The organism is Humitalea rosea, assembly GCF_003253705.1.
GTDB lineage: Bacteria > Pseudomonadota > Alphaproteobacteria > Acetobacterales > Acetobacteraceae > Humitalea > Humitalea rosea.
The window spans coordinates 110,776-164,467 of the sequence record NZ_QKYU01000007.1; the positions used below are offsets into that span (position 1 = coordinate 110,776).

At 71.2% G+C, this 53,692-nt stretch carries 57 protein-coding genes (2 of these 57 running past the window's edge); 36 read left to right on the forward strand and 21 right to left on the reverse strand.

Features of this window, described 5'->3' with window-relative positions:
• The 3 genes from trpA to C8P66_RS07760 all read left to right on the forward strand — a co-directional run.
• A protein-coding gene (trpA, locus tag C8P66_RS07750; protein WP_111397668.1) for a tryptophan synthase subunit alpha crosses the window boundary here: on the forward strand, positions 1-244 show its end. It extends 581 nt beyond the left edge of the window; only the last 244 of its 825 coding nucleotides appear in the window; its start codon lies beyond the left edge, outside the window; the stop codon is at positions 242-244.
• A 78-nt stretch (positions 245-322) separates the two neighbouring features.
• Complete coding sequence (locus C8P66_RS07755; protein WP_111397669.1) at positions 323-679, forward strand: SnoaL-like domain-containing protein; 357 nt, start codon at positions 323-325, stop codon at positions 677-679.
• A 38-nt stretch (positions 680-717) separates the two neighbouring features.
• Entirely contained in the window at positions 718-1,044 is a 327-nt protein-coding gene (locus C8P66_RS07760; RefSeq protein ID WP_111397670.1) for a YnfA family protein, read from the forward strand.
• A gap of 11 nt (positions 1,045-1,055) precedes the next feature.
• On the opposite strand, the gene C8P66_RS07765 is transcribed toward C8P66_RS07760, so the two are convergent.
• Positions 1,056-1,424: a hypothetical protein gene (locus C8P66_RS07765; RefSeq protein ID WP_146422754.1), complete on the reverse strand. Its 369-nt coding sequence runs from the start codon at positions 1,422-1,424 to the stop codon at positions 1,056-1,058.
• A 108-nt stretch (positions 1,425-1,532) separates the two neighbouring features.
• Entirely contained in the window at positions 1,533-2,267 is a 735-nt protein-coding gene (locus C8P66_RS07770) for a vWA domain-containing protein (protein WP_158537148.1), read from the reverse strand.
• 463 nt (positions 2,268-2,730) lie between these two features.
• Between C8P66_RS07770 and accD the strand changes: the two genes are divergently transcribed.
• From accD to C8P66_RS07800, 6 genes are all read left to right on the forward strand, one after another.
• Positions 2,731-3,621 (forward strand): acetyl-CoA carboxylase, carboxyltransferase subunit beta, encoded by an 891-nt coding sequence (gene accD / locus C8P66_RS07775; protein ID WP_111397672.1) that lies wholly within the window; start codon positions 2,731-2,733, stop codon positions 3,619-3,621.
• 10 nt (positions 3,622-3,631) lie between these two features.
• On the forward strand, positions 3,632-4,903 hold the full coding sequence (locus C8P66_RS07780) for a bifunctional folylpolyglutamate synthase/dihydrofolate synthase (RefSeq protein WP_111397673.1): 1,272 nt from the start codon (positions 3,632-3,634) through the stop codon (positions 4,901-4,903).
• Between the two features lie 119 nt (positions 4,904-5,022).
• Positions 5,023-6,144 carry a methionine ABC transporter ATP-binding protein gene (locus C8P66_RS07785; protein ID WP_245903307.1) on the forward strand — a complete coding sequence of 374 codons (1,122 nt, stop codon included), beginning with the start codon at positions 5,023-5,025 and terminating at the stop codon, positions 6,142-6,144.
• Positions 6,141-6,803: a methionine ABC transporter permease gene (locus C8P66_RS07790; protein WP_211314070.1), complete on the forward strand. Its 663-nt coding sequence runs from the start codon at positions 6,141-6,143 to the stop codon at positions 6,801-6,803. The genes C8P66_RS07785 and C8P66_RS07790 overlap by 4 nt, the downstream gene beginning before the upstream one ends.
• A gap of 22 nt (positions 6,804-6,825) precedes the next feature.
• Complete coding sequence (locus C8P66_RS07795) at positions 6,826-7,626, forward strand: MetQ/NlpA family ABC transporter substrate-binding protein (protein WP_111397748.1); 801 nt, start codon at positions 6,826-6,828, stop codon at positions 7,624-7,626.
• A 25-nt stretch (positions 7,627-7,651) separates the two neighbouring features.
• Complete coding sequence (locus tag C8P66_RS07800) at positions 7,652-8,938, forward strand: LLM class flavin-dependent oxidoreductase (protein ID WP_211314071.1); 1,287 nt, start codon at positions 7,652-7,654, stop codon at positions 8,936-8,938.
• Positions 8,939-9,009: 71 nt separating this feature from the next.
• Here C8P66_RS07800 and C8P66_RS07805 read toward each other — a convergent pair whose 3' ends face one another.
• Together C8P66_RS07805 and trxA are read right to left on the reverse strand one after the other, a co-directional pair.
• Positions 9,010-10,155 (reverse strand): PQQ-dependent sugar dehydrogenase, encoded by a 1,146-nt coding sequence (locus C8P66_RS07805; protein WP_111397749.1) that lies wholly within the window; start codon positions 10,153-10,155, stop codon positions 9,010-9,012.
• The gene (gene trxA, locus C8P66_RS07810; RefSeq protein WP_111397675.1) at positions 10,155-10,487 is read right to left on the reverse strand and encodes a thioredoxin TrxA; all 333 of its coding nucleotides are present in this window, start codon (positions 10,485-10,487) and stop codon (positions 10,155-10,157) included. Before trxA ends, C8P66_RS07805 begins: the two co-directional genes overlap by 1 nt.
• Before the next feature lie 212 nt (positions 10,488-10,699).
• Here trxA and secB point away from each other — a divergent pair, with 212 nt between their 5' ends.
• The 5 genes from secB to C8P66_RS07835 all read left to right on the forward strand — a co-directional run bounded on the left by secB (position 10,700) and on the right by C8P66_RS07835 (position 16,551).
• Positions 10,700-11,206 (forward strand): protein-export chaperone SecB, encoded by a 507-nt coding sequence (secB, locus tag C8P66_RS07815; protein ID WP_111397676.1) that lies wholly within the window; start codon positions 10,700-10,702, stop codon positions 11,204-11,206.
• A gap of 43 nt (positions 11,207-11,249) precedes the next feature.
• The gene (locus C8P66_RS07820; protein WP_111397677.1) at positions 11,250-12,347 is read left to right on the forward strand and encodes a glycosyltransferase family 4 protein; all 1,098 of its coding nucleotides are present in this window, start codon (positions 11,250-11,252) and stop codon (positions 12,345-12,347) included.
• 63 nt (positions 12,348-12,410) lie between these two features.
• Positions 12,411-13,988, forward strand: coding sequence for a bifunctional phosphoribosylaminoimidazolecarboxamide formyltransferase/IMP cyclohydrolase (gene purH, locus C8P66_RS07825; RefSeq protein WP_111397678.1), 1,578 nt, complete (start codon positions 12,411-12,413; stop codon positions 13,986-13,988).
• A 47-nt stretch (positions 13,989-14,035) separates the two neighbouring features.
• A complete protein-coding gene (gene rmuC, locus C8P66_RS07830) occupies positions 14,036-15,313 on the forward strand; it encodes a DNA recombination protein RmuC (RefSeq protein WP_111397679.1) in 1,278 nt (425 codons plus the stop codon).
• Positions 15,310-16,551, forward strand: a complete 1,242-nt coding sequence (locus tag C8P66_RS07835) for a NupC/NupG family nucleoside CNT transporter (protein WP_111397680.1) — start codon at positions 15,310-15,312, stop codon at positions 16,549-16,551. Before rmuC ends, C8P66_RS07835 begins: the two co-directional genes overlap by 4 nt.
• Before the next feature lie 9 nt (positions 16,552-16,560).
• Here C8P66_RS07835 and recR read toward each other — a convergent pair whose 3' ends face one another.
• Positions 16,561-17,178 carry a recombination mediator RecR gene (gene recR / locus C8P66_RS07840; RefSeq protein WP_111397750.1) on the reverse strand — a complete coding sequence of 206 codons (618 nt, stop codon included), beginning with the start codon at positions 17,176-17,178 and terminating at the stop codon, positions 16,561-16,563.
• A gap of 140 nt (positions 17,179-17,318) precedes the next feature.
• Between recR and C8P66_RS07845 the strand changes: the two genes are divergently transcribed.
• A complete protein-coding gene (locus tag C8P66_RS07845; protein ID WP_111397681.1) occupies positions 17,319-17,513 on the forward strand; it encodes a hypothetical protein in 195 nt (64 codons plus the stop codon).
• 56 nt (positions 17,514-17,569) lie between these two features.
• Here C8P66_RS07845 and C8P66_RS07850 read toward each other — a convergent pair whose 3' ends face one another.
• Positions 17,570-18,193 (reverse strand): PEP-CTERM sorting domain-containing protein, encoded by a 624-nt coding sequence (locus tag C8P66_RS07850; RefSeq protein ID WP_111397682.1) that lies wholly within the window; start codon positions 18,191-18,193, stop codon positions 17,570-17,572.
• Positions 18,194-18,544: 351 nt separating this feature from the next.
• On the opposite strand from C8P66_RS07850, the gene C8P66_RS07855 reads away from it, so the two are divergent.
• The 3 genes from C8P66_RS07855 (at position 18,545) to C8P66_RS07865 (ending at position 23,388) form a co-directional block, all read left to right on the forward strand.
• Positions 18,545-19,762, forward strand: a complete 1,218-nt coding sequence (locus C8P66_RS07855) for an aspartate aminotransferase family protein (protein ID WP_211314072.1) — start codon at positions 18,545-18,547, stop codon at positions 19,760-19,762.
• Complete coding sequence (gene argF, locus C8P66_RS07860) at positions 19,759-20,706, forward strand: ornithine carbamoyltransferase (RefSeq protein ID WP_111397683.1); 948 nt, start codon at positions 19,759-19,761, stop codon at positions 20,704-20,706. The genes C8P66_RS07855 and argF overlap by 4 nt, the downstream gene beginning before the upstream one ends.
• A gap of 339 nt (positions 20,707-21,045) precedes the next feature.
• Positions 21,046-23,388 carry an autotransporter family protein gene (locus tag C8P66_RS07865; protein WP_146422758.1) on the forward strand — a complete coding sequence of 781 codons (2,343 nt, stop codon included), beginning with the start codon at positions 21,046-21,048 and terminating at the stop codon, positions 23,386-23,388.
• Between the two features lie 86 nt (positions 23,389-23,474).
• On the opposite strand, the gene C8P66_RS07870 is transcribed toward C8P66_RS07865, so the two are convergent.
• From C8P66_RS07870 to C8P66_RS07880, 3 genes are all read right to left on the reverse strand, one after another.
• On the reverse strand, positions 23,475-24,035 hold the full coding sequence (locus C8P66_RS07870) for a hypothetical protein (protein WP_111397685.1): 561 nt from the start codon (positions 24,033-24,035) through the stop codon (positions 23,475-23,477).
• Positions 24,032-25,834 carry a transglycosylase domain-containing protein gene (locus C8P66_RS07875; protein WP_245903309.1) on the reverse strand — a complete coding sequence of 601 codons (1,803 nt, stop codon included), beginning with the start codon at positions 25,832-25,834 and terminating at the stop codon, positions 24,032-24,034. The genes C8P66_RS07870 and C8P66_RS07875 overlap by 4 nt, the downstream gene beginning before the upstream one ends.
• 119 nt (positions 25,835-25,953) lie before the next feature.
• Positions 25,954-26,421, reverse strand: a complete 468-nt coding sequence (locus C8P66_RS07880) for a GlcG/HbpS family heme-binding protein (protein WP_111397686.1) — start codon at positions 26,419-26,421, stop codon at positions 25,954-25,956.
• A 313-nt stretch (positions 26,422-26,734) separates the two neighbouring features.
• Between C8P66_RS07880 and C8P66_RS07885 the strand changes: the two genes are divergently transcribed.
• Positions 26,735-27,319, forward strand: a complete 585-nt coding sequence (locus tag C8P66_RS07885; protein ID WP_111397687.1) for a RecX family transcriptional regulator — start codon at positions 26,735-26,737, stop codon at positions 27,317-27,319.
• Between the two features lie 149 nt (positions 27,320-27,468).
• On the opposite strand, the gene C8P66_RS07890 is transcribed toward C8P66_RS07885, so the two are convergent.
• A complete protein-coding gene (locus C8P66_RS07890) occupies positions 27,469-27,834 on the reverse strand; it encodes a hypothetical protein (protein ID WP_146422760.1) in 366 nt (121 codons plus the stop codon).
• 131 nt (positions 27,835-27,965) lie between these two features.
• A complete protein-coding gene (locus tag C8P66_RS07895) occupies positions 27,966-28,493 on the reverse strand; it encodes a bactofilin family protein (RefSeq protein ID WP_111397689.1) in 528 nt (175 codons plus the stop codon).
• A gap of 432 nt (positions 28,494-28,925) precedes the next feature.
• On the opposite strand from C8P66_RS07895, the gene C8P66_RS07900 reads away from it, so the two are divergent.
• The gene (locus tag C8P66_RS07900; protein WP_111397690.1) at positions 28,926-29,903 is read left to right on the forward strand and encodes an adenosine kinase; all 978 of its coding nucleotides are present in this window, start codon (positions 28,926-28,928) and stop codon (positions 29,901-29,903) included.
• A 12-nt stretch (positions 29,904-29,915) separates the two neighbouring features.
• Here the strand turns inward: C8P66_RS07900 and C8P66_RS07905 are convergent, their stop codons facing one another.
• Both C8P66_RS07905 and C8P66_RS07910 read right to left on the reverse strand, forming a co-directional pair.
• Entirely contained in the window at positions 29,916-30,716 is an 801-nt protein-coding gene (locus C8P66_RS07905; RefSeq protein WP_111397691.1) for a DUF2189 domain-containing protein, read from the reverse strand.
• Positions 30,717-30,897: 181 nt separating this feature from the next.
• Positions 30,898-31,548 carry an EI24 domain-containing protein gene (locus C8P66_RS07910; RefSeq protein ID WP_111397692.1) on the reverse strand — a complete coding sequence of 217 codons (651 nt, stop codon included), beginning with the start codon at positions 31,546-31,548 and terminating at the stop codon, positions 30,898-30,900.
• A 272-nt stretch (positions 31,549-31,820) separates the two neighbouring features.
• Between C8P66_RS07910 and typA the strand changes: the two genes are divergently transcribed.
• From typA to C8P66_RS07925, 3 genes are read left to right on the forward strand one after another with little or no spacing between them, the layout of a single operon-like run.
• Positions 31,821-33,671, forward strand: a complete 1,851-nt coding sequence (typA, locus tag C8P66_RS07915; protein WP_111397693.1) for a translational GTPase TypA — start codon at positions 31,821-31,823, stop codon at positions 33,669-33,671.
• 57 nt (positions 33,672-33,728) lie between these two features.
• Positions 33,729-34,097, forward strand: a complete 369-nt coding sequence (parS, locus tag C8P66_RS07920; protein WP_245903311.1) for a type II RES/Xre toxin-antitoxin system antitoxin — start codon at positions 33,729-33,731, stop codon at positions 34,095-34,097.
• 10 nt (positions 34,098-34,107) lie between these two features.
• A complete protein-coding gene (locus C8P66_RS07925; protein ID WP_245903313.1) occupies positions 34,108-34,533 on the forward strand; it encodes an RES family NAD+ phosphorylase in 426 nt (141 codons plus the stop codon).
• 100 nt (positions 34,534-34,633) lie between these two features.
• Here the strand turns inward: C8P66_RS07925 and C8P66_RS07930 are convergent, their stop codons facing one another.
• Genes C8P66_RS07930 through C8P66_RS07940 form a run of 3 tightly spaced genes read right to left on the reverse strand, consistent with a single transcriptional unit; the run spans position 34,634 to position 37,008 of the window.
• On the reverse strand, positions 34,634-35,056 hold the full coding sequence (locus C8P66_RS07930; protein WP_111397695.1) for a PaaI family thioesterase: 423 nt from the start codon (positions 35,054-35,056) through the stop codon (positions 34,634-34,636).
• A gap of 31 nt (positions 35,057-35,087) precedes the next feature.
• Positions 35,088-35,954: a flagellar motor stator protein MotA gene (motA, locus tag C8P66_RS07935; protein ID WP_111397696.1), complete on the reverse strand. Its 867-nt coding sequence runs from the start codon at positions 35,952-35,954 to the stop codon at positions 35,088-35,090.
• Positions 35,955-35,964: 10 nt separating this feature from the next.
• A complete protein-coding gene (locus tag C8P66_RS07940; protein ID WP_111397697.1) occupies positions 35,965-37,008 on the reverse strand; it encodes a flagellar motor protein MotB in 1,044 nt (347 codons plus the stop codon).
• A gap of 146 nt (positions 37,009-37,154) precedes the next feature.
• On the opposite strand from C8P66_RS07940, the gene C8P66_RS07945 reads away from it, so the two are divergent.
• From C8P66_RS07945 to C8P66_RS07960, 4 genes are all read left to right on the forward strand, one after another.
• The gene (locus C8P66_RS07945) at positions 37,155-38,189 is read left to right on the forward strand and encodes a Bug family tripartite tricarboxylate transporter substrate binding protein (protein ID WP_245903315.1); all 1,035 of its coding nucleotides are present in this window, start codon (positions 37,155-37,157) and stop codon (positions 38,187-38,189) included.
• A gap of 10 nt (positions 38,190-38,199) precedes the next feature.
• Entirely contained in the window at positions 38,200-39,342 is a 1,143-nt protein-coding gene (locus C8P66_RS07950) for a mandelate racemase/muconate lactonizing enzyme family protein (RefSeq protein ID WP_158537149.1), read from the forward strand.
• Positions 39,342-40,253 (forward strand): EamA family transporter, encoded by a 912-nt coding sequence (locus C8P66_RS07955; protein ID WP_111397699.1) that lies wholly within the window; start codon positions 39,342-39,344, stop codon positions 40,251-40,253. Before C8P66_RS07950 ends, C8P66_RS07955 begins: the two co-directional genes overlap by 1 nt.
• A 77-nt stretch (positions 40,254-40,330) precedes the next feature.
• Positions 40,331-41,308, forward strand: a complete 978-nt coding sequence (locus tag C8P66_RS07960; RefSeq protein ID WP_111397700.1) for a TIM44-like domain-containing protein — start codon at positions 40,331-40,333, stop codon at positions 41,306-41,308.
• Positions 41,309-41,337: 29 nt separating this feature from the next.
• Here C8P66_RS07960 and C8P66_RS07965 read toward each other — a convergent pair whose 3' ends face one another.
• Positions 41,338-42,234 (reverse strand): diacylglycerol/lipid kinase family protein, encoded by an 897-nt coding sequence (locus C8P66_RS07965; protein ID WP_158537150.1) that lies wholly within the window; start codon positions 42,232-42,234, stop codon positions 41,338-41,340.
• Between the two features lie 178 nt (positions 42,235-42,412).
• On the opposite strand from C8P66_RS07965, the gene C8P66_RS07970 reads away from it, so the two are divergent.
• From C8P66_RS07970 to C8P66_RS23785, 8 genes are all read left to right on the forward strand, one after another.
• Entirely contained in the window at positions 42,413-43,216 is an 804-nt protein-coding gene (locus C8P66_RS07970; RefSeq protein ID WP_111397702.1) for a UDP-2,3-diacylglucosamine diphosphatase, read from the forward strand.
• A 15-nt stretch (positions 43,217-43,231) separates the two neighbouring features.
• A complete protein-coding gene (locus tag C8P66_RS07975; RefSeq protein ID WP_245903317.1) occupies positions 43,232-44,260 on the forward strand; it encodes a glycosyltransferase family 4 protein in 1,029 nt (342 codons plus the stop codon).
• Positions 44,261-44,369: 109 nt separating this feature from the next.
• Positions 44,370-45,077, forward strand: a complete 708-nt coding sequence (locus tag C8P66_RS07980) for a lysophospholipid acyltransferase family protein (protein WP_111397703.1) — start codon at positions 44,370-44,372, stop codon at positions 45,075-45,077.
• Positions 45,074-46,594 carry a 3-deoxy-D-manno-octulosonic acid transferase gene (locus tag C8P66_RS07985; RefSeq protein ID WP_245903318.1) on the forward strand — a complete coding sequence of 507 codons (1,521 nt, stop codon included), beginning with the start codon at positions 45,074-45,076 and terminating at the stop codon, positions 46,592-46,594. Before C8P66_RS07980 ends, C8P66_RS07985 begins: the two co-directional genes overlap by 4 nt.
• A 106-nt stretch (positions 46,595-46,700) precedes the next feature.
• Positions 46,701-47,690 carry a tetraacyldisaccharide 4'-kinase gene (gene lpxK, locus C8P66_RS07990; protein ID WP_111397704.1) on the forward strand — a complete coding sequence of 330 codons (990 nt, stop codon included), beginning with the start codon at positions 46,701-46,703 and terminating at the stop codon, positions 47,688-47,690.
• A 5-nt stretch (positions 47,691-47,695) separates the two neighbouring features.
• Positions 47,696-48,547 (forward strand): LpxL/LpxP family acyltransferase, encoded by an 852-nt coding sequence (locus tag C8P66_RS07995; RefSeq protein ID WP_111397705.1) that lies wholly within the window; start codon positions 47,696-47,698, stop codon positions 48,545-48,547.
• A 45-nt stretch (positions 48,548-48,592) separates the two neighbouring features.
• Entirely contained in the window at positions 48,593-49,156 is a 564-nt protein-coding gene (locus C8P66_RS24685) for a TetR/AcrR family transcriptional regulator (protein ID WP_111397706.1), read from the forward strand.
• Positions 49,153-49,308 carry a hypothetical protein gene (locus C8P66_RS23785; protein ID WP_158537151.1) on the forward strand — a complete coding sequence of 52 codons (156 nt, stop codon included), beginning with the start codon at positions 49,153-49,155 and terminating at the stop codon, positions 49,306-49,308. The genes C8P66_RS24685 and C8P66_RS23785 overlap by 4 nt, the downstream gene beginning before the upstream one ends.
• A 4-nt stretch (positions 49,309-49,312) precedes the next feature.
• Here C8P66_RS23785 and C8P66_RS08005 read toward each other — a convergent pair whose 3' ends face one another.
• The 3 genes from C8P66_RS08005 to xseA are packed head-to-tail and all read right to left on the reverse strand — an operon-like array spanning position 49,313 to position 51,816.
• Entirely contained in the window at positions 49,313-49,519 is a 207-nt protein-coding gene (locus C8P66_RS08005) for a hypothetical protein (RefSeq protein ID WP_111397707.1), read from the reverse strand.
• A gap of 42 nt (positions 49,520-49,561) precedes the next feature.
• A complete protein-coding gene (locus tag C8P66_RS08010; protein ID WP_245903319.1) occupies positions 49,562-50,365 on the reverse strand; it encodes a M23 family metallopeptidase in 804 nt (267 codons plus the stop codon).
• A complete protein-coding gene (gene xseA / locus C8P66_RS08015) occupies positions 50,365-51,816 on the reverse strand; it encodes an exodeoxyribonuclease VII large subunit (protein WP_111397709.1) in 1,452 nt (483 codons plus the stop codon). The genes C8P66_RS08010 and xseA overlap by 1 nt, the downstream gene beginning before the upstream one ends.
• A 64-nt stretch (positions 51,817-51,880) precedes the next feature.
• On the opposite strand from xseA, the gene purD reads away from it, so the two are divergent.
• Positions 51,881-53,149, forward strand: a complete 1,269-nt coding sequence (purD, locus tag C8P66_RS08020) for a phosphoribosylamine--glycine ligase (protein WP_111397710.1) — start codon at positions 51,881-51,883, stop codon at positions 53,147-53,149.
• Between the two features lie 56 nt (positions 53,150-53,205).
• Here purD and C8P66_RS08025 read toward each other — a convergent pair whose 3' ends face one another.
• On the reverse strand, positions 53,206-53,692 hold the final stretch of the coding sequence (locus C8P66_RS08025; RefSeq protein ID WP_111397711.1) for a SulP family inorganic anion transporter. It continues 992 nt past the right edge of the window; only the last 487 of its 1,479 coding nucleotides appear in the window; its start codon lies beyond the right edge, outside the window — the gene reads right to left on this strand; it ends in the stop codon at positions 53,206-53,208.

Consider the following 53,692-nt stretch of genomic DNA (forward strand, 5'->3'; position numbering starts at 1 on the left):
CGCCGCGATCCCCCGGGTCCGCGCCCATACCGACCTGCCGATCGCCATCGGCTTCGGCGTCCGCACCCCGGCCCAGGCGGCCGAGGCGGTGCGGGCGGCGGATGCGGCGGTGGTCGCCTCGGCGCTGATCGAGCGCCTGGCGGGGACGCTGGACGCGCAGGGGCGCGCGACCGGCAGCACGGTCCGCACCGTGCTGGATGATGTGCGCGCGCTGGCCGAGGCGGTGCGCGGCGCCCGCCTTTGATGTCAATCGTCATCGATTCGTGATGGTTTTTCCCCTTGCGCCGGCAGTATGGTGCCGGCGCAAGGGGGAGAACAAAACATGACCACGAAAGAGATCGCCGACGCCTTCACCGCGCTGTGCAAGGCAGGCAAGTTCGAGGAGGCCGGCGCCGAATTCTGGGCCGATGATGTTGTCAGCCTGGAGCCGATGACCGGCGACATGGCCATCGCCCGCGGCCGTGCCGCCGTCGAGGCCAAGGGCGCCTGGTGGTATGCCAACCACGAGATCCACAAGGTCGAGGTCGAAGGCCCCTTTCCGCATGGCGACCAGTTCGCCGTGATCTTCGCCATGGAGGTGACGCCCAAGGGGGGCCAGCGCATGGCGATGCGCGAGATCGGCCTTTACACGCTGAAGGACGGCAAGATCGTGGAAGAGCGCTTCTTCTACGGCGGCTGAAACGGGGGGCTGAAACGGGCGGTTCAAACGGGGGCGCGGTGCCGAATCTCGCGGGTTATGTCCTTGCCGCGCTGGCGGAAATTGCCGGCTGCTTCGCCTTCTGGGCCTGGGCGCGGCTGGACCGCTCGATCTTGTGGCTGCTGCCGGGCCTCGCCTCGCTCGCGCTATTCGCCTGGGTGCTGACCCTGGCGGGGACGGATGCCGCCGGCCGCACCTATGCGGCCTATGGCGGGGTCTATATCGCGGCCTCGCTGGGATGGCTCTGGCTGGTGGAAGGCATCGCCCCCGATCGCTGGGACCTTGCCGGCTCCGCGCTCTGCCTGCTGGGCGCGAGCGTCATCCTGTTCGGGCCGCGCGGCGCCTGAGGGGCCGCCGCTCAGCGGGCCGGGGCGGCGCGCCGGAGCAGGACGAGGCTGGCCGAATCATTGACCCAGATCGCGACCGCGGCGCCGCTGTTGGCCCGGGACAGCCCCGCGTCGGTGCGTGGCGCCAGGGGGGGCGCCTTCGTCGCGTCGTCCCAGATCCAGACATTGCAGATGTTTCGCGCGGCGCAGGCGGCCTGGCCGGCGCTGCGCCAGGCCACGGCATCCGCCCGCGGCGGGCAGACCATGACGACCAGCGTCTCGCTCCGGGATTTGATGACGCAGGCGCCACTCTGGGCCTGGGCCTGGGCTGGGGCCTGGGCCTTGCCTCCGGCTGGGAGGGCCGCGATCGCCATCGCGAGGAAAAGGGTCCGGGCTGGCATTCTGGTGCTCCCCTTGTGCATTCAGATGTCCTGAGACTGTAGCGGCACCCCACCGCGAAGCAGGGTGCCGCCGACCAGACTACGGCAAGACCGCGCTCGCCGTGGCCATCACGCCCGGCGCCGCGCGGCGGCGAGACCCGCCAGCGCCACCGTGAACAAGGCGAGCGAGGCAGGCTCGGGCACCGGCGTGATCGCCGCCTGCACCTTGGCCAGCAGCACCGGGGCCAGGGCCGTGAAGTCGCTGACCGGAACCACCCAGCTTCCGCTGCCACCCAGCGGGTTGGGGATGGTGGTCGAGTTCAGCGCGAGGATCGTGGCGGGCCCGGGGAAGGCGATCGCCGCGAGGTTGTTCAGTGCCGACGGGGAGCTGACCCCGCTGCCGATGGCCTCGATCGAGAGGCCGTCGATGCCGGCGGCATTCGCGGCGACGGCGGCGGCGACGGCGGCGCTCTGGCTGTCCGGGAAGCCATCGGTCGCCAGGTTGATGATCGAGCGCGTTCCGGGATCGGCGAAATTGGCCGAGCCGGTCATGGCATTGCTCAGCGCCGTGATGGCGCCCGAGGTATTCGTGCTGCCATTGGCTTTGGCGCTGGCGGTGATGGCGGCCTGGATGGTCGGCAGGCTGGCGGCCGTCAACACCGTGGGGGCGACGACCAGGGTGGTGCCGCTGCCATAGGCGACGACGGAGATCTCAACGGAGCCGTCCGTCGGCAGGCCGGCCAGGGCGGCCGTCAGCCCGCCGCGCAACAGGTTGTAGTCTGAGGTCGAAACACTCCCCGAGCCGTCCAGCGCGAAGCCGAGCTGCGTCACAGGTGCGGCCATGGCGGCAAGGGACGCCACCATGAGCGATGCGCCGAGGGCAAGCGATGCCAGCCCTCTTCTCCAGATGTTCATCTTTATGACTCCCCGATTGTTTGGCGCAGCGGCGCTGCGACGCCCAGTAAGTCGGGCGTGACCAGGGGATTGCATAAGCCGTGCCAGTCTCAGAATGGAAATTAAAACAAGCTATATCATATGGTTATATGGAAGTGATGGGGCCGCCCCCCTCTGCTGGGGGCGGAACTGTAATAAACCCTGACGCTCCGCCTGGGCCCCATCGGGCGCGCGGGCCGGGGGCATCGGCACCGCCGGCGAGCAGCGTGACGGCGCCGTGGCCGCATCCGCAGGCTCCGGCCCGGCCGCCCTTGCCCGGGGCGCCCTTGCCCGGGCCGCGATGCCCCGGCCGGCAACGCCGCGGGGCGGGGCGCGGCCCGCCTCATGTCGCGCCCTCTTGCGTCGGCGCCCCCACCGCGCCTACGACGCCGGGATGAATTGGATCTCCGACTGGGCCCTGCCGAAAATCCAGGGGCTGTTCCGCCGCGAAGTGCCGGAGAATCTCTGGCACAAGTGTTCGTCCTGCGAGCAGATGGTCTTTCACAAGGACCTGGAGCGGAACCTCCATGTCTGCCCGCATTGCGGCTTCCACAACCGCATCGGCGCCGAGGCGCGGATCGACATCACCCTCGATGAGGGCTGGCAGAAGATCGAGCTGCCCAAGGCCCCGGCCGACCCCTTGCGCTTCCGCGACCAGCGCAAATACGGCGACCGGCTGCGCGAGGCCCAGCTCAAGACCGGCATGGATGACGCCATCATGGTCGCCCATGGCGCCATCGAGGGCCGCGCCGCCGTGGTCGCCGCCTTCGAATTCTCCTTCCAGGGCGGCAGCATGGGCGCCGGCGTGGGCGAGGGGCTGGTCGCCGCCGCGCGCCTTGCGGTGTTGCAGGATGCGCCGCTGATCGTCTTCCCGGCCTCGGGGGGCGCGCGGATGCAGGAAGGCGCGGTCAGCCTGATGCAGATGCCGCGCAGCGTGATCGCGACGCGCATGGTCAAGGAAGCCGGGCTGCCGGTCATCATCGTGCTGCTGGACCCGACCACGGGCGGCGTCACCGCCTCCTTCGCCATGCTGGGCGATATCCAGATCGCCGAGCCCGGCGCGCTGATCGGTTTCGCCGGCGCGCGGGTGATCGAGCAGACGGTGCGCGAGAAGCTGCCGGAAGGGTTCCAGCGCGCCGAATACCTGCTGGAGCACGGCATCCTCGACATGGTCGTGCACCGGCAGGAGATGAAACCGACCCTGGCGCGGCTGCTGTCGCTGCTGCGCGAGCCGCAGATCCTGGCCGAACCCGCCCCGCTGGCGCTCGCCTCGCCCAACGCCTGAGCGGCGGCGGATGTCCCGTTCCGAGGCGATCATGGCGCGGCTGCACGCGCTGCATCCACGCCTGATCGACCTCAGCCTGGAGCGGCTGCAACGCTGCCTCGCGGCCTTGGACCACCCGGAGCGGCGCCTGCCGCCGGTGATCCATGTCGCCGGCACCAATGGCAAGGGCAGCACCTGCGCCGTGCTGCGCGCGATCGCCGAGGCGGCGGGGCAGCGGGTGCATGTCTTCACCTCGCCGCATCTCGTGCGGTTCAACGAACGCATCCGCCTCGCCGGCACGCTGGTGACGGAGGCGGCGCTGACCGAGGCGCTGGAACGGGTGGAGGCCGCCAATGCCGGCCTGCCGATCACCATCTTCGAGGTGATCACCGCCGTCGCCCTGGTGCTGTTCTCCGAGGTTCCGGCGGATCTGCTGGTGCTGGAGGTCGGGCTCGGCGGGCGGTTCGACGCGACCAACGTGGTGGACCGCCCGGCCGCCTGCGCCATCGCCAGCATCTCCATGGACCACATGGATTTCCTGGGCGAGAGCCTGGCCGGCATCGCCGGGGAGAAGGCGGGGATCATCAAGCCCGGCGTGCCGGTCGCCACCGGGCGGCAGGCGCCCGAGGCGATGGCGGCGATCATGGCGGAGGCCGAGGGCCTCGGCGCGCCGCTGCTGGCGCGGGACCGGGACTGGCGGATCACCCCCCGTCCCGGTGGGCTGGTCTTTCAGGATGCCATGGGCGCCATCGCGCTGCCGCCCACCGGCCTGCCCGGGCCGCACCAGGCCGAGAATGCCGGCATCGCCATCGCCGCCCTGCGCGGCTGGAACCCGCCCTGGCTGACCGAGACCGCCATTGCCAAAGGGGTCGCCAACGCCCGCTGGCCGGCGCGGCTGCAACGGCTGCATGGGGCGCTGGCGCGGCGGCTGCCACCGGGTTCCGAGCTTTGGCTGGATGGCGGCCACAATGCCGGGGCCGGGCAGGCGCTGGCGGCCTTCCTGCCGGCCTGGGCCGACCGGCCGCTGCACCTGATCGTCGGCATGAAGGCGGGCAAGGCGAGCGAGGCCTTTCTCCGCCCGCTGCTGCCCTTCGCCGCCACCCTCTGGGCCGTGGCCGAGCCGGAGCAGCATCTGGCCATGCCGGTCGAGGCGATCATCGCCGCCAGTGGCGGCCGCGCCCGCCCCGGCCCCACGGTGGCCGAGGCGCTGGCGGCGCTTCCCACGCCTGGGCGGGTGCTGATCTGCGGCAGCCTCTACCTCGCCGGCGAGGTGCTGAAGGCCGACGGCACCCTGCCCGACTGAATGCCGGCCGGGGGGCGGGCATGGCTGCCCCGCGCAGCTTTCGTGCAATTATCTTTTTACGTTTTCTGGCGTTGATATAGGAATGGGGCTGCGCCGCCGCACGGAGAGTCTTGCCCATCATGCCCGATCTGCCGCCGCCGATCCTTTCCCCGGCCAGCACGGCACTCCATATGGGCGCGGCGATGCGAGACCTGTCCCCCGCCTATGAGACCACCGCCGCCATCCATCTGGATGGCCTGACCCGGCGCTTTGCCGCCGGCGGCACCCTGGCGCTCGATGGCGTGTCGCTCGATGTCGCCCCCGGCGAGATCTTCGGCATCGTCGGCCGGTCGGGGGCGGGGAAATCCACGCTGATCCGCTGCGTGAACCTGCTGGAGCGGCCGGATGCCGGGCGCATCGCCGTGTTCGGCCAGGATCTGCTGGCGCTGGACGAGCCCGCCCTGCGCGCCGCCCGCCGCGGCATCGGCATGGTGTTCCAGCACTTCAACCTGCACACCCGCCGCACCGTCTCGGAGAACATCGCCTTCCCGCTGGAGATCGCGGGCCTCTCCCGCGCCGAAATCCGCGCCCGGGTGGCGGAGATCCTGCCGCTGGTGGGGCTGGAGGCGAAGCGGGACGCCTGGCCCGCGCAGCTTTCGGGCGGCCAGAAGCAACGCGTCGGCATCGCCCGCGCGCTCGCCTCGCGACCGAAAATCCTGCTCTGCGACGAGGCGACCAGCGCGCTCGATCCCGAGACCACCGCCGAGATCCTGGAGCTGATCCGCGGCTTGCGCGACCGGCTGGAGCTGACCGTGCTGCTGATCACCCATGAGATGGGCGTGGTCAAAGCCATCTGCGACCAGGTCGCGGTGATGGAGGCCGGGCGCATCATCGAGCAGGGCCGGGTCTTCGACGTCTTCACCCGGCCGGACCAGCCGACCACGCGGCGCTTCGTCGCCGAGGTCATCGGCCATTCCGTGCCGCCCAGCACCATCGCCCGCCTGCCGCCGCCACGGGCGGAGGAAATTCGCCGCCTCGCCCAGGTCGTCTTCGCCGGGCCGCACAGCACCCGCGCGGTGGTCAGCGAGGCGAGCCGGGACTTCGGCATCGACATCAACATCGTCTCCGGCCGCGTCGATGAGATCGCGGGCGAGCCCTTCGGCGTCATGGCGCTGGCGGCCTATGGCCCGGCGGCGGCGGTGGAGGCGGGCTTTGCCTGGATGCGCGGCCTCGGCCTCACCGTCACGGAGATCGAGGCATGAGCTGGCTGACCCCCACCATGCGGGATCTGCTGCTGGAGGCGCTGTGGGAGACCGCGCTGATGGTCGGCATCAGCGCCGCCATCGCCGTCGTCATCGGCCTGCCGATCGCGCTGCTGCTGCATGTCACGGCGCGCGAGGGGCTGAGCCCGCGGGTCTGGATCAACCGCCCCCTCGGGCTGCTGGTGAATGCGGCGCGCTCCACGCCCTTCATCATCCTGATGGTCGCCATCATCCCCTTCACCCGGCTGGTCGCCGGCACCTCGATCGGCACCGCCGCCGCCATCGTGCCGCTGGCGCTGGCCGCGACCGCCTTCCTCGCCCGGCTGTTCGAGAACGCGCTGCATGAGGTGGACAAGGGTGTTATCGAGGCCGCCCGCGCCATGGGCGCCACCCGGCTGCAGATCGTGACCAAGGTGCTGGTGCCCGAGGCGCTGCCCGGGCTGATCGCCGCGACCACCGTCTCCCTCGTCTCGCTGGTCGGGTTTTCGGCCATGGCGGGGGCGGTCGGCGGTGGCGGGCTCGGCGATCTCGGCATCCGCTTCGGCTACCAGCGCTTCATGCCCGAGGTGATGGCGAGCGTCGTGCTCATCCTCATCCTGCTGGTGCAGGGGCTGCAATCCTTTGGGGACTGGCTGGTTCGCCGCGTCTCCCACCGCTGATCTTTTGACCAAGGATACCGCCATGCTTCGCCGTTCCCTGCTGACCCTGCCTGCCTTGATCCCCACCCTCGCCATGGCGCAGGGCGCCGCCCTGGGCACCGAGGCCCGGCCCGTGAAGGTCGGCGTCACCCAGGGCGTGCATGCCCAGACCTTCGAGAAGGTGCGCGACCTGCTCGCCGCCGAGGGCTTCTTCACCCGCGCGGTGGAATTCGGCGATTTCATCCAGCCGAATGCGGCGCTGGCGGCCGGCGACCTGGATGCCAACGCCTATCAGCACCTGCCGTTCCTTGAGGCGCAGCGCGCCCAGCGCGGCTATGACTTCCTGCCGGTCGGCAAGACGGTGCTGACCCTGATGGGCGTGTTCTCGCGCAAGTATCGCAGCATCGCGGCCCTGCCGAACGGCGCCCGCATCGCCATCCCGAACGACCCCACCAATGGCGGCCGCGCGCTGCTGCTGTTGGCCCAGGGCGGCGCCTTCAAGCTGACGCCGGGGGCGGACCACCGCGCCACGGTCGTCGATATCGTCGAGAACCCGAAGCGCTTCCGCATCGTGGAGCTTGAGGCCGCCTCGATCGTCCGCGCCATCGATGATGTCGATGCCGCCGCCATCACCGGCAATTTCGCGGTGCCGGCCGGGCTGAACCCGCTGCGCGACGCGCTGGTGCGGGAAGATGGGCAGAGCGTCTACACCTGCCTCATCGTGGTGCGCCGCGCCGATGCGCAGACGCCCTGGGCGCAGCGCATCGCCGCCGCCTATCGCACGCCGGAGCTGAAGGCCTTCGTCGAAGCGACCTTCGGCGGCGCGGTCATCGCCGGTGGCTAAGCGGCAGCTTCACCTCGGCGCTTTTATGCGCCCGGTCTCGATCCACACGGGCGCCTGGAGGTTTCCGGGCGCCTGGCCGGATGCGAATTTCAGCTTCCCCAAGCTGGTGCAGCTGATCCAGACCCTGGAGCGCGGCAAGTTCGACGCCTTCTTCATGGCCGACCATCTGGCGCTGCTGAACATGCCGATGGAGGCGCTGCGGCGCAGCCACACCGTCACCTCCTTCGACCCGCTGACCCTGCTGCCGGCGCTGGCGGCGGTGACGGAGCGGATCGGGCTGATCGCCACCGCCTCCACGACCTACAACGACCCCTATCACGTCGCCCGCAAATTCGCCTCGCTGGACCATATCTCCAACGGGCGGGCGGGGTGGAACCTCGTCACCACCGCCAACCCCGATGCGGCGATGAATTTTGGCCACGACGAGCACATGGCGCATGGCGAACGCTACAAGCGCGCACGCGAGTTCTATGACGTGGTCACGGGACTCTGGGACAGCTTCGCGGATGACGCCTTCATCCGCGATGTGGACAGCGGGATCTTCTGGGACCCGTCCCGGATGCATGTGCTGAACCACAAGGGGCCGGAACTCTCCGTGCGCGGCCCGCTGAATGTCGCGCGGCCGGTGCAGGGCTGGCCGGTGGTGGTGCAGGCGGGCTCCTCCGAGGCCGGGCGCCAGATCGCCGCCGAGACCGCCGAGATGATTTTTGCCGCCGGCGGGTTGATGGAGGACTCCCAGGCCTTCTATGCCGATGTGAAGGGGCGCGCGCAAAAACTCGGGCGCAATCCGGAGCATATCAAGATACTGCCCGGCTGCCTCGTGGTGGTGGATGAGACGGTCGAGAAGGCGCAGGCGAAGCGCGCGCTGCTGGACAGCCTGGTGCATTACGACAGCGCGATCGGCTCGCTTTCCATCGCCCTGGGTGTGGATGCGCGGGGGTTCGACCCGGATGGGCCGCTGCCCGACATCCCGGAGACCGAGGCCAGCAAATCCGGCCGCGAGCGGGCGATCCGCCTGGCGCGGCGCGAGAACCTCACGGTGCGGCAGTTGGCGCAGCGTTTGGGCGGCTATGCCGGGGCCGCCATCGTCGGCACGCCCGCGACCATCGCCGACACCATGCAGGAATGGCTGGAGGCTCGCGCCTGCGACGGGTTCAACATCATGTTCCCCTATGTGCCCGGGGGGCTGGATGACTTTGTCGATATGGTCGTCCCCGAATTGCAGCGCCGCGGCCTGTTCCGCACGGAATACGAAGGCACCACTTTGCGCGAGCATTTGGGCCTGCCGCGCCCCGCGAATCAGTTCTTCTGACGGGGGTCTGGGGCCTCAGGCCCCCCCCTTTTTAGCCATTGCGGGGTCCCGGGGCAGCGCCCCGGGCCTTTTCACGCCGGATCGATCCGCAAAATCCGCCCCTGCGCCTCATCCGTCAGGATATGCAGCCGCCCATCCGCCCCCTGGATGACGTCGCGGAAGCGCGTCCGGTTCCACAGCAGCCGTTCTTCCCCGGTCACCCGGTCGCCCTGCATGGCGAGGCGCACCAGCCCCGGCGGGTTCAGGCAGGCGAGGAACAAGTCGCCCCGCCAGGCCTCGATCTCGCCGGTGTGGAACGCGATGCCGGAGGGGCTGACGGAGGGCACCCAGACCATCTCCGCGTCCTCCATATCGGGCCGCGTGCTGCCCTCGCCGATGCGGCTGCCGTCGTAATCGACGCCATGGGTCAGGATCGGCCAGCCGTAATTCCCACCGCGGCGGATGATGTTCACCTCATCCCCGCCGCGCGCGCCGAATTCAGCTTCGAACAGCGTGCCGGTGGCGGGGTTGAAGGCCAGACCCTGCGGGTTGCGATGGCCATAGGACCAGATTTCCGGTCGCGCCCCCGCTTGGCCTATGCCCGGCTGCCCGATGAAGGGGTTGCCCGGCGCGGGGGCCCCCTCCCGCGTCAGGCGCAGGATCTTGCCGCCGAGGTCGTCCAGCCGCTGCGCCCGCATCTTGGTGACGTAGCGCTCGCCGGTGGCGAGGAAGAGCGTGCCATCGAGTGCCACGGCGATGCGGCCGCCATAATGGTTGCGCCCCTGGGCCTGGGCCGGGGTGGCGTCCAGGATCGGGGTCACGTCCAGCAGCCGGGCGAGGTCCGGTGAGAGCCGGGCGCGGACCAGCCGGGTGAGGGCGCCGCCCTCGACCAGCGCCGCCTGGGAGAAGAAGATTTCCCCCGAAAGCAGGAAATCGGGGCCGAGGGCGACATCCAGCAGCCCGCCCTGGCCCTGGGCCAACACCTGCGGCACGCCCGCGATGGGGGCGGAGAGGCGGCCATCCCGCCCCACCACCCGCAGGCGGCCGGGCCGCTCGGTCACCAGCATCCGCCCATCGGGCAGCAGGGCCGCGCCCCAGGGGTGGTCCAGCCCCTCGGCGAAGGTCGTGACCCGGAAGCGCGCGGCGCGGCTGATCTCCACCCCCTGGGCCAGCGCCAGGGATGGCGCCGCCAGGGTGGCGGCGGTGAGGCCGAGCAGCCCGCGCCGGGTCGCGGGCATCAGCCCGCGAGGGCGCCCGCCAGCCATTCCTTCATCTGCCCCTTGGGCATGGCGCCGACCTTGGTCGCCACGGCCTTGCCGTCGCGGAACAGGATCATCGTCGGGATGCCGCGCACGGCGTATTCGTTCGGCGTCATCGGGTTCTGGTCGATATCGACCTTCGCGATGGTCAGCTTGCCGGCGTATTCCGCGGCGATCTCGTCCAGGATCGGGGCCACCATGCGGCAGGGACCGCACCATTCGGCCCAGAAATCCACAAGCACCGGCCCGGTGCTTTCCAGCACGTCCTGCTTGAAGGTTTCGTCGGTCACGGGCTTGGTCAGATCGCTCATGCTCGTTGGTCCTGCCAGGGGCTGCACCGTTTGGGCCACCCATTGCCTGGAAAATCGGGATGCGGACCCCTCGGGTCAAGAGATACCGCGCGCCGGCGGAGATCGGGGCGCGCATCCCCCTATTGCGGGTTCCGCCGAATCCCCCACCGTGTTAGGCGCCCGTCACATCTCGGGTGGCAGCCCGAGCCCCGGAGCGACAGGTCCCCTATCCCATGTCCGATATCATCCCGCCCGCCGACGGCACCCTCAACTCCGTCAATGGCAATGGCGCCGACGCTCCCGCCCCGCCGCTGCTGCTGAACCTGCAATACACGCGGGACCTCTCCTTCGAGGTGCCTGGCGCGCCGGAGATCTTCACCACCCTGCGCGAGCAGCCGCGCATCGACCTGGCGCTGGACGTGCAGGCCCGCCCGCTGCCGGGCGGCAACATCTATGAGGTGTCGCTGCAGATCCGCGCCGATGCCAAGGTCAATGAGGTCGTCTGCTTCATCGCCGAGCTGGTCTATTGCGGCATCTTCACCGTGAACGTGCCGCAGGAATCGCTGGAGCCGCTGCTGCTGGTCGAATGCCCGCGTCTGCTGTTTCCGTTTGCCCGCAACATCCTGGCCGATGTGACGCGCGATGGCGGCTTCCCGCCGGTGCTGCTGGCGCCGATCGATTTCGTGGCGCTGTGGCAGTCCCGCCGCGGGCAGGGCGCGCCCCAGGTCGCCAACGCCTGATCGCCGACGCTTGACCTCGTGAAGATCATCGAGGTTTGACCTCGTGAAGATAATCGAGGTCGCGAACGTCGATTTCGCGCTGCGCCACTTCGTCCTGCCGCTGATGCGGGGGCTGCGCGACCGGGGGCATGAGGTGATCGGCGTCGCCGCCGGCGGGCCGCTGCTGCCCGAGCCGGACGGCTTCCGGGTCATCGCCCTGCCCATGGCGCGCAGCCTGAACCCCTGGGCGCAGGCACGGGCGGCGCTAGCGCTGTGGCGGCTGTTCCGGGCGGAGCGGCCGGATCTGGTGCATGGGCATTTCCCGATTTCGGGCTTCCTGGCCCGGATCGTGGCGCGTGCGGCCGGGGTGCCGAGGATCGCCTATACCTGCCACGGTTTCCTGTTCAACCAGCCGGGGCCGCTCTGGCGACGCTGGCTGTCGGTTGCGATGGAATGGCTGGGCGGGCGGGTCACCGACGTCTTCATGACCGTCAGCGCCGAGGAAGCCGCCGACGCCCGCCGGCTGCACATCGCCCGCGACCCCATCGCCATCGGCAATGGCCGCGACCCCGCCCGCTTCCGCCCCGATGCCGCCACCCGTGCCGCGATCCGGGCCGAGATGGGCACGGCCGAGGCGACCTGCGTCATCATCGCCGTCTCCCGCCTGGTCCGGCACAAGGGCTACCGCGAGCTTCTGGCCGCCATGGCGGCGGTGCCGGAGGCGGAGCTTTGGGTGGTGGGCAACCGCCTGGCCACCGACCGGGGCGAGGATCTGGAGCCCGCCTTCGCCGCCGCCGGCCTCGGCGGGCGGCTGAAGCGGCTGGGCTATCGCGCGGATGTGCCGGCGCTGCTGGCGGCGGCCGATGTGTTCTGCCTGCCCTCCTACTTCGAGGGCCTGCCCATGGGCATCATCGAGGCGATGCTGACCGGCCTGCCGGTGGTCGCGACCGATATCCGCGGCTGCCGCGAACAGGTGCTGCCGGAACAGACCGGGCTGCTGGTGCCGCCGATGCAGGTCGCACCTTTGGCCGAGGCCCTGGCGCGGCTCGCGGCCGATCCGGCGCTGCGGGCGCGGATGGGCGCGGCCGGGCGGGCGCGGGCGATGGCGGAGTATGACGAGGCCAAGGTGCTGGCGCGGACGCTGGACCTGCTGGGCGCCTGACCGTTTGCCCTGGCGGGGGCAGGGGTCTATCCCCCCGCCCAAACAGTCCCGAGCCTCTGCCCCATGTCCGACCTCCTGCTTCCCCGCCGCGCGCTGCTCTCCGTCTCCGACAAGACGGGCCTGCTGGAGTTCGCGCGCTTCCTCGCGGCCAAGGGCGTGGAGATCCTCTCGACCGGCGGCACCGCCCGCGCGCTGCGCGAGGCCGGGGTGCCGGTGATCGACGTCTCCGAGCACACCGGCTTCCCGGAGATCCTGGATGGGCGGGTGAAGACGCTGGTGCCGCAGGTGCATGGCGGGCTGCTCGGCCGGCGCGACCTGCCGGAGCATGTGGCGCAGATGACCGAGCACCATATCGCGCCGATCGATTTGCTCGCGGTGAACCTCTACCCCTTCGAGGCGACGGTCGCGGCGGGGGGCGATTTCGACGCCTGCATCGAGACTATCGACATCGGCGGCCCGGCGATGATCCGCAGCGCCGCCAAGAACCACGCCCATGTCGCCGTGCTGACCGAGCCGCAGCATTTTGCGGAAATCCAGGCGGAGATGGAGGCGGCGGGGGGCATTTCGCTCGGCACCCGCCGGCGGCTCGCGATCGCGGGTTTCGGGCGGACGGCGACCTATGACGCGGCGATCACCCGCTGGTTCTCGGGCGTGAATGGCGAGGTGTTTCCGGCCCGCCTCGCGATCCCGGGGCTGCTGAAGCAGGGCCTGCGCTATGGCGAGAATCCGCATCAGCAGGCGGCGGTCTATGCCGATGGCACCGGGCGGCCGGGGGTGGTGTCGGCTGAACAGATCCAGGGCAAGGAATTGTCCTTCAACAACCTCAACGACACCGATGCGGCGATCGAGGCGGTGGCGGAGTTCGAGCGGCCCGCCATCGTCATCGTCAAGCACGCCAACCCCTGCGGTGTGGCCGAGGGTGTGGATCTCGCGGCCGCCTGGGATGCGGCGCTGCGCTGCGATCCGGTCTCGGCCTTTGGCGGCATCGTCGCGGCGAACCGGGTGCTGGATGGGGCGGCGGCGGCCAGGATCGCGGCGATCTTCTCCGAGGTCGTGATCGCGCCGGATGCCGATGAGGACGCCCGCGCGATCTTCGCCAGGAAGAAGAACCTGCGCCTGCTGCTGACCGGGACGCTGCCGGACCCGGCCGCGCCCGGCGTCTCCTTCCGCAGCATCGCCGGCGGCTTCCTGATGCAGTCCCGCGACGCGGGGCGGGTGAGCGAGGCCGATCTGAAGATCGTGACCAGGCGCGCGCCCACGGCGCAGGAGCTTGCGGACCTGCTCTTCGCCTTCCGCGTCTGCAAGCATGTGAAGTCCAACGCCATCGTCTATGCCAAGGGCGGCGCCACCGTCGGCATCGGCGCCGGGCAGATGAGCCGGGTGGACAGTGCCCGCATCGCCGCCTGGAAGTCCGAGGAAGCCACCAAGGCCGCCGGGATCGCGGAACCGCTGGCGCGCGGCTCGGTGGTCGCGTCCGACGCCTTCTTCCCCTTCGCCGATGGCTTGCAGGCGGCGGCGGCGGCGGGGGCCACGGCGGTGATCCAGCCGGGCGGCAGCATGCGCGACGCCGAGGTGATCGCGGCGGCGGATGCGGCGGGGCTCGCCATGGTGATGACCGGGATGCGGCACTTCCGGCACTGACGCCCGCAGTGTAGGCCGGAGCTCGCGGACATCGCGGGGGCGGGCCGATGACGACCGAGTCGATGCTGGTGGCGGCCGTGGCGCTGGTCGTGGTGGTGCTGATCGTGGCGCTGCTGCTGCGCCCGCGCGACACCGGGGCGGCGGCCCTGCTGCAATCCCTGGCGCAGGCGCAGACGCAGCAGGCCGAGCGCCTCGCCGCCCTGCTGCCCGCCGTGCAACAGGCGCTGGCGGCCCAGAACCTGGCCATCGCCGACCGCGCCCGTGCCGAGAGCGGCCAAATCGGCGACCGGCTCACCCAGGCCACCGCCACCATGACCGATACGCTGGTCGCCCAGGCCAAGGCTGTGGGCGATGCGGTGGCAAAACAGAATGAGCGGCTGGATGCGCAGGATGCGCGGCTGGCCGAGCGCCTCGCCGCCTCCAGCCTGCTGCTGGAAAAAGTGTTGAAGGAGCAGAACGAGTCGCTCTCCCTCGCCTTGGCTGGGCAGACGGATAAGGTCGGGCGGCAATTGACCGAGCAGATGGCCACCGCCCAGACCACCGCCGCGGCGATCACCGAGCGTCTGGCCGTGATCGATGCGGCGCGCGGGAATATCGAGGCGCTGGGGGCGCAGGTCGGCTCGCTCTCCGCCATCCTCTCCAACAAGCAGACGCGCGGCGCCTTCGGCGAGGTCCAGCTTCGCGCCCTGGTCGAGGACCGGCTGCCGCCCGGGGCCTATGACTGGCAATGCACGCTGAGCACCGGGGTGCGCGCCGATTGCCGCATCAACCTCGCCTTCCCGCCCGGCCCGATCGTGGTGGACAGCAAATTCCCGCTGGAGGGCTGGCAGGCGATCCAGGGCAATACCGATCCGGTGGCGCTGCGCGCCTTCGCCGTCTCCGTCCGCAAGCATGTCGAGGACATCGCGGAGAAATACATCCTGGATGGCGAGACCGCGGATGGCGCGCTGCTGTTTCTGCCCTCCGAGGCGGTTTATGCCGATCTGCATGTGCGGCTGCCGGAGCTGGTCGAGGCCGCCTCCCGCCGCCGGGTCTATATCGTCTCGCCAACCACGCTCTGGGCGGTGCTCGGCACCATGCGATCGCTGATGCGGGATGTGCGGGTGCGGGCGGAGACGCGGACGATCCAGGACGCCGTCCGCGGCCTCGGCAGCGATGTGGTGCGGCTGGAAAGCCGGGTCGGCGACCTGCGCAGGCATTTCGACCAGGCGCATAAGGACATCGGGCAGATCGAGATCAGCACGCAGAAGATCGGCCGCCTCGGCGAACGCATCGCCTCCGTGGACCTGGAGGAGGCCCCCACCGCGGTTCTGCCGCCGGTATGAGCGGCTTGCAGCTCCAATCCGGCCTCGGCCTGCTGGCGCTGACGGCGCTGTGCTGGGCGCTGGGGGGCTTCGCGCGCCCGCCGTGGCGCCTGCTGCTCGCGGGCCTCGGCGGCCAGATCGTGTTGGGGGCGGCGCTGCTGCACCTGCCCTTCGTGCGCGCGGGGTTCTCGGCCATCGGGCGCGGCGTGGATGCGCTGGCCACCGCCACGCGGGCCGGCACCACGCTGGTCTTCGGCTTCCTCGGCGGCGGGCCGCTGCCCTTCGCGCTGATGCAGCCGGGGGCGGATTTCGTGCTGTTCTTCCAGGCGCTGCCGCTGATCCTGGTGATGGGGGCGCTCTCGGCGGTGCTCTACCACTGGCGGGTGCTGCCCTTGGTCGTGGGCGGGCTGTCGCGCGTGCTGCGGGCGGGGTTCGGGCTGTCGGGGGCGGCGGGGCTGTCGGTCGCGGCCAATGTCTTCCTCGGCATGGTGGAGGCACCGCTGCTGATCCGCCCCTGGCTCGCCGGGCTGTCGCGGTCGGAACTCTTCGTGGTGATGGTCGCGGGCCTGGCGACCATCAGCGGCAATATGCTGGTGGTCTATGCCAGCATGATCGCCTCGGTCGTGCCGGATGCGGCGGGGCAGTTGCTCGCGGCCTCGCTGATCTCGGCCCCGGCGGCGGTGCTGGTCGCGGGGCTGATGGTCCCGGGCATGGCGGCCTCGCGGGAGGCGGCCGAGCCGATGCCGCCGCGGCTCTACGACAGCACGCTGGATGCGGTGCTGAAGGGCATCGGCGACGGGCTGTCGCTGATGCTCGGCATCATGGCGGCGCTGATCGTCTTCGTGGCGCTGGTGGCGCTGGGCAACATGGTGCTGGAGCCGCTGACCGGCATGAGCCTGGAGGGCATCGCCGCCTGGGTGTTCCGCCCGCTGGCGCTGGCGATGGGCGTGCCCTGGGCCGAGAGCGGCATCGTCGCCGCCAGCCTCGGCACCAAGATCGTGGTCAATGAATTCGTGGCCTATCTGGAGATGGCGACCAGCGGCGGCCTCGGCCTGTCGGAGCGGTCGCGGCTGATCCTGACCTATGCGCTCTGCGGCTTCACCAATTTCGCCAGCCTCGGGATCATGCTGGCCGGGATGGGCGGCATGTGCCCGGAGCGGCGGGCGGATATCATCGCGCTCGGGCCACGCTCGCTGCTGGGGGCGGCGCTCGCCTGCTGCATGACCGGGGCGGTGGTGGGGGTGCTGACGGCACCCTGAGCGTGGCTGTCAGATGTCCCGACGCGCCCGCCACGCCGCCGCCAGGGTCCCCTCGTCCAGCACATCCAGCGCGCCGCCCATCGGCACGCCCTGGGCGAGCCCGGTGACCCGCACCCCCATCGGCCGCAGCCGGTCGGACAGATAATGCCCGGTCGCCGCGCCATCGACGGTGGCGGGCAGGGCCAGGATCACTTCCTCGACGCCGCCGGCCTCGATCCGCGCCACCAGCGGCTGGATGGCAAGCTGCTCCGGCCCCATCCCCGCCAGCGCCGAGAGCACCCCGCCAAGGACGTGATAGGTGCCGCGATGGGCATTGGCCCGCTCCAGCGCCCAGAGGTCCGCGACCCCCTCCACGACGCAGATCAGATGCCGGTCCCGGCGCTCATCGGCGCAGATGTGGCAGGGGCTCTGGCTGTCGAGGTTGCCGCAGATGGCGCAGGGCACCACCGCCTCGGCCGCCATGGTCAGCGCATCGGCCAGCGGCAGCATCAGCCGGTCGGGTTCGGTCAGCATCCGCAGCACCGCGCGGCGGGCGCTGCGGCGGCCATAGCCGGGCAGGCGGCCGAGCAGGGCGATCAGCCGCTCGATCGGATCATTGGGGAGGTGGGGCGGGGGGGGGAACGCCATGCCCTGGCATAGCCGGGCCTCGGCCTCGGGGAAACCGGGTTCCTGCACGCGGGAACGTGATCCCCCGCCTTGCCTTTGCCTTGATGTTGCCACCCCAAAACCGCGCTCGATTGTTGGCATGATGGAATTGGGAGGCAGCGATGCGGATCTGGTCCACCAGCCTGCTCTACGCGATCATGATGACCGGCACCGCCGCCAAGGCGGATCTGCCGGGCACCAAGACCGACCCCGCGCCGCCCTCGCTTGGTGCCGCCCAACCGGCGGCGATCCAGCCGGTCGCGGCGGCGGTCACGGAACCGGGGGCGGACGGCGCCGCCGCGCCCGCCCCGGTTTAACGCGCCCCCCGGTTTAACAGCCCCGGTTTAACACGCCAGCTTCGACGCGGCCGCTGTCAGCGCCGCCGGGCGAAGCGCCGCGCCGCGGCCAGCCCGAGCAGCGCCGCGCCGAAGATCGCAAGGCTCGCGGGCTCCGGCACCGTGACCCCGATGCGGACCTGGCGGACGCCATCCACGAGATCCTGGTCCCCAAGCTGCGTATCGGCCGCCATGAAGCTGAGCGACTGGAAGTCCTCGCCGGTGATGGTGAAGAAATTGTCGCTGCCCACGTTCAGGGCGAAGGGGGCGGAGATCCCGCCGGGCGTGCTGAAGAAGGTCACGAAGCCGTCCTGATCGGTATGGATGTTCAGGATGAGCAGGAAGAAGGTCTTGGTCAGATCGGCCAGCTGGAGCGTGAAATAGCTGAAGGCGCTCCCCGTCGCCTCGACGCCGACCTGGCCCGTGTTGACCAGCAACTCCTCGTCGCTGATGAAATTCACCAGCGTCGAGGGGCTCGTATCCAGGCACCCCTGCACCGTCAGCCCATTGGCCTGGTTGGCGCCCGAGCAGACATCGAAGATGACGCTCGAATCGCCCGGCTGCGGGAAGCTGCCCGCCTGCACGATGAGCGCCGCATGGGCCGGGGCGGCAATTCCCAGGCCCAGGAGGAGAAAAGCGGCGAGGGTGCGAAAGGGTTTCATCACGGCGGTGGCCCTCCTGGACCGGCTTCGGACATGCGGGAGGCGATGTCCGCAGCTATGGAAGCAAGTGCCGTGCCGAAGAAATAATCCTTGTTTTTTCAATCAAGTAGAGGCGTCTTCCGGCGGTCCTGGGCCGCGTCCGTAAAGAATTCCGACGCCGGCGGGCCGGCCCGGGGCCCCGCGCGCGGCCTTTTGCCCGCAACGGCCGCCCCGTGGGCGCATAATGCGGATTGTCGGCGCTGCTGGGGGTTCCGCGCCCTGCGGTTTTCCAGATAAGCTTCCCGGCTCCGCATCCGGCCCCGCGACAGGCGTGGTGGTCCATGCGGGTGAAACCGATCGGGACTTTTTGCTGTGATCTCCGCCCTGATGCCGACCTACAACCGCGCCGACCTTGCTTTCGAGCATGGCCAGGGCGCCGTGCTGTGGACGGTCGATGGGCGACGATTCCTCGACTTCGGGGCTGGCATCGCCACCACCAGCATCGGCCACGCGCATCCGCACCTCGTCGCCACCATCGCCGAACAGGCGGCCAAGGTGATGCATGTGTCGAACCTGTACCGGGTGCCCCAGGCCGAGAGGCTGGCGCAGCGGCTGGTGGACAGCTCCTTCGCCGACAGCGTGTTCTTCTGCAATTCGGGGGCGGAAGCCAACGAGGGGATGATCAAGGCCGTCCGCAAATACAATTCGGAAACCGGCCATCCGGAACGCTACCGGATGATCTGCTTCGAGGGCGCCTTCCACGGCCGCACCCTGGCCACGCTCTCCGCCACGGGCAACGAGAAGTACCTCGCGGGCTTCGGCCCGCCGGTGGATGGCTTCGACCATGTGCCCTTCGGCAACATGAACGCGCTGCGCGACGCGATCGGGCCGGGGACCGGCGGGATCATGATCGAGCCGATCCAGGGCGAGGGCGGCGTGCGCCCGGCCGAATTGCAGTTCCTGCGCGACCTGCGCGCGACCTGCGACGAGTTCGGCCTGCTGCTGGCGCTGGATGAGGTCCAGACCGGCATGGGGCGGACGGGCAAGCTCTGGGCGCATCAATGGGCGGGGATCGAGCCCGATGTGATGTCCGCGGCCAAGGGCATCGGCGGCGGCTTCCCGCTCGGCGCCGTGCTGGCCAAGGAGAAGGTAGCGCAATACCTCAAGCCCGGCACCCATGGCACCACCTATGGCGGCGGGCCGCTCGCCTGCGCCGCCGGCAATGCGGTGCTGGATGTGATCCTGGCCGAGGGCTTCCTCGACCATGTGGACCAGATCGCGCGCAAGCTGTGGGATGGGCTGGAGGATCTGGCCCGCCGCCACCCCACGGTGATCGAGAACATCCGCGGCGCGGGGCTGCTGCTGGGCATGAAGCTGCGCCCCGAGATCTCCAACACCGATGCCCAGGCGGCGGGGGTGATGGAGGGGCTGCTGACGGTCGCCGCCGGCCAGAACGTCCTGCGCCTGGCGCCGCCGCTGATCATCGGCGATGCCGAGGTCGAGGAGGCGCTGGCGCTGCTGGATCGCGTCATGCTGCGGCTCACGCCCTCCGTCGCGAGCTTGGCCGTCGCGAGTTTGGCCGCGAAATGAGTGCGGCACGGAAACTGACGCCGCGGGGGACGACCCCGCGGCACTTCCTTGAGTTGATGGATTTCGACGCCGCGACCCTGCGCGGGATGCTGGACACGGGGGTGGCCGCCAAGCGGGGGGGGCGCACCGACCGGCCGCTGGCGGGCAAGACCGTGGCGCTGATCTTCGAGAAGCCCTCCACCCGCACCCGCGTCTCCTTCGAGGTCGGCATCCGCCAGCTTGGCGGCGAGGTGGTGGTGCTGGGCGCGAAGGACATGCAGCTCGGCCGGGGGGAATCCCCGGCCGATACCGCCCGCGTGCTGTCGCGCTACGTCGATGCCATCATGCTGCGCACCGACAGTGTCGCGAAACTGCGGGAGCTGGCCGAATACGCCACCATCCCGGTGATCAACGGGCTCACGGATGTCTCCCATCCCTGCCAGCTGATGGCCGACATCATGACCTTCGAGGAGCATCGCGGCCCCATCGCCGGGCAGGTGATCGCCTGGACCGGGGATGGCAACAATGTCGCGCAGAGCTTCATCCAGGCCGCCGCGCGCTTCAATTTCATCCTGCGCATCGCGACCCCGCCGGAACTGGCCCCGCCCGCCGAGCTGATCGCCTGGGCGCGGGCGGAGGGGGCGAGGATCGAGCTGACCACCGACCCCGCCGCCGCCGTCGCCGGCGCCCGCTGCGTCGTCACCGACACCTGGGTCAGCATGAGCGACGAGAGCAACGAGGCGCGCGTCAACCGCCACAACCTGCTCGCGCCCTACCAGCTCAATGCCCGGCTGCTGAAGGGCGCGGCACCCGACGCGCTGGTGATGCATTGCTTGCCCGCCCATCGCGGCGAGGAGATCACCGATGAGGTGATGGACGGCCCGCAGAGCGTGGTCTTCGACGAGGCGGAGAACCGCCTGCACGCCCAGAAGGGTGTGCTGCTCTGGGCCCTGGGCGCGGGCTGAGGCACCACGCCCCGGCCGCAACCCGGCCACGGGGTTTCTCTCCCTTCTGAACGTCTGAACGCGCGCTGCGCGGGGCTGCCCCCGCGCAGCGCGCCGCCGCGCCCGCGATGCGCTGCCCTACGCACAATGTATCGGCCAAATCCCCGCGCCAGTTAGTTGCATAACATCTCGTTGTATTTTTCAATTATGTAAAAATGATGTAAAATTGCATCATTGATTTGTGGGAGAACTCCGCGTTACCAACGGTTACGGAGTTTTTATTTCTCCCTGGCCGCCGGTTCGATTTGAACATTCAGCTCTCGCGCCAGAATAACGAACCGATATTTGGAGAGCGACAGAATGAAACATCCACAATTGGTGCCGCTGGTTGTCGCCGCCGTGGGGGCCTGGTCGCCCGACGCCTTCGCCCAGAGGCAACAGGCCGTCGGCCCCGGCATCATCCCGCTGAACGCGGCCGGCGTGCTGGGCGGCGTCGACATGTCGGCCTCCGGCATCACCGGCACCCTGGCCGTCGGTGTCCCCGGCGGGCCGCGGACGGATATCTACACGCTGAACACGCCGGCCCTGCCGGGGCTGATCGCGGTGGGCACCGCCGCCTCCAGCCAGGGCAACATCGTCTTCAACAGCAGCTCCACGGTCCATGGCGCGATCGGGCAGACCCAGCCGGCCGGGCCGTTCCTGCTGGACATCGCCGCCGGCAACCCCGGCAGCACGGTCAACTTCCTGGGCCCGGTCTATGCGACCCGGCTGAACGTCACCGGCACCGGTGCTGTGAACTTCGACAGCGGGTCCATCAATATCTCGGCGACGAACTTCGCCGGTGACGGCTTCATCGGCCTGGGGCGCAACAGCACGCTGATCGGCGCGCTGACCACCACGGCGGGCGCCAATACCGGCACCCTGGCCCTGGGTGGCGGCAGCATGCTGGATGGCGCGGTCGGCGGCGCGGTCGGGCTGCGCTCGATCAATGTCGTGGGCGGCAGCACTGCCGCCGGGGTCTCGGCCGGCATCAGCGGTGCCGCCAATGCCTACGCCTTCTCGCTCGGGACCAATACGCTGAACGTCGGCGGCGCGCTGACCATCGCCAATGGCGGCCCGGGCGGGGTGATCAACACCACCCTCGCCAGCCCCACGGTCTATGGCAACATCCGCCCGGTCGGGGCCACCAACCTCGGGCCCACGCTGCGCGTCAACGTGAACGTGCCGCGCACCGCCTTCATCCCGGTCGGCACCCAGTTCAACATCGTCAAGACCCAGACCGGCACCGTGCAGAGCGGCACCGATGGCAGCGTCGTGCGGGTGACGATCCAGGACCCGACCAACCCGCTCTACACCTTCGCCGCGGTGCCGGTGGCGGGCACCACGGCGGGGCTGGTCGCGATCCGCACCACCGGCATCCCGCTGCTGGTGCCGGTCACGCCGCCCAGCGTCCCGCTGCCGCCGACCCAGCCGGTCGCGGCGACCATCGTGCCGGTGCTGATCGCGGTCGCCCCCGTGGCCCCCGCGGTCCTCCCGACCGGCACGCCGGTGGTTCCGGTGCCCGGCGTGCCGGTCGTCCCGGTGGCCGCAGTCCCCTCGGGCCCGGTGCCGGTCTCCGAGACCTCGGACCTCGTGGTCAATGTGCTGGCGCCGATCAACGCGCTCACCGATGGCCCGGCCGTGGTCAATGCGGTGACGCAGCTTGCCCCTTCGGCGACGGACCAGGCCGCGCCGCTGGTGACCTTCCAGGGCGTCCGGCAGTTCCAGGCGCTGTGGCAGACCCGCCTCAACGCGCCGGTCTGCGGCCTGCCGGGCCTCTCCGACGAGGAAACCGCGAGCTGCGGCGGCAACGCGCACCAGAGCGGCATGTGGCTAAACGGCTTCGGCAACATCTCCACCCAGACTGCCCGGGGCGCCTTCGACGGCTATGACGCGACCATCGCCGGCACCATGCTCGGCTATGACACCGCCCTCGGCCCCAATACCCGGGCCGGCGTCGGCCTCGGCTATGCCCGCAGCACGATCCGCGGCAACAGCTTCGACACCCGCACCAACTCGGACTCCTACATCGCCACGGCCTATATCGGCCATGAAAGCGGTCCCTGGTACGTCAACGGCGCCGTCTCCTACGGCTGGAACGAGTACACCAGCACCCGCCCCATCGTCTTCCCGGGGCTGAGCCGCTCCGCCCATGCCGATTACAATGGCGAGAACTACACGGCCTTCGCCACCACCGGCTACAACATCGATGCCAAGGGCTTCCGGCTCACCCCGCTTGCCTCGTTGCAGTACACCCGGGTGAATATCGACGGCTTTACCGAAACCGGGGCGGGCGACATCAACCTGACCCAGCAATCCCGCCACTATGACTTCCTGGAGTCCGGGCTCGGGGCCAAGATCGCGCGGCCCTTCACCCATGCCGAGGTCGTCTATGTGCCGGAGGTGCATGCCCGTTGGCTGCATGCGCTGCAGAACCCGGCGCTGGAACAGACCGCCTCCTTCCGGTCGGTCGGCTCGGCCTCCTTCACCACGCCTGGGCTGAAGCCGGCCGAGGATACGCTGAACGCGGGCGCCGGGCTCACCCTGCTGTCCTGCGCCTGCTCCTCGCGGAACTGGTCGGTCGAGGCGGTCTATGACTTCTACGGCCGCAACGATGGCTATACGGCGCACCAGGGGATGGTGCGGCTGTCCGGCCGGTTCTGATCGCAACAGGGGTCGGGGAGGGGCCAGGGCATTTTCTGGTCGGGTGGAGTCACCCGACGACTCGGAAAATACGAAAAAACAACGAACTAGGCTCCGGGCAGCCGGAGCGTCGTCCCATCCCAGGCCCCGCCCGCGGCCGTCGCCGCCGTGGCGAAGGCCGCGCCATCGCGGGGCGGCGGCTCCGGCGCCAGGCTCAGCCCCTGGTTCCCGCCGGCCACGTGCAGGACCAGCCCCGGCACCACCGCACCGGCGGCGCGGGCGGCCTCGGCCTCCATCGCCCAGCCCAGCAGCGCCAACGGCAGCTCGGGCCGTGGCCAGGCCACCACCCCCTCGGGGCTGCCTTCGAGGCTGACCCCGCGGCCCGCAGCACTTTCCAGCAGTGGCAGCAGGGCGGCCAGCGCGGCCCGCGGCCTGACCTTCGCCACCCCCGCGTCGCGCGGCAGCGCCAGATAGGCGCCGAGCAGCCCCGCCATCCGATCCGCCGCCTCCCGCGCGCGGCCGATCTGCCGGGCGGCGGGCGAACCGTCCTCCGCCTTGTTCGCCAGCAGGTCGAGGTTGCCCAGCAGCACCATCATCTGGTTGTTCACGCCATGGCGCACGGAACGGGCCGCCGCCTCCATCGCCTCGGCAAGCCGTGTGTCGCTCATCGGGCGTTCTCCATCACGTCGCGGAACAATCGTGCCGGCAGGGCGCCGCCGGTCACGCCCTCCATCGGAGTGGCATCGTCATTGCCCATCCAAACACCGGCCGCCAGCCCCCGGCTGCAGCCGATGAACCAGGCATCGCGAAATCCCTGAGTGGTGCCGGTCTTGCCGATCGTCTCGCCCCCGGTGATCGCGGCGGCCCGGCCGGTGCCGTGGTCCACCGCCGCCGCCAGCATCCGCCGCAGGCTCGCGGCATGCTCTGGCGCCATGGCGCGTTCGGCGCCGGGGCGGGCGAGGGTCAGGCTGCGCCGCCCGGCCTCGGCGCTGGCGATGCCGAAGGCAGGGGCCTGCATTCCCCCGTTGCAGATCGCCGCGATCATCCCGGTCAGCTCCATCAGGCTGGCCTCCCCGGTGCCGAGGGCCATGGTCGCATCATTCGGGAAGGGGCCGGGCAAGCCGAGCCGGGCCGCCACCGCCGCCGCGACCCGCGCCCCGCCGCCCGCGGCCAGGACGCGCACGGCGGCGGTGTTCACCGAATGCGCCAGGGCGTCCTCCAGGCTGATCGCCCCGTGGGAGCGCCAGCCGCCGTTGCCCGGCGACCAGCGGCCGCGCAACGCGCCATCCGACACCGTGTCATCCGGCCCCAGCCCGCGTTCGAGGGCGGCCAGGAACACCACGGGCTTGAAGGCGCTGCCCGGCTGGCGGCGCGCCTGCACCGCGCGGTTGAACGGGCTGCGGGCGTAGGAGCGGCCGCCGACCATGACCCGCACCGCACCCGTGGTCGCATCCATCGCCAGGAACGCCGCCTGCCCGACCCGGGCGGCGGCGCCGGGGCCGGCCAGCATCGCCTCCAGCCGCTGCTCGGCGATGCCTTGCAGCCGCAGGTCCAGCGTGGTCCGCAACGTCAGATCGGCATTGCCGGGGAAGCGCTCGGCCAGGTCATCCTGCACCCAGTCGGCGAACCAGCCGGTGTCGCGGCCGGAGGCGCTGGGCAGGTCGATCTGCTCCTGCGCGAGGCGCGCCTCGGCGGCGGTCAGCGCGCCGGTCTCGACCATGTCGCGCAGCACTTCGAGCGCGCGGGCGATCGCCGCATCGGGGTTGGCGCGGGGGTTGAGGCGGGAGGGCGCCTTGGGCAGCCCCGCCAGCATCGCCGATTGCCAGGGGGCGAGGCGCCGCGCCGGCACCCCGAAATAGAGCCGCGCCGCCGCATCCACCCCATAGGCACCGCCGCCGAGATAGACGCGGTTGAGGTAGATCTCCAGCAGCTGATCCTTGCTGAAGCGGCTTTCCAGCCAGAGCGCCAGCAGCGCCTCCTGCCCCTTGCGCCGCATCGATCGCTCCGGCGTCAGGAACAGGTTCTTGGCAAGCTGCTGGGTCAGCGTGCTGCCGCCCTGGACCACCCGGCCCTCGGCGAGGTTGGCCCAGGCCGCGCGCAGCAGCCCGATCACATCCAGGCCGAAATGCTGGCGGAAGCGGCGGTCCTCGACCGCGAGGAAGGCGGCCGGCAGATGTGCCGGCATCGCGGACAGCCGCAGCACCTCGCCATACAGATCGCCGGAGGTCGCGAAGACCCGCCCATCCGCCGCCGCCAGGGTGGTGATCGGCCGGCGGGTATGCAGCAGCGCGTCTTCCGGGCGCGGCAGGTCCCACAGCAGCACCAGGACCACCACGGCGGCGGCCAGCCCGCCCCAGACGCCGAGGATCACCGACCAGCGCAGCCAACGCAGCGACGCCCCGCGCTTCTGCGGCCTGGCGGGGATGAAGCGCGGCGGCGCGATCTTGCGGGCGGGGGAGGTGCGCACGGCCCCGTGGTAAAGGAGCCCGGCGCCGCAGGGAATCGCCAAGTGCTTAGGGCGGCGATTTCCCGCGATGGGTGAGCCCGTCGCGCCATCCGGCTGGCGCGGTGGGGTTCCTCAAAAGATCAGGCGGGGTCGCCAGTGTCGGCGGCGAGGCCGGCGGCCTCGATCCCGGCGACGCAGCAGGCCTCATCCTGCAACGAGACATCGCCCGAGACGCCGACCGCGCCGAGCAGGCGGTGTTCGGCATCGCGCACCAGCACGCCACCCGGCACCGGCACCGCGCGGCCGCCGCACAGATCCGAAAGCGCGGTGGTGAAGCCCGGCGCCGCGGCGGCGCGGCGGGCGAGTTCCCGCCCGCCGAACCCCATCGCCAGCGCGCCAAAAGCCTTGCCCTCGGCGATGCCGGGCCGCATCAGGCTGGCGCCATCTTCCCGCATCGCGACCTTCAGATGGCCGCCGGCATCGAGCACGATGACCGAAAGCGGCAGCAGGCCAAGCTCCCGCCCCTTGGCCAGGGCGGCGCGGGCGATGATGTCGGATTGCGCGAGGGTCAGGCCGTTGATGGCGGCGGGATGGGCGGGCTGGGGCATCTTCTGGTCCGTTTCCTGGCAGCGGGTCCCCCGCGATACGTTTCACCGCGCCGCCTGTCCAGAACGGCAAACGCCGCACCGCCCCCGAGGGGACGATGCGGCGCTGTTGCAACGACGGCCGGGAGAGAGCGGTCAGCCGCCGTTGTTGTTGATGACGCCGGTGCCAGGGGGGCCGGCGGCACGCCCTCGACGGCGCGGCCGAGCGCCGTGCCCGGCGGGTTGGCGCGGGTGCCATCGGACTGCCGCGCCGGGGCGCCGACACCGGCCCAGGCGCGGAGTTTCCCCACCCCGCCGGAACCGGGCAGGATGGGTCATGGCCGATACCCCCCCCAGCCCCGCCCCCGATGCCGCCAGGCTGCGCGAGGTCGCCCTCGCCCATCTCGGCAAATTCGCCGCGACCGAGGTGGGGCTGCGCCGGGTGCTGGAGCGGCGCATCGCGCGCTGGGCTCGCGAGGCGGAGGTGGCCGGGGGCGATCCCGCCGATATCGCGGCCGCGGCGGCCACGGCGCGGGCCGAGGCCGCGGGGGTCGCGCGCGCCCTGGCGCAGGCCGGGATCGTGGATGACGCGAGCTTCGCCGCCGCCCGGGCCGGGCGGCTGCAACGCGGCGGCAAGTCCCGCCGCGCCATCGCCGCCCATCTCGCGGCCAAGGGCGTCGGCTCGGAGGTCGCCCGCGCGGCATTGCCGGAGGGCGAGGAGGCGGAGCTTCTGGCCGCCCTCGGGGCGCTGCGCCGGCGCCGCGCGGGGCCCTTCGCGATGGGGGAGAGCGACGGTGTGGCGCGCAACCGGGCGCTGGCGGCGCTGGCGCGGGCCGGGTTTCCGCGCGGCGTGGCGGTGGCGGCGCTGGAGATGTCCGCCGAGGATGCCGAGGCGCTGATGGAGGCCTCGCGGGCCGGGTAGCAGGTGGCTGAAGGGGGAGGGGCTTGCCCCCCACCGGGAGCCGGGCTTGCTAGATTTTTACAATAAAATCAGTTCATTGGGGGGAAGTGCGGAAACACCTTGCTTCTGCCGGGGTGATCGCGGGCGAGGCCCCTCGGTCTTTTTCCCCATCACCCCCCGGCGCGCGCGATTTCCGACGGCTGCCCCAATTCGCGCAGGCAGCCGGCCTCGGTCTGGCGCTGGGTGCCGGTGGCGCGGGCGGCGGCATAGGCGACGCGCAGCCGCCCGGCCTCGGGGTAGAGCACCACATCCAGATGGCAGGCCGGGGCCTGGTAGAGCCAGATCTCGGCGCCATCCTCCCTGCGGCGCAGCCGGGGCTCACCGAGCCAGCCGACCAGCACCTCGGGCGGTGCGCCGATCAGCCCGCTGGTCTCGCGGGGCCGCAGCCCGGCCGAGGCCGCGGGGCCCGGGTGGGTGCCGACGGCGGCCATGCTGGCGCGCTGATTTGCCATCACCTCCGCCAGGACGTCCGCCATATCCGGCTGCTGCGTGGCGCAGCCGCTCGTGACCAAAGCAAAGGCGAGGGCCCAGCCCCGCCAGGCGCGGCGGCCGGACCCCGTGGGGGAGCCCGAACCCATGCCTGCCGCCGCGCGGGCCAGGATCCGCCTCAGCCCTGGCTGAGGTCGGCGGCGACGGGGCGCGGCGCGGCCGGTGCCGGGGCGCCGGGGGCGGCGGCGGTGCCATCGCCCAGCATCTCCATCCGGCCGGAGAGCTGGCCGCCATCCTCGACCTGCAGGCGCCCGCAGCGGGCGACGCCGATGATGCGGCCGCTGGCGCGGATGACCAGCGCGCCGCGCACCGTCAGCGTGCCGTCGAACACGCCGGCGATCTCGGCATCCTGGACCTGCACTTCGCCCTTGAAGGTGCCGGTGGCGGTGATGAACAGCTCGGCCGCCTGGAGCATCTGGCTCTCCATCGTGCCCTCGATCACCAGGCGCTCGGCATCGGCGACGGTGCCGGCGAGGCTGATCCCGCGGCCGATCACCAGGGTGCGGCGTTCCTCGGCGGCGGGCTGCTGGCGCTGCGGCTGGCCCATCGTGCCCATGCCGGGGTTCTGGGGCACCATGCCCGGCCGCGGCGGCATCAGCCCCGGGGAGGGCGCGGACGGCGTGGCGGGTTTGGGGGGAAGGCTCATGGCGGCATCCTTTGAGGCGGGATAAGCGGCCGGCGTAGCAGGGCGGGCCGTGGTCGGCAGGGCATAGGACGGGGCGGGCGCGGTTGGCGTCGGTTCCGTGGCGCGGTTCTCGCCCCGGGAGTCGGCTTGCGCCTGCTCACGGAAGCGGCTGAATACGGACATGGCGGAATCCCCAGCTTTGACACGTCGCGGTGGCTGCCTTGGGGGCTGGGCGACCTGACATCCGGGGCCTTGCCCGGCGTGTTTTGGTTTCTGCCCCTTGGCCTTATCCGGCATGTCCAGACGCGACGTGACAGTGGCTATCACGCGGCTTCCCGGCGGCACAACCTGCGGGTGCTGTTTATCCCCGGAAATCATGGGCCACTTGCGGCGCCCCGAGGCGCGTCCTATCGCCCGCAGGCCGCGACCGGCGCGGCGGCATGAGGGGGCCCGATGACACAGACACTCGATATTCTCGGCATCGGCAACGCCATCCTGGACGTGCTCGCGCGCGCGGATGACGCCTTCCTCGCGGCACGCGGGCTGGACAAGGGCGCGATGCGCCTGGTCGGCACCGAGGAGGCCGAGGCGCTCTACGCCGCCATGGGGCCCGGGATCGAGAGCAGCGGCGGCTCGGTCGCCAATAGCTGCGCGGCGGCGGCGGGGCTCGGCGCCCGCGTCGGCTTCCTCGGCAAGGTCGCCGACGACCTGCCGGGCCAGATCTTCGGCCACGACCTGCGCAGCATCGGCGTCAGCTTCGATACCGCGCCGCTGGTCGGCGGCGCGCCGACCGCGCGCTGCCTGATCCTGGTCACGCCGGATGCGCAGCGGACCATGAACACCTACCTCGGCGCCTGCGTCGCCTTCGGCGAGTCGGATGTGGATGCGGCACGGGTGGCCTCGGCCGGGGTCACCTACCTCGAAGGCTATCTGTTCGACCCGCCGGCGGCCCAGGCGGCCTTCCGCGCCGCGCTGCGCATCGCCAAGGCGAATGGCCGCAAGGTCGCGCTGAGCCTGTCGGACGCCTTCTGCGTCGGCCGGCACCGCGAGGCCTTCCGCGGGCTGCTGCGGGACGGGGTGGACATCCTCTTCGCCAATGAGTCCGAACTCACCAGCCTGTACGAGACCGACGACTACGACGCCGCGGTTGCGGCCGTGCGGGCGGAGGTGCCGATCGCGGCGCTGACGCGCAGCGAGAAGGGCAGCCTCATCGTCGCCGGCGACACCACCGCCGAGATCGCCGTGGTGCCGACCCGGGTGCTCGACACCACCGGGGCCGGGGATGCCTATGCCGCGGGCTTCCTGGCCGCGGCGGCGCGGGGGCTGGCCCTGGCGGAATGCGGGCGCTGGGCCTCGGTCTGCGCGGCCGAGGCGATCAGCCATGTCGGCGCGCGGCCGCAGACGGATTTGCGGGCGCTGGTCGGGGCCTGAGCGCCGCTTCGCCTACGCCACCACGGCCCGGTAGAGGTGCCAGGTGGCGTGGCCGAGCACCGGGATCACCACCGCCAGCCCGACGAAGAAGGGCAGGCTGCCGAGCAGCAGCGCGCCCCCCACGATCAGCCCCCAGAGCGCCATCGTCCCCGGATTGACCGCGACGGCGCGCAGCGAGGTGCGGACCGCGACCGCGACACCGGGGTTGCGGTCCAGCAGCATCGGGAAGGACACCACGGTCAGCGCCAGCACCACCGCGGCGAAGCAGAAGCCGACGAGGTTGCCCCAGAGGATCATCCGCTGCCCCTCGGCCGAGGTGAGGACGTAGCGCAGGAAGTCCTCCACCGGCACCGCGGGGGTGCCGCCGAGGGTGAACTGGTAGATCAGATGCGCCGCGGCCAGCCACAGCAGGAAGATCCCGAACAACAGCGCCCCCAGCGCCAGGATCGAGCCGAGCGCGTGCGAATGCCGCACCTCCAGCGCATCGATCCAGGAGACGGTGTCGCCCACCTCCCGCCGCCGGCTCAGCTCATAGACGCCAAGGGCCGCGACCGGCCCGACCAGCGCGAAGCCGCTGACCAGCGGCCAGAGCATGGGCAGCGATTCCGCGCCCGAGGCCATCGCCGCGGCGATGAGCCCGATGACCGGATAGACGAGGCAGAGGAAGATCAGCTGGGTCGGCGCCGCCAGGAAATCCTGCCAGCCCTTGCGCAGGGCCTGGACCAGATCGGCCGGGCCGATGCGCCGGACCATCGGCGTCGCGCGCGCCGGGTGACGATAGGTCTCGCCATAGATGGTATTCGCCTGGGCCATGCTCGCTGTTCCTTGGCTGCGCGGGGAGGGCGCCGATCGGGAACGGGAACCGGGGTCGCGGCCTGCTGGTCGGGCCGGCCCGGGCGGGCGGCGATCGGACCTCTTGTGACGAAGTCTAGCACCGCCCGGCCAGGGGATTGAGAAGAAACGTAACATCCAAGCGGATTACCCCCGCCGGATGTCAGCCTCGCCGCAGCAGATGCACCGCGGCGGCGGTGCCGAGGCTCGGCACGAACAGCCCGAGCACCGGCACGAGGCTCAGCAGCGCCAGCGCCAGCCCGAGTCCCCAGACCGACCAGCGCCGCGCCCGCGCCTGCGCCCGCCCCTGCGCGACCGACATCCGCAACTGCGCCGTGCCCTCGAAGAAGCCGCGCCCGAGCACCAGGGCGGAGACCACCAGCGCCACCACGAAGCCGATCCCCGGCACCAGCATCAGCGGCAGCAGCAGGATCTGCACCGCGAGCATCTTCACACCGAAGGTGAGGCCCCACAGCACCTGGGCCGCGATAGGGGCGCCGCGGGCGGGGGGCAGGCCGGGGTAGTGCCGGGCCTCGACGGCATGGGCCACCTCCTCGACGAAGATGCCCGAGATCGCGACGGCGACCGGCAGGAACAGCCACCAGGCGAGCATCACCCCGCCGATGCCGCCAAGGGTGCCCGCGATCCAGCCGATCCACCCCGGCGCCCCGGCGACGGCCCAGGCCGCGCCCTCGATGCAGCCCCAGAGGAGCAGGAGCGCCCCCAGGGCCGCGAGCCCCGCGCCTTTCAGCAGCGGGCGACGGAAGGCGGGGTCGGCGATCTGCCCGAAGGCGAGGGACAAGGCATCGAGCATGGGCGCCGAAATGGGGGCGGGGAGGGAGCGCCGCAAGCGGCCTCGACCCGGGTTTCAACCCTGCCCCGCGCGGGGCAGCCCGTTAAATCTTCGGTTTTGCATTCCCTTTCGCCGCCGATCCGCCTATGTGTGCGCCGCAACACGCGCCCCGCGCCCGTAAGGGGTGCCTGCGGGCGCACACCCATAGCCGGACGCCCAGCTTCAATGAGCCATAGGTCATACGCTCATCCCGAGGACGCGCCCCGGCTTATGCCCGAACAGGAGAGCGCAGCATGAGCGCCAGTACCAGTGTCCCCCTGCGCAACGTCGCCATTATCGCGCACGTCGATCACGGCAAGACCACCTTGGTCGACCAGCTTCTGAAGCAGGCCGGCGCCTTCCGCACCAATCAGGTGGTGGCGGAACGCGCGATGGACCGCAATGATCTGGAGCGCGAGCGCGGCATCACCATCCTGGCCAAGTGCACGGCCGTGGACTGGAAGGGCGTGAAGATCAACATCGTCGATACCCCCGGCCACGCCGATTTCGGCGGTGAGGTGGAGCGCATCCTCTCGATGGTCGATGGCGCCATCGTGCTGGTCGATGCCGCCGAGGGCGTGCTGCCGCAGACCAAGTTCGTGCTGACCAAGGCCCTGGCCCGCGGCATCCGCCCGATGGTCGTGGTCAACAAGGTCGATCGCCAGGACGCGCGCCCGGACGACGTCCACAACGAGATGTTCGACCTGTTCGCCGCCCTCGGCGCGGACGACAACCAGCTCGACTTCCCGATGCTCTTCGCCTCCGGCCGCCAGGGCTGGGCCGATGCGACGATGGACGGGCCGCGCAAGGACCTGTCGGCGATGTTCGACCTGATCGTGAGCCATGTGCCGGCGCCGGGCCTCGACCCCTCGCTGCCCTTCGCCATGAACGCCGCGATCCTGGAGGCCGACCCGTTCCTGGGCCGCATCCTGACCGGGCGCATCGAGCAGGGCACCGCGCGGCTGAACATGCCGGTGCGCGTGCTGCACTCCGACGGCACGATCATCGAGACCGGGCGCCTGACCAAGCTGCTGACCTTCAGCGGGCTGGACCGGGTGGTGGTGGAAACCGCCGAGGCGGGTGACATCGTCGCCATCGCCGGGCTGTCCTCCGCGACCATTCCCGACACCATCGCCGACCCCTCGATCACCGAGCCGCTGCCTTCGGTCCCGGTCGATCCGCCGACCCTGTCCATGACCTTCCGCATCAACGACGGCCCCCTGGGCGGTCGCGAGGGCAAGAAGGTCACCAGCCGGCAGATCCGCGAGCGGCTGCTGAAGGAAATCGAGAGCAACGTCGCCATCAAGGTGACGATGTCCTCGGAGAACGACGCCTTCGAGGTCGCCGGCCGTGGCGAGCTTCAGCTCGGCGTGCTGATCGAGCAGATGCGCCGCGAAGGGTTCGAGCTGACCATCGGCCGCCCCCGCGTGCTGATGCAGACCAACCCCGAGACCGGCGAGCGCGAGGAGCCCTTCGAGGAGGCCCTGGTGGACGTCGATGAGGAATATTCCGGCGTTGTCGTCCAGAAGCTGAGCCTCCGAAAAGGCCAGTTGCAGGACATGCGGCCCTCGGGCGGCAACAAGCAGCGCCTGACCTTCCTCATCCCCTCCCGCGGGCTGATCGGCTACCATGGCGAGTTCCTGACCGACACGCGCGGCACGGGCATCATGAACCGGCTGTTCCACGGGTATCTGCCCTTCGCCGGGCCGATCGAGGGGCGCCGCAACGGCAGCCTGATCTCGAACTCCGATGGCGAGGCGATCCAGTACGCGCTGTTCTCGTTGCAGGATCGTGGCACGCTGTTCGTCGATCCGGGCGTGAAGGTCTACGTGGGCCTGATCCTCGGCGAGCACAGCCGGGACAACGACCTGGACGTGAACCCGATCAAGGAAAAGAAGCTGACCAACATCCGTGCCGCCGGCAAGGATGAGGCCCTGCTGCTGATCCCGCCGCGCCGCATGAACCTGGAGCAGGCGATCGCCTATATCGAGGAAGACGAGCTGGTGGAGGTGACGCCCTCGGCCGTTCGCCTGCGCAAGCGCTACCTCGACCCGAACGAGCGCAAGAAGCATGCGCGCCGGTCGGAAGCCACCGAAGCGGCATAATACCGGCTGCTTGAATTCCTTTGTGGCGATATGCACATCGATGATATGCATATCGCCATGAACGCCGTTTTCCCCATCGACGCCATCCGCCAGGGCCTTCCGGCCGAGGCCGCCGACGCCCCGATCGCCGCCGGCCGGTTGACCGCCGCCGAACTCGACCGGCTGGCGATCCCCCGCAAGACGCTGGCCCATCGCCGCGCCTTGGGGCGGTTGACGCCTGAGCAGTCGGACCGCCTGGTTCGCATCCTGCGCGTCATCGACTTCACCGAGCAGACCTTCGCCGACCCCGCCCGCGCCCATGCCTGGCTGCGGCGCCCGACCACGGCGCTGGGCGGCGAGGCGCCGCTGGATTTGCTGGATACCGACCCCGGCGCGCGCCAGGTCGAGAGCCTGCTCGGCCGCATCGCGCATGGGATCGCCGCCTGAGGCGTGTCGCTTGATTGGGGCCTGGCGCCTCTGCCGCGCCCCTTATGCCGATCTGACCGGGGCCGGCGCGCTGGCCTGGGGCGGGCGCTGGAACAGCCCCGGCCGGGCCGTGGTCTATGCCGCCGACCATCCGGCGCTGGCGGTGCTGGAGGTGCGGGTGCACCTCGACCTGCCGCCCGAACTCATCCCCGCCGATTACGTGCTGCTGCGGCTGTCGCTGCCCAAGGCCGAAACCATCCCTTCCCTGCCTGAGGACCCTCGCGCGCTGGGCGATGCCTGGCTGGCGGAGGGCCGTTCGCCGGTGCTGCGGGTGCCGAGCGTGATCGTGCCCGGCGCCTGGACCCTGCTGCTGAACCCGCGTCACCCGCAGGCGGCGGAAGCGGCGATCCTGGAACAGGTGCCCTTCAGCTTCGACCGCCGGCTCTGGGCGGGTTAGCCTCCCCGGACAGGCTGATTTATGGGCAATGGGGAAGGCCCAGGAAACTCGGTTTCCTGGTGGGAGGGTGTGGGAGGGCAAGCCCTCCCGCTTCTCCAGGTCAGGGCGCCACGCCTTCCGGATTCTCGCTGCCCTTGCGCCACTTATGCGTGCTCGCCCCGAAGGCGACGACCTTGCCCGCGGCGTCCAGGACCTCGGTGCGGCAGAAGAACAGGCTGCGCCCGGCGGTGACGATGCGGCCCTCGGCGGTGACGCGGCCGGCGGTGATTTGGCCGGTGAAGCGGCAATCCAGATCCACCGTCACCGCGCGGCGCAGATTGCCGGGCACGGTGCAATGCAGCCCGGAGAAGGCGGCCGCCTGGTCGATCAGCGACAGGATCAGCCCGCCATGGGCGATGCCGCTGCGGTTGAAGTGCTGCGGCCCGACCTCGCAGGCCATGCGGGCGAAGCCCTGTTCCCAATCGACCAGCGTGAGGCCGAGCAGGTCGTGGAAGGGCGAGTGCGCGGGATCTTCGTGGAGCATGCAACCCGGTTGCCCGGCCCGGTTTCCCGCGTCAAGCGATCTGCAACTCCTGCAGCGCGGATTCCAGGTCCTGGAAGCTCGGCATGCTGTGGGTGGGCGCGACCTTGCGCCCGGTCTCGACCGCGACCTGCGGCGCATTGCCGTGCAGATGCGCGACCAGCACGGCGCGGATGACCTCGTAGTATTTGCACTCCTCCTCCACCACGCCTTTCAGCCGCGCGGCCATCGGCCCCATCATCCCATAGGCCAGCAGCACGCCGAGGAAGGTGCCGACCAGCGCGCCGCCGATCATGCCGCCGAGCACCGCCGGCGGCTGGTCGATCGAGGCCATGGTCTTGATGACGCCGAGCACCGCGGCGACGATGCCGAGTGCCGGCAGGGCGTCCGCGACATTCTGCATGGCGTGGGAGGGGTGCATCTCCTCCTCCTTGATCTTCTTCAACTCGCGCCCGATCACATCCTCGATCTGGTGCGGGTCGTCGGCGTTCATGCCGACCATGCGCAAATAGTCGCAGATCAGCGTGATGGCGTGGTGGTCGCCGGCGATCTTGGGGAATTTCTGGAAGGCGGTGCTGTCCTCCGGCTTCTCGATATGCGCTTCCAGCGCCATCGCGCCCTTGGTCTGCGCCAGGCGCACGAACCAATAGAGCAGCGACAGCAGATCGACGTAGTCGGCGCGGTGGAAGCGGCAGCCCTTCAGCAGCTTGCCGAAGGAGGCGAGCGTGTGTTTCAGGTCATGCATCGAGTTCGACATCACGAAGGCGCCGATCGCGGCCCCGCCGATGCTCAGCATCTCATGCGGCAGCGAATGCATGATGATGTCGAACTTGCCGCCCGCGATGGTGTAGCCGCCGAAGACGGTGAGCAGCAGGAAGACCAGGCCCCCGATGGTGGTCATGGCATGCGGCTCATCGGTGCATGGTCCCTGGCGGCGGGGGTTGCCGCAGCAACGTGATGGCCACGCGCCGGTTGGCGGCGGCGGTGGGGTCGGCCGGCAGCAGCGGATCGCGATCGGCCATGCCGGCGACCGAGCGCAGCCGCGATTCCTCCACCCCGCTGTCCGTCAGCAGCCGCCGCGCCGCATTGGCGCGATCCGCCGAGAGGTCCCAGTTGCTGCGGTCCTGGCCACGGAAGGGCGTCGCATCGGTATGGCCGGTGACGGCGACCGCATTCGGCACGGGGGCGATGATCTGCGCGACGCGCTGGAACAGCAGCCGGGCGCGATCATTGGCCACGGCGCTGCCAAGCGCGAAGAGCGGCTGGCGGTCCGCATCCAGCAACTGGATGCGCAAGCCCTCCGGCACCAGCTCCACCATCATCTGGCGCGCGAGATCGGCCAGGGCCGGGTCGGCCGCGACGCTGTCGCGCAACTGCCCGGCCAGATGTTCCAGCGCGGCACGGTCGCGGCGTTCGGCCTCGGCGCGGATCGCCGCATCGGTCTGGTTCCGCAGATCGGCGGCCTCGCCTTGCCGTTGCAGCGGCTGGGCCTCGGTCGCCTCGCCCTCCGGCCCCTCCAGCCGCTGCGTGGTGCGGGCCTCGGCGTCCTCGCTGCCCTCGGGCCCGTCGCGGCGGGGGACGGGGCGGATCGCGACCTCGGTGTCGTCCTCGTATTCGACATCCTGCACCACGGGGCGCGGGCCTTGCTCGACGCGGATGGCGCCGGTGGTGCTCGCCATCTCGCCCGCCTCATTCGGCGTGCGGCCACCGAAGGGCTCGCCCGAACCCGTGGTGCTGCGCCCCAGCACATTGGTCGGCGCGAAGTAATCGGCGAGGCCGCGGCGCTGTTCCTCGGTCGTCGCGTTCAGCAGCCACATCAGCAGGAAGAAGGCCATCATGGCCGTCACGAAATCGGCGTAGGCGACCTTCCACGCGCCGCCGTGGTGGCCGCCCTCGACCACCTCCTCGCGCTTGATGACGATGGTGACGCCATCGCCCTTGCCCTTTTTCGCCATGGGTATCGCCTCTGTCCGGCGTCCTGCCGGCGCTCTTCAGGCAGTTAGCCGCGGCGCGCTTAATCCGCGGCTAACGCGGCCCGTTGACGCAGGCCCCCTCGCCACGCAGCCTCGTGCGCATGGCGGCGGAAAGGGAGACAGGAGCAATGCCCGAAACGAGCGGCGTCCCGGCCCTGGCGGTGGAGGCCCCGGGGATGGAGCCGCACCCGGCGATGAAACGCCGCGCGGCCCTGGGCCTGGCCCTGGGCGCGCTGGCGACCCCGGCCCTGGCGCAAGCGCCCTGGCCCAACCGCCCGATCCGGCTGATCGCCCCCGACGCCCCCGGCAATGGCAATGACATCACCGCCCGGCTGCTGGCGCCGCAGTTCGAGGCGATGCTCGGCCAGCCCATGGTGGTGGACAACCGCCCCGGCGCCGGCGGCCGCATCGGGGTCGAGGCCGCCTGGCGCGCGGCGCCCGACGGCTATACCTTCCTGATCGGCAATGCCGGCTCCAACGGCATCAATGCCGCGATCTACAAGGACCTGCCCTACGACCTCGTGACCGGCTTCCGGCCGATCTCGATGCTGGTCGCGGGGCCGAATGTGCTGGTGGTGAACCGCAGCACCTTCCCGGTCTCGGACGTGGCCAGCCTCGTCACGATGCTGAAGGCGCGGGGCGATGGCTATGCCTATGGCTCGGGCGGGGTCGGTTCCTCCGCCCATATGTCGATGGAGCTGTTCCGCCAGCGCGCGGGCTTCGTGGCCCTGCACATCCCCTATCGCGGCACCCCGGCGCTGGCGCAGGGGCTGATCACCGGCGATGCGCCGGTCGCCATCGTCAACCTCGTGAACGTCATGCCCTTCATCCGCCGTGGCGAGATCGCGGCTTTGGCCGTCACCAGCCTGACCCGCTGGCCGGAACTGCCGGAGGTGCCGACCCTGGATGAGAGCGACTACCCCGGCTTCGAGACCATGGCCTGGAACGGGTTGCTGGCGCCCCTCGGCACGCCGGAGCCGATCGTGGCGCGGATGCATGAAACGGTCCAGAAGATCGCCACCAACCCGATGATCGCCGACCGCGTCAAACTCCTGGGCGGGCAGCTTGTCGCCTCCACCCCCGACGAGTTCGCCGCCCGCATCGCGGCGGATGTGGCGAAATGGAGGGATGTGGCCCAGCGCGGCGACATTCGTGCTGAATGAGCCGGGCCGAATGAGCACCATCGCCGAAGTCACCTTCCTAGGGGTCGCGGTGACCCCCCGGACCAACTGGTCCTTCCTCCGCGTCGAGGACAGCGAGGGCCGCATCGGCTGGGGCGAATGCACCCTGGCCGGCCAGGAAGCCCTGATGACGGCGGAGGCGGTGCGTCTGGCCGCCTCCGTGCGCGGCCAGAACACCGGGGACCGCAACCGGCTCTGCCGGCTGCTGCCCAACGCCCCGGGCGGGCTGATGGCCCATACCGTCCGCTCGGCCTTCGAGCAGGCGCTGTGGGATCTGGCGGGCCAGGCGGCGGGCCTGCCGATCCACGGCCTGCTGGGCGGGGCGCTGCGGGACACGATCCCGCTCTATGCCAATATCAACCGCGGCGTCTCGCCGCGCAGCCCGGAGGGCTTCGCCGCCGCCGCATTGCGCGCCGTCGCCGCCGGCTTCGCGGGCGTGAAACTGGCCCCCTTCGACCCCTATATCTGGGAGGAGCCGGACCGCGCCGCCTATGCCGAGGGCATCGCCCGCATCGCCGCCGTGCGGCAGGCCATCGGCCCCGATGTGGCGCTGATGGTCGATTGCCACTGGCGCTTCAGCCCCGGGGGCGCGGCGGCCCTGGTCCGGGATGTCGCGCCCTATGCGCTGTTCTGGCTGGAATGCCCGGTCGCCGAGGCCAATCACGCCGCCACCCGCCGCCTGCGCCATATGGCCAACGACCGGGGGATGCGGCTGGCGGGGGCGGAATCCCTCTGCGGCCTGGCCGCCTATGCCGACATCATCGAAGCCGGCTGCCATGACGTGCTGATGCCCGACATCAAGCACGCGGGCGGCCATGAGGAGATCCGTCGTATCGCCGCCCTTGCCTTGACCCGGGGGGTGGAGATCGCGCCCCACAACCCGACCGGCCCGGTCTGCCACGCGCAATCGCTGCACCTCTGCGCGACCTTGCCGAACCTGCTGCCGCTGGAGGTGCAGTTCGGCGAGACCGAGCGCTTCTTCTCTTTCGCGCCCGGCCATGACCTGCATTTTCGGGCGGGCAGCGCCAGCCTGCCGCAAGGGCCGGGCCTCGGCGTCATGCTGGACGAGGCCTGGGCGGCCACCTCGCCCTGGATCGCGGCCCAAAAACCCTGGCTCGATCCGCGGTTGGGCTGATGATCCCTCTTTGGATCGCGGTCACTCTCTCCGCGGCCTTGTTCCAGACCTGGAGGACGGCCTTGCAGCAGCGGCTGCGGGGCATGCTCTCGGTCAATGGCGCGGCGGTCACGCGCTATCTCTATGGCGTGCCGGTGGGCGGCCTGCTGCTGGCGGGCTATGCCGGGGTGACGGGCCAGAGCCCGCCCGCGATCGGCGACCCGGTCTTCCTCGCGCTTTGCGCCGGCGGCGGGCTGATGCAGATCCTCGGCACCAATGCGCTGATCGCCTCCTTCGGCTCGCGCGGGTTCACCGTCGGCACCGCCTATGCCAAGACCGAGGCGATGCAGGCGGCGGTGCTGGCGCTGGTGCTGCTGGGCGAGAACCTGTCGCCCCTGTCCTGGGGCGGCATCGCGGTCGGGATCTCAGGGGTGCTCTACCTCTCGCTGGCCGGGCGGGCGATGACGCCGGCGAGCCTGTGGGAGGCGACCCGGCAGCCCGCCGCCATGTATGGGCTGGCCGCCGGGGCGGGCTTCGCGCTGACCGCGGTCATCATCAAATCGGCCAATCTGCGGCTGGACCACCCCGATCCGGTGCTGCGGGCGCTGCTGGTGCTGGTCGTCATCAACATCATGCAGACGGTGATGCAGGGCGGCTGGCTGCTCTGGCGAGAGCCGGCCGAGGCCACAAGGGTGCTGGCAAGCTGGCGGATCAGCATGAAGGTCGGCGCGCTCTCGGCGCTGGGCTCGGCCTGCTGGTTCACCGGCTTCGCGCTGGCGCCGGTCGCCTTGGTCCGCGCCCTGGGGCAGAGCGAGATGGTCTTCACCCTGCTGTTCAGCCGCTTCTACCTGAATGAGAGCTGGAAGCGGCAGGATGTGATCGGCGCCCTGCTGGTGGTGGCGGGCGTGGTGCTGGTGCTGGGGGGGCGGTGAATCGCAACAGTTTGCGGCTCGCAATCTGGATTCTTTGCACTATATTACCTCCAAGAAAGAATTGCCTGGAGAACTCGATGTCCACGCCGCGCCGCCCACGCCGAACCGCTCGCCTGCTGGCAGCCTTCGCCACACTGGCGCTGGTGCTGGCTCCTGCCTTCGCCGATGCGCGTCCGGGCGGCGGGATCTCCTCGGGCAGCCGCGGCAGCCGCAGCTTCTCGGCACCCCCGGCCACCACCACCGCGCCGCGCCAGGCGCAGCCGATGGATCGCACCCTGAGCCAGCCGAGCGCGCCCCGTCCGGGTGTGGCCGGTGCGGCAGGCCCGGTCAGCTCCGGCGGCTTCGGCCGTGGGCTGATGGGCGGCATCGCCGGCGGCCTGCTGGGGGCCGGGCTGTTCGGCATGCTGAGCGGCTCGGGCTTCCTGGGCGGCCTCGGCAGCCTTGCGGGGATGATGGGCTTCCTGTTGCAGGTCGCGCTGATCGGCGGCGCCATCTTCCTGGTCATGCGTCTGCTGCGCCGCTCCGCGCCACGCCCGGCGATGGCCGGCGGCCCCTCGGGCAGCATGCCCCGCAGCGGCATGGCGCGGATGATGGAGCCGGGTGGCGGCATGCGCCCGGCGATGGGCGCGGGGATGGGCCCGAGCAGCGTCGTCGAGATCCTCCCCAATGATTTCGAGGCCTTCCAGCGCCTGCTGGTCGAGGTGAACGCCGCCTGGAGCCGCCGGGACGCGGCCACGCTGGAGCGCATCGCGACCCATGAGATGGCCGAGTATTTCGCCAACGACCTGCGCGACCTGACCGCGCGTGGCTGGGCCAACCAGACCCGCGACGTGGCGCTGGAAAAGGGCGATCTGGCCGAGGCCTGGGCCGAGGGGCGCGACGAGTATGCGACCGTCGCCATGCGCTTCTCCCTGATCGACGTCACTACCCGCATCGCCGATGGCGTGGTGGTGGAGGGCGATCCGGCCGTGCGGCAGACCGCGACGGAACTCTGGACCTTTGTCCGCCGTGACGGCGGCGAGTGGCGCCTGTCGGCGATCCAGCAGAGCAGCTGAGGGTTCAAGGGGCGGGCGAAAGCCCGTCCCTATCCCACCAGCACCTGCATCGGCCCCGGCGCATCCGCCACGCTGACCGGAACCTCCCCCACCGCATCGCCATCCGCCTGGACCGGGATACCGGCCCCGGCGAATTCGATTCGCGACGCCGCGCGGATCTCCACCCCCGGCATGCGCGACAGCAGCCCGAGCGGCAGCGCCACCCCGTAGAGCGCGGCCGACCACGGCCCCGCATGATGGAACAGCGCCACCTGGAACCCCGGCGCATCCGGCCGCGCCGCCGGGGCCAGCAGGAAGCGCCCGGCGTAAAGCCGCCCCTTGGTGACGATCGCGCTGCCGACCTGGAAGGCCGCGCCATCCAAGGTCACCGTCATCGGCGGGAAGCCGTAGCGGCATAATTCGCGGGCGGATTGCCAGACATAGGCGGCGCGGCCGATTCGCTGCTTCAGCCGCAGATCCAGCCCCGCCACCACCGCGGCATCGAAGCCCGCGCCGAGCATCTGCACGAACAGCCGGCTGCTGCCATCGGCGAAGCGGGCGATGCCTGGCCAGACCAGCCGCCGCTGCCCCGCCGCCAGCACCCGCGCGGCCTGGGCCGGGCCGAGCGGCAGCCCCAGTTCCAGCGCCAGGACATTGGCGGTGCCGAAGGGCAGGATGCCGAGGGTCGCGGCACTGCCGGCGAGCCCCGCCGCGACCTCGGCGATGGTGCCATCGCCCCCGGCCGCGACCACGGCCGTCTCACCCGCCGCGGCGGCCTCGGCGGCGAAGCGACGCGCATCCCCGGGCGCGCCGGTTTCGGCCACGCGCGCGACCACGCCCGCGATGGCGAGCGCGCGCAATGCCTCCGCAAGCCGGCGACGACGCCGCGCGCCGGCGGTCGGATTGAAGACGATCAGCATTCGCAAGGCGCGATAGGGCCTGTTCATGACAGACTCAGGTCGGAGATGTGACATTTCAAAATCGAAAGATACGTCATTGAGCATTCACGCCATTTGCCGCTTTCGCGCGTTACCTCCCCGACATCAACGGCAACGCGCCGGCCCGTTTGCCCCCCGAGTCGATTCGGGGCCAGCCGGCGGGCCCGGCGAGAGCGACGGACGGGACATGCACCGCACCGATACCAAGCGCCATTACCGCAGCGTCTTCCTCTCCGACGTGCATCTCGGGACGCGAGGCTGTCGGGCCGATTTCCTCAAGGATTTCCTCAAGAATATCGAGTGCGACAAGCTCTACCTGGTCGGCGACATCGTCGATGGCTGGCGGCTCAAGAAGTCCTGGTACTGGGACGCCGACCATGACGAGGTCATCCGCCTGATCCTGCGCATGGCGCGGCACGGCACCGAGATCTTCTACATCCCCGGCAACCACGACGAGATGTTCCGAAGCTGGCTCGGCCATGAATTCGCCGGCGTGCGGTTGCAGGATGAGGCGGTGCATGTGACCGCCGATGGCCGCCGCTACCTCGTCATCCACGGCGACCAGTTCGACGGGGTGATCCGCTACGCCAAGTTCCTCGCCCTGCTGGGGGACTGGGCCTACGACTGGGCGCTCTGGTCCAACCGCTGGTTCAACCTCGCCCGCCGCCGCCTCGGCTATCCCTATTGGTCGCTGTCGCAGTGGTTGAAGCGGCAGGTGAAGGAAGCGGTGAAGGCGATCGACCGCTTCGAGGGCGCGCTGACCAACGAGGCCCGGCGCCGTGGCCTCGATGGCGTGATCTGCGGCCATATCCACCACGCCGAGATGCGCGACGTCGGCGGGCTGATGTACATGAACGACGGCGACTGGGTGGAATCCTGCACCGCGCTGGTCGAGCACGCCGATGGGCGCTTCGCGCTGGTGGATTGGGCGGAGGAGAACCGGCTGTCCTTCCTGCGCGCCCCGCGGCGGGCCGAGCCCGCGACCGCGTGACCCTGGTGCATCCTCTTGCCTGAGCGGCTGCCGGGCCCGCCGCAGCGTATCCTGATCGTGTCGGACGCCTGGAAGCCCCAGGTGAACGGCGTGGTCCGCACGCTGGAGACGGTGGCCAACGAGCTGCGCGCCGGTGGCGACACGGTGGAGGTGGTCGGCCCCGACCGCTTCCGCTCCATCGCCATGCCCGGCTACCCGGAAATCCGTCTCGCGATCGCGCCGAAGCGGCGCTTGGCGAAGATCATCGACGACTTCGGCCCCTGCGCCATCCATGTCTCGACCGAGGGGCCACTCGGCTGGGCGGCGCGCAGCCTGTGCCTGCGGCTCGGCTTCGGCTTCACCACCTCCTTCCACACCATGTTCCCCGAGTATCTGCATGCCCGCACCGGCATTCCCCGCTCCTGGTCCTGGGCGGTGATGCGCAGCTTCCATGCGGCGGGGCAGGGTGTCTTCGTCGCGACGCGCTCGCTCGGCCGCACGCTGGAGGGGCATGGCTTCCGCAACCTCGTCGCCTGGTCGCGGGGGGTGGATCTGGAGCGGTTCAAGCCGGGCGGCGCCGATCCCTATGGCGACCTGCCGCGGCCGATCTTCCTCTATGCCGGGCGGGTGGCGGTGGAGAAGAACATCGCCGCCTTCCTGGAACTGGACCTGCCGGGCACCAAGGTCGTGGTCGGCGACGGGCCGCAGCGCGCGGCGCTGGAAAAGCAGTTCCCCGAGGCCGTCTTCACCGGCTACCGCGACAATGGCGTGCTGGCGGCCTCCTATGCCCATGCCGATGTCTTCGTCTTCCCCAGCCGCACCGACACCTTCGGGCTCGTGCTGCTGGAGGCGCTGGCCACCGGCACGCCGGTCGCGGCCTATCCGGTGACCGGGCCGATCGATGTGATCGCCGATGTCCCGGTGGGGGCGCTGGACGAGGATCTGCGCGCCGCCTGCCTGCGCGCGCTGGGCGCGGATCGCGCCGCCTGCCGCCGCCATGCGGAAACCTTCTCCTGGGCCGCATGCGCCGCGCGGTTCCGCGCGGCGCTGGTCCCGGTCCGGTAGCCGCCCGACTTCTCGTCCCCCAGCCTCTCGTCCCCCAGCCGCTCGTCCGGGCCTCTCGTGCCCTGGGCCTTGCCCGTGCTAGGGCGGGCGACGTGATTGCTCCCTGCCCATGCTGAAGCGGCTTTTGCGGCACCCCGTGGTGGCGGCGACCGGCGCGCGCCTGATCGGCGCCTATCTCGCGCTGGTCTATCGCACCACGCGCTGGACCCTGCTCGGCGCCGAGCATGTCCTGGATTTCCCGCGTGAGGCGCGGCCCGTCATCGCCGCCTTCTGGCATGAGCGCCTGGCCCTGATGCCGCGGCTTTGGACCACGGCGCGGGACCAGGTGCCCGCCGGCCGGTCCTGGCCCTTCCATGTGATGGTCTCCCGCTCCCGCGACGGGCGCTTCATCGCCGATGTGGTGCGCCGATTCGGGCTGGTCCCCGTGCATGGCTCCACCACCCGCGCCGGCTCCGGCCGCGATCGTGGCGGGGCCGCGGGCATGCGCGAGGCGCTGCGGCTGCTGCGGCAGGGCGGCGCCCTGGTCATCACCCCCGATGGGCCGCGCGGCCCGCGCCGGGTCGCGGCCCTCGGGGTCGCGCAGCTTGCCGCGGTCGCGGGCGTGCCGGTGCTGCCCTGCGCCGCCGCGACCAGCCACGCCCGGACCCTGGGCTCCTGGGACCGGATGGTGCTGCCGCTGCCCTGGGGCCGGGGGGTGCTGGTCTGCGGTGCGCCGATCGCGGTGCCGCGCGATGGGGCCGAGGCCATGCTGCCGGCGATCGAGGCCGCGCTGACCGCCGCCTGCGACGCCGCCGATGCCTGGGTGAAGCGGGCGTGAGTGGGGGAGTTACAAGCCTGGCGGCGCGGGTCTGGCACGGGGCTGCGATGGTGGCGGCGCCGCTGCTGCCGCTCTGGCTGCGCTACCGCGCGGGGCGCGGCAAGGAGATCGCCGCCCGCCTGCCCGAACGCCGCGGCTTCGGCTGCGACCGGCCGGAGGGGCTGCTGATCTGGCTGCATGCCGCCAGCGTGGGCGAGACGCTCTCCCTGCTGCCGCTGCTGGGCGCCCTGGCGCGGGCACGGCCGGAGGCGCGGTTCCTCATCACCACCGCCACCGTCACCGGGGCGGCGATGCTGGCGGCGCGGCTGCCGCCCGATCTCGCGGCGCGCAGCCGGCACCGCTTCCTGGCGCTGGATGTGCCGGGCTGGGTCGCGCGCTTCCTGGATGGCTGGCGGCCGGATGCGGCGGTCTTCGTCGAGAGCGAGATCTGGCCCAATCTGATCGCCGCCGCCGCGGCGCGCGGCATCCCGCTCGGGCTGGTGAATGCGCGGATGTCGGCCCGCTCGGGGCGGCGCTGGGCGCGGCTGCCGGGCTTCGCCGCCAGCCTGTTCGGCGCCTTCCGGCTGGTGGCGGCGCAGACCGCCACGGATGCGGCGCGGCTGCGGCGGCTGGGTGCGGCCGGGGTGGTCGCCTGGGGCAACCTCAAGGCCGCCGCCGAGCCGCTGCCCGCCGACCCGGAGGCACTGGCCGAGGCCCGCCGCCTGCTCGGCGGCCGCCCGGTGCTGCTCGCCGCCAGCACCCATCCGGGCGAGGAGGCGCTGATCCTGCGCGCCCTGCCGGCCCTGCGCGTGGCGCTGCCCGATCTGCTGCTGCTGCTGGTGCCGCGCCATCCCGACCGCGGGGCCGAGGTCGCCGCCGCCGCCGGGGGCGCGCCCCGGCGCGCGCTGGGGCAGGGGCCGGGGGCCGGGCCGGGGGCTGGGTCGGGGGCTGGGTCGGTCTGGGTCGCCGATACCATGGGGGAGCTTGGGATCTGGTTCCGCCTGGCCCAGGCGGCGGTGATCGGCGGCAGCCTGGTGCCCAAGGGCGGGCATAATCCGCTGGAGGCGGCACAGCTCCGCTGCCCCATCCTGTTCGGTCCGCATATGGAGAATTTCGCCGAGGTCGCCGCCCGGCTGCTGGCGCTGGGCGGGGCGATCCAGGTGCCCGATGCGGCGGCGCTGGCCCCGGCCGCGATCGGCGTGCTAACCGGGGCGGGTCGCGCGGCCGCCCTATCGGCCGCCGCTGTGGCGGTCGCCGATGATGCCGCCGGTCTGCCGGAGCGATTGGCTGCCGAGATCTTGGGCTGGCTGCCCGTGCCCCTGGCCCAGCCTGGGGATCGGGCCAGAACATTTTCAGGCCAGGCATTTTCAGGCCAGGCATTTTCAGGCCAGGCATTTTCAGGCCAGGCATTTTCAGGCCAGGCATTTTCAGGCCAGGCATTTTCAGGTCAGGCATTTTCAGGTCAGGCATTTTCAGGTCAGGCATTTTCAGGTCAGGCGGCCTCGCCCGACGACTCGGAAAATGCGGCAAAACAATAGGCCAGAGCGGCTGAAGTGAGCGTAAGCGAACGGAAGCCACTCTGGGGTTTGAAGCGCCGCAGCACCGCTGCCGCGCGACGGATGACGGAAGGGAAAGATCGCGCCGATGAGGGCCCCCGACTTCTGGAGCGGGACCGGTGGGGGACTTCTGCCCCTGTTGCTTTCGCCCATCGCGGCAATCTATGCCGGTGCGACCGCGCGGCGCGTGGCGCTGCCGGGCTGGACCGCGCCTGTTCCGGTGATCTGCGCCGGCAATGCCACCGCCGGCGGTGCCGGCAAGACCACGCTGGCCCTGGATATCGGCCAGCGCCTCGCCCATCGCGGCATCGCCGCCGCCTTCCTTACCCGCGGCTATGGCGGGCGGCACAAGGGCCCGCTGCGGGTGGACCCCGCGCGGCACGACAGCCGCGATGTCGGGGATGAGGCGCTGCTGCTCTGCGATGTGCGCCCGACCTGGGTCGCGGCCGATCGTGCCAAGGGCGCGCAGGCGGCGATCGCGGCCGGCGCCCAGGCGCTGATCATGGATGACGGGCTGCAGAATCCGACCCTGGTGAAGGATCTCTCGCTGCTGGTGATCGATGGCGGCTTCGGCTTCGGCAATGGCAGGGTGATCCCCTCCGGCCCCTTGCGCGAACCGCCCGAGGCCGCCGCCGCCCGCAGCCATGCCGCCGTGCTGATCGGCGAGGATGAGACCGGCGCCCTGGCGCGGCTGCCGCCCGGCCTGCCGGTGCTGCGCGCCCGGCTGGTGCCGGGGCCGGAGGCGGCGATGCTGTCCGGCACGCCGGTCTTCGCCTTCTGCGGCGTGGCGAATCCGCGGAAATTCTTCGCCACCTTGCAGGAGGCGGGGGCGGTGATCGCGGGGCGCGTGCCCTTCGCCGACCACTACCCCTTCGATGCCGGCGACATGGAAAGCCTGCTAGCCGAGGCCGAGCGCCTGCGCGCCGTGCCGGTGACGACGCGCAAGGATATCGTGCGCGTCCCCGCCGCCTTCCGCAGCCGGATCACCGTGGTCACCGTTACCCTGGCCTGGGAGGAGCCGGCGCGGATCGAGGCGCTGCTCGACCCCCTGGCGGCGCGGGTGCCGATCCCGGCCTGACCCCCATGCGGCGGGTCACGGCCTTCTGGCAGGCGCTGCCGGTGCGGGCGGCCTTGCGCGTCGCGCGGCTGCTGGGGCCGGTGCGGGCCTCCAATGTCTTCGGGGCGCTGGCGCGGTGGCTCGGGCCGCTGCTGCCGGTCTCGCGCATCGCCCGGGTCAATCTGCGGCTGGCGCTGCCGGGGGCGGATCACGCGGCGATCCTGGCCGGCATGTGGGAGAATTTGGGGCGGCTGGCCGGCGAGGCGCCGCATCTGGCGGGGCTGCGCGAGACCGCCAGCGGCCCGGGCTGGGAGATCCTGGGTGCTGAGCATCTGCCTGTGGCGGGCCCCGCCATCCTGGTCTCCGCCCATATCGGCAATTGGGAGGTGCTGCCCACGGTGCTGGCCGCGCGGGGGTTGCCGGTGGCGAGCCTCTACCGCGCGCCGGACAATCCGGTGGTGGGCCGCATCCTGCGGCGGCTGCGCGGCGGCGGGCCGGCGCTGCTGCCCAAGGGCGGCCGGGGCGCGCTGGCCGCGGCGCGGCATCTCGCGCGGGGCGGGATGCTGGGGCTGCTGGCGGACCAGAAGCTGAACGAGGGGCTGGCCATCCCCTTCTTCGGCCGCCCGGCGATGACCACGCCGGCGCCGGCGATCCTCGCCCGGCGCTTCGCCTGCCCGCTGGTGCCCGGCCGGGTGCAGCGGCTGGGGCCGGCGCGGTTCCGCATCCTGGTCGAGCCGGCGCTGCCGCCCGACCCCGACCCGGCGGTGACCATGACGGCGGTGAATGCCCGCATCGAGGCCTGGGTGCGGGAGCGGCCGGAGGAATGGCTCTGGCTGCACCGGCGCTGGCCGAAGGCACTGTACCGGCTGGACGGTTGAGCAAAGCTTGAACCGGCCGGCTGGACGGTATAGTCACACTCCGTAATGTCAGACCTCCGAGTCGCCACCGCCGATACCCGCACCCGCATCCTGGATGCCGTGGAGGCCATTGTGCAGCGCGCCGGGGTGCCCGCCCTGACCTTGGAGGCCGTGGCGCGGGATGCCGGGATGTCCAAGGGCGGGCTGCTCTATCACTTCGCCTCCAAGGAGGCCCTGCTGATCGGCCTGCTGCGGCGCCTCGCGGACTTCGTGGAGGCGGAGATGGACAGCTTCATCGAGGCCGCGCCGCCGGGGCCGCATCATCTCGCCCGCGCCTGGCTGAACTGGATGATGGATTGCCCGCTGTCCCAGGCGCATGACCGCTACGACCGCGCGGCCGCGGTGTTCCTGGCGGCGCACCATCATGACCCGGCGCTGCTGGACCCGGTGCGCGCGGTGCTGCAGCGGCAGAAGGCGGCGCTGCTCGCCTCCGACACGCCGCCGGGCCCGGCGCTGGCGATACTGACGGCGGGGGATGGGCTGTTCATGGCGCATGTCTTCGGCACCTGGAGCATCACCCCCGAGGAACGCAGCGCGCTGCATGCCAGCCTGGAAGGGATGCTCGTATGACCTTCCCCGCGACCGCGCTGGCGCTGATGCTGGGGCTCGGCGCCTGCCTCTGCTGGATGAACGATGTGAAGAGCCGCGCGGATACGCTGGCCCTGGCGGTCGGCTACCGGGACGCGGTGATCGCCTTCAGCCTGGGCGACACGGCGGACTGAGGGGTCAGCCGATCACCAGCACCGCTCCGGCCTCATAGAGGCGCAGCGGCAGGCCCGGTTCGGGCCGCAGCAACACGATGCCGGGCCCGGCGGGGCATAGCAGCGTGGCCCCGGCCCGGGCGATGGCCGCCGCGGCCATGGTCTCGTCCAGGAACAGCGCGATGGCCGGCGAGGGGCCAGGGAGTGGGATCGGGTTTGGGTTCTGCGACATGGGTGCAGTGTGCGAGACGGCGATGAAGGCGGGGTTAACGGCCTAGCCCTGCACCGCCGGCAGCACCGGCTGCGGGTCCAGCCAGGTGCCGAACCAGGACAGGCAGAAATGGCAATGCGGCCCGGTGACGCGCCCGGTCGCCCCGATCGCGCCGATCGGCTGGCCCTGGGCGACCATCTGGCCCTCGGTGACGCTCTGCGCCGAGAGATGGGCGTAGAGCGTGTTCACCCCATGCCCATGGTCCAGCACCAGCACCCGGCCGAAGAAGATGAAATTGCCCACCAGCGACACCCGCCCGGGCAGTGCCGCATGGACCGGCGTGCCGGTGGGGGCGGCGATATCCAGCCCGAAATGCGGCTGGCGCGGCTGGCCGTTCAGCACCCGCTGGCTGCCATAGATGCCGCTGATGCGGCCATGCGCCGGCCAGGCGAGGCCGGCGGCGAAGCCGGAGCCGTCGGTATCCACGGCGCGGGCGGCGGCGAGGCGTTCCCGCTCCGCCAGGATGCGCCGCAGGGCGCCGGCATCGGGGGTGACCTGGGCGGGCGGCAGGCCGTTGATCGCCTGCACATCCCAGCGGCGGCGGGCGACGGCCAGCGGCATCGTCTCCGCCCGCCCATCGGGGCCGGTGACGACCAGACGCGCATTGGGCGCGGCATCCCGCCCGAAGCCGAAGACGATGGCGCCATCGGGCGCGACCCGCAGCGCGCGCCCGTCCAGCGCGGCGCGGCTGCCGGGCGGGACATGGGCGATGACGAAGCCGCCCTGGGACAGCCCTGGCAGGGTGGTGGCGGCGCTGGCGCGGGCCAGCAGCAAAGCGGGCAAGGCGAACAGGGCACGGCGATGCATCACAGCAGCCTCGGGGTGGCCGGGGGTGGGGCGGCGGATTTCCGTGGCGGTGCGGTGCCGGCGGCGGTGACCGCCGCCTCGCCGTCATGGAACACCAGGGTCAAAGCGGCGCCGGGGCGGATCGCGGCGGCGGCGCCGATCGGGGCCTGCGCCGAATCGCGCACCAGGGCGAAGCCGCGCGCCAGCACCGCGGTATAGGAGGCGCCCTGGAGACGGGCCGAAAACCCCTCCAGCCGCGCCGAGGCCTCGCGCAGCGCCGCCGCGATGCGGGGGCCGGGGTCGGGCAGGCGGTCGAGGGCGGCGCGGCGGCGGTCCAGCACGCGGCGGCCGGCGGCTTCCTGGCGGTGCTGCAACAGCGTGAGGCGGGAGCGGCGGTCGGCGATGGTCTCGCGCGGATGCGGCAGGCGCGGGGCGAGGGCCTGCAAGGCATGGCGCTTGGCGGCGATGCCGGAGGCGGGGGCGCGGGCCAGGCGCCCGGTCAGCTCATCCAGCCGCTGCCGCGCGGCCTGCACCCGTCCGGGCAGGTCGGGCAGCCCATGCGCGGCGCGGTCCAGCCGCAGCCGGGAGCGGTCCAGCCGCTGGGCGCCGGCGGCGCGCAGCCGCTGCTCGGTCTGCTGCAAGGCGGAGAGCAGGGTCATGCGCGAGGGCACCGCGAGTTCCGCTGCGGCGGTCGGCGTGGGGGCGCGCTGGTCGGAGGCGAAATCGATCAGCGTGGTGTCGGTCTCATGCCCGACGGCGCTGATCAGCGGGATCGGGCTGGCGGCGGCGGCGCGGACCACGGCCTCGTCGTTGAAGGCCATCAAATCTTCGAGGCTGCCGCCGCCGCGCGCCACGATCAGCACATCCGGGCGGGGGGTCATCCTTGCAAAACCCTCGATGGCGGCGGCGATGCGGGCGGCGGCGCCCTCGCCCTGCACCGGCACCGGCCAGAGCAGGATGGGGCGCGGAAAGCGCCGGGCGATGGTGGTGATAATGTCCTGGATCACCGCGCCCTTCTCGCTGCTGATCACGCCGATCAGGCCGGGCAGATGCGGCAAGGCGCGTTTGCGGGCGGGGTCGAACAGCCCCTCGGCCAATAGGCGCGCGCGCAGCTTCTCGATGGCGGCGAGGAGGGCGCCTTCGCCGGCGTAATCCAGCCGGTCCACCGTCAACTGGTAGTTGGACTGGTCAGGGTAGGTGGTCAGGCGGCCGGTGGCGATGACCTCGGTGCCGTTCTCGGGCTTCACGCCGCTGCGGCCGGCCGACCAGGCCCAGATGACGCAGCGCAGCTTGCCGCCGCCGTCGGGGTCCTTCATCGAGAAATAGAATCGGTTGGGGCCGTAGCCCTTGGCTTCGGTGATCTCGCCGCGCACGCGGACGCGGCCGAAGGCGCCCTCCAGCGTGCGTTTCACGGCGCCGGAGAGTTCTCCGACGGTGTATTCCGGCACGTTGCCGCGTGGCGTCTCAGACATGGCCCGAGTATGCCCCGAGCGGGCCGCCCATGCTACGCGGGGGGCGCGGACAGGGGAGAGCGCGATGCGGGTGCTGGTGGTCGGTGGCGGCGGGCGCGAACACGCGCTGTGCTGGAAATTGGCGCAAAGCCCGTTGCTGACCGCGCTGTTCTGCGCGCCGGGCAATGCCGGGATCGCCGAGGTCGCGCGCTGCGTGCCGATCATCGCCGAGGATATTTCGGGCATCGTGAATTTCGCCAAGGCCAATGCCATCGACCTGGTGGTGGTGGGGCCGGAGGCGCCGCTGACCCTCGGCCTCGCGGATTTCTGCGCCGCGGCGGGGCTGCGGGTGTTCGGCCCGGATGCGGCGGCGGCGCGGCTGGAGGGCAGCAAATCCTTCATGAAGGAGGTGCTGGATGCCGCCGGCGCCCCCACCGCCGCCTGGGCCAGGTTCGAGGACGCCGGGGCGGCGCGGGCCTATCTCGCCAAGGTCGGCGCGCCGATCGTGGTCAAGGCGGATGGGCTGGCCGCGGGCAAGGGCGTCGTCGTCGCCGCCACCCCGGAGGAGGCCGAGGCCGCCATCGCCGCCATCATGGAGGACCGCATCCATGGCAGCGCCGGGGCCGAGGTGGTCATCGAGGACTGCATGACGGGGCCGGAAGTCTCCTTCTTCGCCCTCTGCGACGGGAGCACCGCGATCCCCTTCGGCGCGGCGCAGGACCACAAGCGGGTCGGCGATGGCGATACCGGGCCGAACACCGGCGGCATGGGCGCCTATGGCCCGCCGCCCGTGTTTTCGGCGGCGATGGAAGCCGAGGTGATGGACCACTGCGTGACCCCGGTGCTGGCCGAGATGGCCAAACGCGGCGCGCCGTTCCGGGGCGTGCTCTTCGCCGGGCTGATGCTGACGCCGGAGGGGCCGAAGCTGCTGGAATTCAACGTCCGCTTCGGCGATCCGGAATGCCAGGTGCTGATGCTGCGGCTGCAAAGCGACCTGCTGCCGCTGCTGGTGGCCGCCGCCGATGGGCATCTGGCCGGGATGGCGCCGGACTGGCGGCCCGACCCCGCGCTGGTGGTGGTGATGGCGGCCGAGGGCTACCCGGAGGCGCCGCGCAAGGGCAGCGTGATCGGGGGGCTGGAGGCGGCGGCCGCCTGCCCCGGGGTCACGGTCTTCCACGCCGGCACCGCGCGGCGGGAGGATGGCGCGGTCATCGCGACCGGCGGCCGGGTGCTGGGCATCGCCGCGACGGGGGCGGACCTGCGGGCGGCGCGGGATGCCGCCTATGCCGGGGTGGATGCGGTGGTCTGGCCCGGCGGGTTCTGCCGGCGGGACATTGGCGCCCGGGCGCTTTAGCCGAGGGGGTCTGGGGCCTCAGGCCCCAGCGGGGTTCCAGGGGCTGGCCCCTGGCTTCAATGCGCCGCCGAAAGTGCCGCCCCTTCCTTGTCATGCTGCGCGAGGCGATCCACCAGCGTCTGGCTCGCCTCGTTCATGCCCACGATCTCCACCGCCCGGCCATGGTGGCGGAACTTCAGCACCACGCGGTCCAGCCCGTTGATGCCGGTGATGTCCCAGAAATGCGCGGCATGGACGTCGATGACGACGCCGTTCAACTCCTCGCGGAAATCGAAGGCGTTGTGGAAGGCTTCGGCCGTGGCGAAGAAGATCTGCCCGGTCACGCGGTAGCGCCGCACCCCGGTCGCCTCATCCAGCGTGGAGGTCACCCCGAAGAAGCGCGAGACCTTCTGGGCGAAGAACAGCCCGCTCAGCACCACGCCGACCAGCACGCCCTGCGCCAGATCATGGGTGAAGACCACGACGGCGACGGTGGCGAGCATCACGACGCTGCTGCTCCTGGGGTTGGTCGCCAGGGTGGCGATGGACTTCCACTGGAAGGTG

What these genes read in the sequence shown, in the direction of transcription:
- C8P66_RS07955 (WP_111397699.1), top strand. Translation starts at nt 39,342, where the DNA reads ATGATCCCTCTTTGGATCGCGGTCACTCTCTCCGCGGCCTTGTTCCAG.
- motA (WP_111397696.1), bottom strand. Translation starts at nt 35,954, where the DNA reads ATGACCACCATCGGGGGCCTGGTCTTCCTGCTGCTCACCGTCTTCGGC.
- C8P66_RS07880 (WP_111397686.1), bottom strand. Translation starts at nt 26,421, where the DNA reads ATGCCCCAGCCCGCCCATCCCGCCGCCATCAACGGCCTGACCCTCGCG.
- C8P66_RS07795 (WP_111397748.1), top strand. Translation starts at nt 6,826, where the DNA reads ATGCTTCGCCGTTCCCTGCTGACCCTGCCTGCCTTGATCCCCACCCTC.
- accD (WP_111397672.1), top strand. Translation starts at nt 2,731, where the DNA reads ATGAATTGGATCTCCGACTGGGCCCTGCCGAAAATCCAGGGGCTGTTC.
- C8P66_RS07765 (WP_146422754.1), bottom strand. Translation starts at nt 1,424, where the DNA reads ATGCCAGCCCGGACCCTTTTCCTCGCGATGGCGATCGCGGCCCTCCCA.
- C8P66_RS07850 (WP_111397682.1), bottom strand. Translation starts at nt 18,193, where the DNA reads ATGAAACCCTTTCGCACCCTCGCCGCTTTTCTCCTCCTGGGCCTGGGA.
- C8P66_RS07960 (WP_111397700.1), top strand. Translation starts at nt 40,331, where the DNA reads ATGTCCACGCCGCGCCGCCCACGCCGAACCGCTCGCCTGCTGGCAGCC.
- C8P66_RS07890 (WP_146422760.1), bottom strand. Translation starts at nt 27,834, where the DNA reads ATGGCGGACGTCCTGGCGGAGGTGATGGCAAATCAGCGCGCCAGCATG.
- C8P66_RS07905 (WP_111397691.1), bottom strand. Translation starts at nt 30,716, where the DNA reads ATGGCCCAGGCGAATACCATCTATGGCGAGACCTATCGTCACCCGGCG.
- C8P66_RS07805 (WP_111397749.1), bottom strand. Translation starts at nt 10,155, where the DNA reads ATGCCCGCGACCCGGCGCGGGCTGCTCGGCCTCACCGCCGCCACCCTG.
- C8P66_RS07790 (WP_211314070.1), top strand. Translation starts at nt 6,141, where the DNA reads ATGAGCTGGCTGACCCCCACCATGCGGGATCTGCTGCTGGAGGCGCTG.
- C8P66_RS07950 (WP_158537149.1), top strand. Translation starts at nt 38,200, where the DNA reads ATGAGCACCATCGCCGAAGTCACCTTCCTAGGGGTCGCGGTGACCCCC.
- C8P66_RS07980 (WP_111397703.1), top strand. Translation starts at nt 44,370, where the DNA reads ATGCTGAAGCGGCTTTTGCGGCACCCCGTGGTGGCGGCGACCGGCGCG.
- C8P66_RS23785 (WP_158537151.1), top strand. Translation starts at nt 49,153, where the DNA reads ATGACCTTCCCCGCGACCGCGCTGGCGCTGATGCTGGGGCTCGGCGCC.
- C8P66_RS08010 (WP_245903319.1), bottom strand. Translation starts at nt 50,365, where the DNA reads ATGCATCGCCGTGCCCTGTTCGCCTTGCCCGCTTTGCTGCTGGCCCGC.
- secB (WP_111397676.1), top strand. Translation starts at nt 10,700, where the DNA reads ATGTCCGATATCATCCCGCCCGCCGACGGCACCCTCAACTCCGTCAAT.
- C8P66_RS07755 (WP_111397669.1), top strand. Translation starts at nt 323, where the DNA reads ATGACCACGAAAGAGATCGCCGACGCCTTCACCGCGCTGTGCAAGGCA.
- C8P66_RS07965 (WP_158537150.1), bottom strand. Translation starts at nt 42,234, where the DNA reads ATGAACAGGCCCTATCGCGCCTTGCGAATGCTGATCGTCTTCAATCCG.
- C8P66_RS07845 (WP_111397681.1), top strand. Translation starts at nt 17,319, where the DNA reads ATGCGGATCTGGTCCACCAGCCTGCTCTACGCGATCATGATGACCGGC.
- parS (WP_245903311.1), top strand. Translation starts at nt 33,729, where the DNA reads ATGAACGCCGTTTTCCCCATCGACGCCATCCGCCAGGGCCTTCCGGCC.
- C8P66_RS07895 (WP_111397689.1), bottom strand. Translation starts at nt 28,493, where the DNA reads ATGAGCCTTCCCCCCAAACCCGCCACGCCGTCCGCGCCCTCCCCGGGG.
- trxA (WP_111397675.1), bottom strand. Translation starts at nt 10,487, where the DNA reads ATGAGCGATCTGACCAAGCCCGTGACCGACGAAACCTTCAAGCAGGAC.
- C8P66_RS24685 (WP_111397706.1), top strand. Translation starts at nt 48,593, where the DNA reads ATGTCAGACCTCCGAGTCGCCACCGCCGATACCCGCACCCGCATCCTG.
- xseA (WP_111397709.1), bottom strand. Translation starts at nt 51,816, where the DNA reads ATGTCTGAGACGCCACGCGGCAACGTGCCGGAATACACCGTCGGAGAA.
- recR (WP_111397750.1), bottom strand. Translation starts at nt 17,178, where the DNA reads ATGGCGTTCCCCCCCCCGCCCCACCTCCCCAATGATCCGATCGAGCGG.
- purD (WP_111397710.1), top strand. Translation starts at nt 51,881, where the DNA reads ATGCGGGTGCTGGTGGTCGGTGGCGGCGGGCGCGAACACGCGCTGTGC.
- C8P66_RS07930 (WP_111397695.1), bottom strand. Translation starts at nt 35,056, where the DNA reads ATGCTCCACGAAGATCCCGCGCACTCGCCCTTCCACGACCTGCTCGGC.
- C8P66_RS07945 (WP_245903315.1), top strand. Translation starts at nt 37,155, where the DNA reads ATGCCCGAAACGAGCGGCGTCCCGGCCCTGGCGGTGGAGGCCCCGGGG.
- C8P66_RS07785 (WP_245903307.1), top strand. Translation starts at nt 5,023, where the DNA reads ATGCCCGATCTGCCGCCGCCGATCCTTTCCCCGGCCAGCACGGCACTC.
- C8P66_RS07970 (WP_111397702.1), top strand. Translation starts at nt 42,413, where the DNA reads ATGCACCGCACCGATACCAAGCGCCATTACCGCAGCGTCTTCCTCTCC.
- C8P66_RS07910 (WP_111397692.1), bottom strand. Translation starts at nt 31,548, where the DNA reads ATGCTCGATGCCTTGTCCCTCGCCTTCGGGCAGATCGCCGACCCCGCC.
- C8P66_RS08005 (WP_111397707.1), bottom strand. Translation starts at nt 49,519, where the DNA reads ATGTCGCAGAACCCAAACCCGATCCCACTCCCTGGCCCCTCGCCGGCC.
- C8P66_RS07865 (WP_146422758.1), top strand. Translation starts at nt 21,046, where the DNA reads ATGAAACATCCACAATTGGTGCCGCTGGTTGTCGCCGCCGTGGGGGCC.
- C8P66_RS07770 (WP_158537148.1), bottom strand. Translation starts at nt 2,267, where the DNA reads ATGGTGGCGTCCCTTGCCGCCATGGCCGCACCTGTGACGCAGCTCGGC.
- C8P66_RS07995 (WP_111397705.1), top strand. Translation starts at nt 47,696, where the DNA reads ATGCGGCGGGTCACGGCCTTCTGGCAGGCGCTGCCGGTGCGGGCGGCC.
- C8P66_RS07870 (WP_111397685.1), bottom strand. Translation starts at nt 24,035, where the DNA reads ATGAGCGACACACGGCTTGCCGAGGCGATGGAGGCGGCGGCCCGTTCC.
- purH (WP_111397678.1), top strand. Translation starts at nt 12,411, where the DNA reads ATGTCCGACCTCCTGCTTCCCCGCCGCGCGCTGCTCTCCGTCTCCGAC.
- C8P66_RS07900 (WP_111397690.1), top strand. Translation starts at nt 28,926, where the DNA reads ATGACACAGACACTCGATATTCTCGGCATCGGCAACGCCATCCTGGAC.
- C8P66_RS07800 (WP_211314071.1), top strand. Translation starts at nt 7,652, where the DNA reads ATGCGCCCGGTCTCGATCCACACGGGCGCCTGGAGGTTTCCGGGCGCC.
- C8P66_RS07885 (WP_111397687.1), top strand. Translation starts at nt 26,735, where the DNA reads ATGGCCGATACCCCCCCCAGCCCCGCCCCCGATGCCGCCAGGCTGCGC.
- C8P66_RS07940 (WP_111397697.1), bottom strand. Translation starts at nt 37,008, where the DNA reads ATGGCGAAAAAGGGCAAGGGCGATGGCGTCACCATCGTCATCAAGCGC.
- argF (WP_111397683.1), top strand. Translation starts at nt 19,759, where the DNA reads ATGAGTGCGGCACGGAAACTGACGCCGCGGGGGACGACCCCGCGGCAC.
- C8P66_RS07835 (WP_111397680.1), top strand. Translation starts at nt 15,310, where the DNA reads ATGAGCGGCTTGCAGCTCCAATCCGGCCTCGGCCTGCTGGCGCTGACG.
- lpxK (WP_111397704.1), top strand. Translation starts at nt 46,701, where the DNA reads ATGAGGGCCCCCGACTTCTGGAGCGGGACCGGTGGGGGACTTCTGCCC.
- rmuC (WP_111397679.1), top strand. Translation starts at nt 14,036, where the DNA reads ATGACGACCGAGTCGATGCTGGTGGCGGCCGTGGCGCTGGTCGTGGTG.
- typA (WP_111397693.1), top strand. Translation starts at nt 31,821, where the DNA reads ATGAGCGCCAGTACCAGTGTCCCCCTGCGCAACGTCGCCATTATCGCG.
- C8P66_RS07780 (WP_111397673.1), top strand. Translation starts at nt 3,632, where the DNA reads ATGTCCCGTTCCGAGGCGATCATGGCGCGGCTGCACGCGCTGCATCCA.